Consider the following 57671-nt stretch of genomic DNA (forward strand, 5'->3'; position numbering starts at 1 on the left):
TTTAAAATCTCTAAATCTGGACATTTGAAACATAACCAAGATAGTCATAATCTCGCTAATCGATAAGCTGCAAGCCGGACCGCGCTTGCTTTTTGTCGGGCCTGTTAGCATATAATGTTCACAATGTTTATCTAACTCGTTGCAGAAATCGTCTATTTCGCAGAAAATATTAACCAGCTGGTGCATGTCCATATCACAAATTCCTTTCGTCGGGAAAAAATTGCGATATTACAATGTTCCAGCTACCTTTTTCTATTTCAAAACAAATTAACCTTTTGATCTATAATGCTTTATTAAAGTTTAAAACCCATTACTGGGGTTTGGATAAACTAACTGAAAATCAACAACAGGTGATAGCTCGGCGTTTTGGCTTGCGTGGTCATGAAAAAGCAACGCTTGAAGATGTAGGAAAAGAAATTGATCTTACCCGTGAGCGAGTTAGACAAATTCAGGTTGAAGCTTTAAAAACATTGAGGGGGTTGTTGGAGCGGGTAGGATTAACGCAGGAAGATCTGTTTTAATCCAGATAGGGATAAAGCCAATCGATTGCTTTAAAAATAGGAATGCCTCAAGTGTCATTGCAGCAACAATCTTATTACTTAGGGCCGACTATTTAGAAAGCCCTTTTCCTTTTTCGGGATTTTCAATGTTTTTTAGTGCATTGGCGGTTTTAAACCCAAAAAATCCAAAAATTCGATGAAATCCTAGTGCTTCTCTTACTTCTGAATCCTTTGTAACATCTTCGGTGCCTCTGTTAATAGCATTTTCGAGTGCGGTTCTAATTTTATCTGCTTTCTTTTTATTATTAATCCCAAAAATAGACCTGCTATTACGTTCTAATCGGTCTATTTCTTTTTGTACTTCCATAACATCCGTTCTGGAATTAACAGATAGGTGATTTGGAGCAGCGTTAATGTGTGCCATATTAGGTGATTCATCGGATAGGGTTAAATCAATTAAAGGAAGCGTTTCATCCGAAGTTAAAGCAGTTAATTCCTTAACACTTTTGGGTTGCATCTGTCCCTTTTCATTTACAGAAACAATAAGAGGCTTTGGCAATGGTAGAGTATCTTTACCGTACCGGAATTTGGCACTGATAATCTTAAAATTATTCTCCACAACTTCATATTGTACAATTACTGCAATGCCGTTAGGAGTCCAAATTGCCACAGTATCAGATGCTTCTTTTTCAGTTTCAAACTTTGCCCAAAAACAATGAAAAAAATCACCGGTTTGTAGAGATTTTAAAAGAGCTCGGTTATCGACTAATTTCTGCTCATCACCTGGAATTTGCACTACAGTAAAACTTGGCATAATTATCTCCAAAATAACTTGGTTGATTTAATTATATACAAATAATATTAAGGAATAATTAACTCATGTTACGCACAAAAGGCTCACGAATGTCTCAGTTCACTTGTTACCGAAAGGATGCTGAACCAGATGCCCCAAGGTCTGGGGAAATCGCATTATAAAATCACAGATGGATTTCTCATTTAAAATTATATTCCGTGAACACTTACAATTTAGCTTCGATTTATGGATTTGTATTTTATTTTACCTGCGTACTTACCCATTAAAAACAATAAGTAAAGTACCAGCCTATAATCATTTTTCCCCAAAAAAGTGAGATAAGCCCGGCGAAACAAAGGAAAGGTCCGAAAGGAATAGGGGTATCTGTAGATTTTCCCTGTATTTTTAAATAAATGAAACCTATTATTGCGCCTGTAAAAGAGGCTACTAACAAAATTATTGGCAGTTGTGTCCAGCCAAACCATGCGCCAAAAGCCGCAAATAACTTGAAATCACCATTGCCCATCCCTTTTTTTCCTGTGAGCAAGTAAAAAATTTGCATAAAAAGCCATAGGAACAGGTAAGCTAAAGCACTACTAATTACTGCCTCGGGAAGAGGGGCGAATAGTGATTGAGTATTAGCAATTAATCCTGACCATAGCAGGCTGAGAGTGAGACTATCGGGTAATAATTGATGTTTCAGGTCAATAAAAAAAAGCGCAATCAAAATCCAAATGAAGAAAAGAGTGGCTAACAGCGTTAAATTAAAACCAAAATGTGTAGCACTAAACAATGCAAATAAACAACTTGTAATTTCTATCAGAGGATACAGCGGTGAAATAGGCTGTTGACATGCCTGACAACGCCCTCGCAATAAACAAAAACTTAATACCGGGATGTTATTTCTTGCGGGGATCATGATTTTACAGGAAGGACAAAAAGAGCGAGGGAAAAATAAGTTAATGCGCTTATTAATTGTATAATTTTTATTGAAATAGTCATTCCATTCTGCATAAAGCATATGAGGCAGACGATAAATAATCACATTCAAAAAACTGCCTATTGCCAGGGCTAATAAAGCTAACAACAGGTATGCTAAAGGCAAATTAATTATTTCAAAGGATTGAGTCATTATTTTTACACTACGGAACCGAGTTTAAAAAGCGGTAAATACATCGCAATTATTAGAATACCTACCAATATTCCTACGATTACCATAATAACAGGTTCTAAGAGGTCAGTTAAAATATTGATAGTGTGATTCATTTCTTCTTCATAAAAATCAGCAATTTTAAAGAGCATATTTTCAAGCATACCTGATTCTTCACCAATTGTTATCATTTGAATTACCAAATCAGGGAATAACTTTGTATTTTTAAGTGCAATTTGCATGGATTGTCCAGCAGCTATTTCTTCTCCAAGCGTATAAATAGCTTTTGTATACGCATTGCTGCCAGTAACTCCGGCAACAGTTGTTAACGCATTAACCAAAGGAATACCTGCTCCGAATGTAATAGCAAGTGTTCGAGAAAAACGAGTAATGATAGCGCCTCTAAAGAGGGGGCCAAGTATTGGAATTTTTAATACCATGGTCTCTATGAAGCAGATAAATCCGGATGATTTCTTTTTGGCTAATAATACACTGTAGTTCAGAATAACGAAAAAAATAGCGAGAATTAACCCATAATTTTTAAAGAAAGTGGAGCATTGGATAATTATCTGGGTCAGGAAAGGAAGATCAGCACCAAAACTTTTAAACAAAAATTCAAACTGGGGAACTACAAAGACTAAAAGAGCCAAACTGACCAGGCAGGCAATAGAAAAAACCATAGCGGGATAAATGAATGCTTTTTTAACTTTCTTTTTAATGGTTTCTATTTTTTCTTTGTAGTGAGCGATTTTATTCAGCATTAATTCAAGTTTTCCAGACTTTTCTCCAGCTTCAATCAAATTGCATAGTAGTGTATTAAAAAAAGAAGGATTTTTACGCATTGCTTCCGAAAAACTAATACCGTTTTCCATATTTTTTTTGAGAGAGATGATTAATTGCTTCATTAACCAATGAGACTGGGTGTTAATAGCAAGATCAAAGGCCTGAATGATAGGAATTCCTGCATTAAGTAAAGAGGCCATTTGTTGAATAAAAAAAGTGATATGTCCCGAAGTAATTTTTTTATTCTTTTTAAGACAATAAAGTGCATGGTTTGTAGTTATTTTTTGAGTGATAATTCCTTGTTTACCTAATTCATTTTTAGCCAGGGCAGAACTTGCCGCCTCAATCATGCCTTGCACTTTTATGCCGTTATAATTAATACCTTTCCAGTAGTAGTATTTTTCGGTTTTATTCATAATAGCTAGTTAATGAGAACTCGGTTAATCTCTTCAAGCGTTGTCAGACCTTGTTTAACTTTTTCAAGGCCAGATTGCCATAAAGTTAACATCCCTTCTTTTTGTGCCTGCTCATGAATGGCAGGCGAATTGACCCCTGATATAATCAATTGACTGATCGTTTTAGATACAGGTAAAACTTCAAATAACCCTATGCGTCCTTTATATCCATTAGTACATTGATCACAACCCTGAGCTTGATATAAAAAGGAGGTTTTTACCTCATTTTTGGTATAGCCAAGTTCCATTAAATGTTGTTGCGGCGGATTTTTCTGCAGTTTTTTACATACATCGCACAATCGTCTTGCCAATCGTTGTGCTATTAATAAACTTACTGAATGGGCTATGTTAAATAAAGGGATCCCTAAATTATGCAACCTTGTTAATGTTTCAGCGGCGCTGTTGGTATGTAATGTAGAAAGAACCAGATGGCCGGTTTGTGCTGCTTTAGTGGCAATTTCTGCCGTTTCAGGATCACGAATTTCACCAATCATAAGAGTATCCGGATCTTGCCGTAAGAGGGAGCGCAACGCATTAGAAAACGTCAGGCCAATTTTCGGATTGACATTAACCTGATTAATACCAGGCATTTTAAGTTCGACTGGATCTTCTACAGTTGAAATATTACGTTCAATACTATTTAAAATAGAGAGGGCTGTATAGAGCGACACCGTTTTACCGCTTCCAGTCGGGCCTGTAACAATAATAAATCCTTGCGGTTTGCCGAGAGCTGTTAATACCAGTTTTTCCTGTAAATTATTTAAACCTAATGTTGTGATAGCAAGTTGCAGGGAGCCTGGGTCAAGAATACGGAGAACAATTTTTTCCCCATCAATTGTGGGGCAGGTACTTACCCTTAAATCAATCGTTTTTGATAACGGGTTTGTCATTTGAAAACGACCATCCTGTGGTAGTCGATGTTCTGCGATATTGAGATTGGCCATTATTTTTATACGGGCGTTAATCCGTGCGGCTAATTTTTTTGGAAGAGCAGTTATCCCGGTTAGCAATCCGTCTTGTCGATAACGAATGCGGTAATTATTGTCATAAGGTTCACAATGAATATCCGAAGCCCCTTTAGAGATTGCTTCAAGTAAAATCTGGTTTACAAAGTTAATAACGGGAGCATCATCATAGGTCTCGGATTGTTCATTTTTTATATTTTCCAAATAAACAAGTAATGGATTATTTTGGTTCTTGGGAAAAATTGTATTAATTAATTGTTCAAGTTTATCTGTTTCGGCCACAAACAACCGTGTTTGTAAACCAGTATGAAACTGTATTTCTTTCAAAGCATCCTCGTTAAAAGGATCATCAATTGCTAAAAATAAATAGTGATCACGAATAAAAAGAGGTAATACTTGATGACGATGAATTAATTTATCACTAACCATTTGGGCTGGAATTGAATCAAAATCAATCTCGTCGAGATTAATTAAGGGTAAGTTAAAATATTGAGCCAGTATCCGGGCGAGATTTGTTGCAGAAAAAAGTTTAGTTGTTACTAAATAACGTAATATACTTTGCTGGTTAAGCGCCGCTTCCTGTTGATAACGAGATGCCTGATTTTTATCCATAAAATTGGCTTGTACCAATAATTGACTAATCCCCTGCAAGGATTGCCTTTCTGCAATAGTTAGCATTGTTCCGTAATGTAAGTTGAACTTTTTGTCCACTATAAACAAAAAGAAAGGAAATTGCACGATAAATTTTGTGGCGTAGTCAAGTGCTTCATGTACTGTTTCGCAATAAAGATCTCTATGTACGTTTAATTAAAATTTTGAACTTTGAAAGTTCTTTTCATCCCGCTGGCTCTATGGTAAAAAATAATTTAACTTATTTTAGTCATGGAGCACATGTTTGTCTTTAAATGCTGAGAAAAGTAAATTCCGTGCTCTTGATAATTGGTTTAATTCGCCTCAAGGAATTGATGTAGGTGATGCCTTTACCACTGAGTTATCTCACTTGAATGAGTTTCTCTATGGTGAAACTTTACTTCAATTGGGTCATTGCAGCACTAATCCTTGGCTGAGACCCCTTCATTACAGTCATAAATGGTGCGCAACACCTTACACTGATCCCTTGTCTACCTTAGTGACGTCCTTCAATTATCTTCCTCTTGCCAGAAATAGTGTGGATTGTATTATTGCGCCACTTACCATGGAGGCATTTAACTATAAAAAAAATCCCATCGATGAATTAGACAGAGTTTTGAAGCCAATGGGTTATGTGGTTTTTTTGGGTATTAATCCAATGAGTCTTTGGGGGTTATTCGTTCGTTTAAAACGCTATTCTTGTTTTGGTCCATTAAAGGGTCAACCCATGTCCGTTTTTTTTATTAAACGAGCTATGTTGCATCGTGGGTATATTCAATGTAACTTGTCTGCTTTTTATTACATTCCCCCTGTATCAACCGAAAAATGGGTCCGCAATCTCCACATTCTAAATGAATTAGGTAAAATGATTTCTCCTTGCCCTGCTGGATTTTATTGTCTTGTTATGCAAAAAGAGGAGGAAGCCCACCCTGATATTTTATCTGGCGCGATTAAAGCAAAACAATGGGAAAGGGAGGGCGCCTTGCAACCTACTTATCAATCTGACACAACAGTATTTGAACAGTCCTGGTAACATTCGGTATAATAGCTTTTGATTTATCTTGGGGTCAGGGTGTATGTCAATAAAAGAGCCGTTATACCGTATTACTTTTGCAAATCAGGAAGCTGTTTATGAAATTTATGCACGAAAAGTATCTGAGAGCGGAATGTTTGGTTTTCTAGAGGTTGAAGAATTTGTTTTTGGTGAAAATACGTCTTTGGTAGTTGATCCTTCTGAAGAGCGTTTAAAAGTAGAATTTAGTAATATAAAACGTACTTACATCCCTCTACATGCTGTTTTTCGAATTGATGAAGTGAGCAAGGAGGGTGTTGCAAAAGTGCGCGATAAGTCCAAAGAGGAGGGGAAGGTAAGTCTCTTTCCCATTCCTAATAAACGTCAAGATTAACAATCCACTGCACAAGTCATTACTTAACGTGAAGGTATTTATGTCTATTCCAGATAAAATTAAACAAGTTTATGAAAATTCGAGTTGTTTATATACTACAAGAGAGGTCGAGGCTGCATTAGATCGTATGGCAATTAATATTCATGAACAACTTCATGATAAAAATCCCGTCCTTTTATGCGTTATGATTGGTGGGTTAGTGCCGATGGGCAATCTGCTACCCCGTCTGGATTTTCCTTTGGAAGTGGACTACGTCCATGCTACACGTTACCGCGGACAAATCAAGGGCGGAGAATTGCATTGGAAAGTGAGACCCTCTCTTGATTTAACTAATCGCACCGTTTTAGTGGTTGATGATATTCTCGATGGCGGTGTAACTTTGGCAGCTATTATTGAAGAAGTTAAAGCAATGGGAGCCGCGGAAGTTTATTGTGCTGTTCTGGTAGACAAACACCATAAGCGCGTGCCGAATGGTTTAAGCAAAGCTGACTTTGTTGGCTTACAGGTTGATGATCATTATATTTTTGGTTATGGCATGGATTATAATGAATACCTTCGCAATGCACCGGGAATTTTTGTGGTTGCGCCGGAGCATGAATAATACTCCTGATTGCTTATTAAATATTAATTTGCATTAGTTCATTTGCGAAATCCTGCGTGCCGTAAACAGGCGCGGTACGTAGGGTTACAGGCGTAAGTTGTAGACGGAAATGCCAGTTTTTTGTCCAGCATAAAAGAAATGTATTAAAGAGATTTTAATTAGAATGATTGATCAAAAACAAAGTGAATTAGATAAAATAATTCCTGTTATTGCAGAATACTTAACTGCTAAAGAGACTAAAGCATTAAGCAAGGTTTCAAGTTCTTTTTATAAATTAATGCAAGAGTATAATAGTTTTTATAATAAATCTTTAAAATTTCAAATTTGGCAGGAGGATGTTTGCAACGGATTGCACAAGGCTGTGGATAATTTTAAACAAAGCCAGAGGATAAAATTTTTTGATAGAAGAAATTCCTATTTATCAACGGTCAAATATCCTATATTATCCAACTTTTTAATAGTTAACTTTTCTTTAATGGCCAACTATTTTGGTCTAATTAATATCAATGTTGATGCTTTTTTAATAATAGTAGTACTATTACTCATATGTTTCCTTATTTATAACGGAATAGACGTCAATAACAGATTGAATGATAATCGTCAGAATAGATTGATAACAAACGATACTGAAGCTGAATTTAAGCAATTTATAGAACAATATTTTGAGGGATTTGTTTCCTTTTCTCCTCTCAAATCTCTGTTGTATCCTACTGCCTTTAGAAAACTTTTTTATGGGAAGCCAACTCTTAATGAAGCGCTTGGAAGACTCACGGAATGTTTTGAGCGTTTAAAGGCTGATGCTTCTCAGTTTAATAATTATTTATTTGCTCTTCCACCTATAAAAAGAGAGTGTTTAAGAATTCAGGAAATTCCTGATAATTTAAAAAATCATGCTTATAATATAAATTTGATGTGGCGAGAAAAAAATGGTCAATCATTATTCTATCCAGAAAAAGAAGTCCCTTCACAACAATCTCTCCCTATGACGTCAACTTAAAGGCTAATTTTTATTAGCTATGTCCATGGCTAGTTCGTGGATCCCTGATTGACATACATTCGGATAAGCCGTGGAACTTAGGTATTCTTCTTAAGCATTTACTCATGAATCTCTGGCAAATTTTCCGAGATTTGTAATTTTATTATGCAATTTTTCGCACGGGAAATTCATTTAAAGCAGTGGATATTTGTTTGTATAGTTCCGGGAGCCAACGGGGTTGGGCAAAATTTGTAGTGGCTGGTTTCCCTTTCCGTAGATCGTTAGGCGCGATGATTATTTTAATGTGGCTTAGACCTACACGTCGGGCGAGTAAAAACAATTGATCGATAGCTCTATCGCCTACGGCCAAACATCCGACAGAGACTGATTTGCCATGAATAAAAATATTGTTTCCCAAATGCCTGCGGCCTTCTTTACTGGCTTGTAAACGATCAAAATTATTAGGGTAGTTAATCATCATGGATAAATGCATGCTACTGAAAGGATTAAAAGTTACCAAGCGATATATCCCCTCAGGGATTTGTCCATCTTTTTCTTTTAATTTAGGTCCCAAACGGCCGCTAAAAGCTGTGAGAGGATAGTTACGTATAAAACGCCAGGTTTGGTTTTCATTTTTTGCCCATAACTCCAGCTGTCTTTCTTTCTTGAAAGCCAATAAAGCCATTTCTTTCGGAGGATAGGTCACTTGAGCATTGGTAAAAAATCGAATAAGTTCGGGTTCTGTTCGTAGCCCATATTTATTTATAGCATGGTCAACTGCTTTATCCCAATTTAGTTGAGGAGCCATACAAAATGAGGATGAAGAAAATAGCAGGGAGAATACTATAAATACGCTACGTATTATCATTTTATAAAAAAATTCCCTTATGTTAAAAACAAACATTTAATCAAATAATTAACAAATTAGTGGGGTTATAGTTTCTTATTCATCCTCCGCCTTTGCGAAGCGTATGACAACGTTTTTTCCTGTACTTTTTCAGGATTTCACTTTGCTGGCATGATATTTCATAACAATAAGAAAAACAAAACCTATTGTCAATTGAGGAGCTTTGAATTCTTATTTTTGGAAATAGTCGTCTGTAACTGCGTGGGTAATTGTTTAATGATAAAGTCGGGAGCAGTGCTTAACTGACCTACCGCAGGTAATAACCCATAATGATTGGGACACATGAATTGAATTTTATTATCAGAATCCACCTTATAAAATACATAGCGGTAGGTGCAATAGGGCTGTTTGTTAAAGGTAGCAACTTGTAAAATGGGAGTACCATCCAGCCTATTTTCTACAAACGTAGCATTTATCCAGAGGTTTATCACTAAAAGGATGCCTCCGGTTATTAATCCTGCTGAAAGAAGTCCAGAACTATAACGTAAGATTTTGTTTTCTGTTCCATTTATTGAAGTCATTAACAAACAAAGAATAGAAAAAATGAGAACAATTAAATTAAGTGAATAAATAGCGGCATGTTGATAATTAAAATAACTGCCTAAAATTTCGCCCCCCGATGCGCGGTAATGTAAAATCAGAGCAATTAAACTCAGCCATAAAGCCACGATAAGATAATTTTTACGCTGTAGTTTAATACCAACAAATAAGATTACCACTCCCAGCATAGGGAACAATGAGTGTATTGTTTCCAATAAATTAATCATCAATTTGTCCTTTTTGCGAGCAACAATGGTTGAAGGGAAGTTTATACAAGAATGCAAACCTTACTTGATTCAAACACAATAGTGAACGAGCCGGTTTCAATCAATGTAGTTTAACTCAGTAAAATAGTATTTAAAAGTCAGGTTAAACTTTAACTCCTCCTGATAAGTTAACCTTATTTATCCTCTCTTATCAAGAGTAAAACCGGTTCAACATCAATAGGTAACTGTTGATTGGAAATCTTTGGAGGTAAAGAAATGCGTCTTTGTAAAAAGACAGAGGGGAGGGCGGAACTTAGGTATGAAAGTGATGCACGCTTAGGTGGCGTGGGGGATTGTTTAAACTTGTTTGCCTTTACAAAAAGAGGATGAATGGAACCAATCCATAGAGGTTGACGAAAATGTTGTAAATGATAATTGGAACGCCAGATTCTTAATATTTGTATAGAATTGTCATTAGCTGATTCATAAGTCATGACAAGTACAGGTTTTCTGTTTAAGTAAAGCTGAGCCATTAGCGGTGATTCTTGTGCGGATTTTTGGCCACTGACACGAGTCAGAATAGTATTAAATAAAGAGTCGTTTTGTTTTTTCCAACCATAAGTAGTCAGGGAGTCCTCAAGATTGTTAATTTCTCCCGCATATTGAATATTAAACAGGCTAATCCGATGTCCAATTCGATTAGTATGATAAATAGGAAGTATAGGTTTGGTTTGATTCCACCAAAGCTCATCGGTAAAAACATATTGAGCAAAATAAGGCTGATGATTCCGTAGAGATTGAGAGTAGGTGAGAAAACCGGAAAGGAGGCTTGCCAAGAACAGTAACAATAAAATTGATAAAGGAATATAAATTGAACAAGTCATTGATGACTTATGGCGACGGTATAATATCCAATGAAACAAAGCAATACTTAAACCGCATAAATAAGCGCCCAGAGAGTCTGTAAGCCAGTTATCTCCCAGGTAGATCGGTGTAAAACCAGCAAGGAACAGGGCCGATATCAAGGTGGTTTTTATAGATCGATTAAGCCGGGTCGGACAATAGACATTAAGATAAAAAATAAAAACCAGAAAATTTGCTGTCGCAAAAGTCAACTCGATAACAGGAAAGGAGCTACCTGTTTCGGTGTCCATAAGTCCTTGAGGACGAGGGCTGTTTATTAACAAATGGGCAAACACAAGAACAAAAAAGCAAAAGGTATTAAGGCTTAAATAATAGGCTAATGAACGCCAGTCATGATAATAAATTGCCAGAAGAACAATGGAGAGAGCTAAAATAGTTAGGGTGACGGGGCTTGTTATTTGAGCCACAAAGATAAAAAAAATGTCAAAAGAGTGTGTTCGCAGGCTCTGTAAAAAAAGATGAACAGGCTGATTAATAGTTACAATACAAGTGCCGGAAAAAATAGAAATAATAAGTAAAAATAAGAGGGTTATACTTAAAATAAGGGCAATAAGAAAAGCAGCCGTTGCAAAATGATTTTTTTCGTTAAAGGGTGACAGTTTTTTTACTATTTTAGCCAGGAAACGGTTGTTTGCTGCCCATAGCCAAAAGTTATGTAATGCGGTTCGGACTAAACGGTTCATATGGATAATTAACCATTTAAGACCTAAACTGGTCAGCCACATTGCAGCCAGCAGAAGTAAGATTAAAATAAATAATCGAGTGGATGCTTCCGGAGACAATTCGTTACTCGCTGTGCCAATTAAAACCCCGGGTAATACGTAAAGCACCGCCCAACCGACCGCCGAAAATATATTGGCCAGAAAAAATCGCCAATGGTTCATGTGCATCATGCCGGCAATGACGGGAATAATGGAACGCAAAGGGCCTACGAAACGGCCAACCAATACACTTTTACCGCCGTGTTTTGCAAAATACTCTTTGCCATATTCAAGTAAGGCAGGATAACGTTTGAAGGGCCAAATCTTGCTAAGACGATCACTATAAGCATAACCTAATATGTAACTTGAGCTATCACCAGCTATTGCTCCTAATGTGGCGGCTATAAGTGTCAAATCAATTCGCATTACTCCGGAACCCGCGAGAATACCAATGGCCGTCATAGTGACCGAGCCTGGGACAATACTGCCAATAATAGCTAATGATTCTGTCAGCGCGATGAGAAAAGTAATCAATAATGCCCAGTGAGGGTGGTCATGAAGCCAGAGAGTTAATGGTTGAATATAGTCGGAAAATAAATGCATGATGATCAGTATTCAAATCGGGATAAGAATGCTTCAGCAAAAAACTGGCCAGTATTAGTGATGCTTGCTTCTGGATCATAATGGCTAATTTGTGTCATTTCCAGATTAGCAAAGCCACAAGGGTTTATACCTCTAAAAGGCGTTAAATCCATAGCCACATTAAGAGCAATACCATGATAGGTACAGCCATTTTTCACACGTAAGCCAATAGATGCAATTTTTTTATCATCGACATAGACCCCTGGTGCACCACAACGCGCCAGTCCTTTAATGTGATAGTTTGCTAAAACTTCAATTAATATCTGTTCCAAAGAATTCACCAAAGTCCTTATTCCCAAATGTCGTCTGCGTATGTCCATCAAAACGTAAGCTACCAGTTGGCCGGGACCATGATACGTAACCTGTCCCCCTCTGTCTACCTGCACTACAGGAATATTTTCAGCGTTTAAGATGTGTTCCGCTTTTCCTGCCTGACCTTGAGTATAAACAGGCGGATGTTCCAATAACCATAGTTCGTCAGCGGTATCTTCATTCCTTGATGAGGTAAAACACTTCATCTGTTCTAAAATAGTCAGATAAGGCTGAACCCCCAGGTTACGAATAATAGTCATTACAGAACCATCTTGATATCAGGATGTGCAGTTAATTCCCGATAAAGCGCATCAAGAGTGTCTTGATTATGAACATATACAGTAGCCGTAATCGATAAATAATTACCTTTCTGGCTTTCTTGATGAATAATTTTCTCGTCAGGTGTATTGGGAAAATGCCGGCGAATGATTTCTGTAATTTCCCTGGCGAAATTCATTGTTTTTTTGCCGATTATTTTTATAGGGAAGTTACAGGGAAATGTGAGTAGCGAGTCATTTTCAGTCATGATTATTTTCAATTAATTGTTGATATTGTATATTAATTTTTTCCCAATATGGCCCCCCACATCCTTGTCCTACAATAGAGTTATTAATTTGTGTTACCGGATAGATTTCTTTTGTAGTACTGGTTATCCAGATTTCTTTAGCGTGAAAGAGGGCTTCACTGGGAATATTTTCTTCCTGTAAAGACCAATTCATGGATTTGATCAATTCAATGGTCACTTGACGGGTTACGCCTGGCAGGCAAAGATTGTTTAAAGGCGGCGTGCAAATTCTATTTTGTGAATCGACTAAAAAAACATTACTTGAACTTCCTTCCGTTAAAAAACCATCGCGAATTAAAAGAGCGGTATTTGCTCCGGCGGATACTGCCTCGTCATTTAATAAAATATTGGCTAACATAGCGGTAGTTTTAATATTGCAGTGCAGCCAACGCGTATCTTCTACAAGCCTGACATGTAACCCTCGTTGTTTTTCCTCCAGAGAAGGGTAGGGTAAATGAAGCGTATAGGCAATGACGGTAGGTTCTATTTCACTGGGTATATCATGTTTGCGTATCCCCTGATTACCTCGTGTAATCTGAAGATAAATCTGCAGATCACCGCGCCCGTTGCGCTCAATAAGTTCCTTAAAAAGAGCTTTCCAATCCAGTTTAGGTTGAGTAATTCCAGTGTTTTCCAAACTATAGGCCAGTCTTTTTAAATGTTTGTCCAAGCGAAAAAGACGGCCTTTATAAACAGGAATAACTTCGTAAATGGAATCACCAAACAATAAGCCTCGATCAAAAACTGAAATTTTGGCATCAGAGGCAGAGTAGTAATTCCCATTAATATAAACAATACCAGTCATGTTGTCCTTCAAGCGTTAAACCACAAACGGATGGAATCTTTGATACGTGTAAAAATACCACCTTTGGAAATATCTTCAAGCGCATAAACCGGATAATTAGCGATAATATTATTATCAAACTGAATAACCAGTTCGCCCACTTTATCTCCTTTGGCAATGGGTGCTTGCAGATTTTTGGGAATCCTCGTGTTCATGTTAAGACGTTGGTATTGCCCATTAGGAATGGTAACAAATTGATCTTCTCGCATACCTATAGGAAGTTTGTTTGCTTTGCCTTTATAAATGGGTATTTCTGCAATGGGTTGACCTGCTTTATAAAGTTCATGGGTTTCAAAAAAACGAAATCCATAATTGATTAACCGTTCACTGTCATCAGCGCGCGCCGATTCACTGGGAGAACCCATAACCACAGCTAACAGACGCATGTTATCTCGTTTGGCAGAGGAAACCAGACAGAAGCCGGCATCGTTAGTGTGGCCTGTTTTTACCCCATCGACCTGGCTATCCCGCCATAATAAACGATTTCGATTGGGTTGACGTATGCCATTATAAGTAAACCATTTTTGTTTATACCAGTGATAATATTGAGGAAAATTATTGATCAAAGCGCGGCCCAATATTGCTAAATCTTTCGCAGTTGTATAAAGATTATTATCAGGTAAACCGGTGCTATCTGTAAAATGACTGTTGCTCATGCCTAGATTTTGAGCTTGTTGATTCATTATTTCTGCAAATCCGGCTTCACTGCCTCCTAGGTGCTCAGCCATTGCAACACAAGCATCGTTGCCAGAGTCCACTATAATTCCCTTAAGAAGATCTTCAATACTTACCTGATCACCCTCTTTTAAAAACATACGTGACCCGCCTGTTTTCCATGCTTCACGACTAATGTGAACATTATCAGTCAGGTGAATTTGTTCATTGTGCAATGCATTGGAAATAACATAGAGAGTCATCATTTTGGTTAAACTGGCTGGAGGCAGTTTTTCATCACTGTTTTTTTCAGCAATAATCTTTCCGCTATTGACATCGATCAGGATATAGGCTTTTGCATTAAGTACAGGAGGAGAAGGGATAATAAGCGGTTTATTTGAAATAACAGAAGAAAGAGGCGTATTGCCTGGCAGACTCGATGGGGGTAAAACATCGCCAGCATAAAGGGTACTGCATTTAACCAGTAGAAAGGTTAGTAAAACTGGCTTACTAAAAAAAAACGATAACGTCATGGTTTGTCTACTCATTATTACAAAATGTACCCATTTTATCATAGCCTTAATCACGCCACCATTGCCATTCAGCAGTTTATTTTCCTTTTTATTGTTGCAGTAGCGAGGTGAAAAAATGGAATGTTAAAATCTTGGGTAACTTACGCATTTCTCCTGCAAGTCATCTTGAAAGTTATCTGGAATTCGATTGGGTTAATTCATGATTGGGATTTTCTCTTAAGTAAATTGATGAGGCAAGTTGAGAATAGATTCCTGTTTTCACGGGAATGACTCAAATCATACAGAAAGGGGTTGATTTAGAGAAAAAAGCCCCAATTTATAGCCAGGTTTATTTCAGAAAAAAATAAATATATTTTAAATTGCTTTATTTTTTGTATATATTAAGAGAAAAATAGTCTATTGAGTGGAAGTATGCGTTGTTTTTATTTTATATTCTTTTTAGTTTTTTTAGCAGGTTGTGCAAATAAACCCGGTTCTTCTGATTCTAAAACTCATTCGATGTTTAATCAAGGAAAAGTTTCTACAGTGAGTCATTTGCCTAACGGGAAAGATGGTGCTCCTCCCGGTCCTATTCCTGTTTTATTTAAAGAACCAAAACCTAAAAATGAAGCATTAAGTCGTTATGGCAATCCGGGTTCCTATGCTGTTGATGGACGTACTTACCGGGTAATGAGAAATTCCGGAGGTTATAAAGTACGTGGTATTGCTTCATGGTATGGGACAAAATTTCATCGCAAAAGAACATCCAGTGGGGATCGTTATGACATGTATGCAATGACAGCGGCCCATAAAACATTACCCTTACCTACTTACGTGAAAGTAAGAAATTTGAATAATGGTCGGGAAGCCATCGTAAAAGTAAATGATCGAGGACCGTTTCATAGTAACAGAATTATTGATTTGTCTTATGCTGCAGCGGCAAAGTTAGGTGTGTTTCCTAAAGGAACGGCGCCCGTTGAAGTTGAGGCACTTACGAATAGCCGGCATGCAGCACATTATTATGTACAGGCGGGCGCTTTTAATTCAGAACAGTTGGCTCATTTATTACAGAAAAAATTAGTAAAACTGACCTCGTCACCTATCATTATTGAGAAATATTCAAAACGTTTTATCGTTAAAGTTGGTCCTTTTGCTAACAAAAACGGGAGCGATAATTTAAAAAGAAAATTAGCTGCCAATGGCGTAAAAGGCGCTTTTTCATTGCTCCAATAGTGTGGTTACTGATTAACATAATCCTGGCTATGTGTGGAATCGATAATTACCCTTGTTCCTTTCATGCCTCCACCCGGCAGATCAACGAATTCTTCGTTTAACCATCTGGCATCTTCAGTGAACATTCTTATACAACCATGACTTGCTCGATAACCCGGTACTTCTTCGCTACCATGCAAGGCGTAACCACGAAAAAAATGCATACAAAAAGGCATCTCCGCACCTCCATTATCACCATTAGCCCTTCGGGGAAAAGCTGTTGAGATACATTCACCATCCTGTTTGCGGATAATACGATAAGAGCCGGTAGGCGTTTCGCAGCCTCCTACTACTCCATGACATTTATCAGAACCTGAAGAAATAGGTCCCCACCATAATAATTCACCGTCTTCATCATAAGCTCCCCAGGCTAATTTTTTCTGACTGATATAAATAGTCTTTTCTCCTCTCGCTTCAATATAACGAGGAAAAGGTGAAACATCATAAATAGTCAATCGATCCAGATTATGAGGAACGGCGATAATCATCCCGGCTCTTAAACGTATGTTCATACGATTAATGCGCCGAACAATATCTTTCAATTCAGGATCAGGAAATAGACTTTTCCAGCTTTGACCGTTTTTTATTTTAATACAGAAGTAATCAGGATCGCTGCAAAGGTTTTCTCCATAACGTGTGTGTGCCCAAACGGTTGATATCAGAGAGAATACAGTCAGGGCTGTTATTAATACCAGCCGTTTTATCATGATCACCTCATCTCAAAGACTGATGATTATTTTAACGGCAGGAAGATGGAAAACTTTACAAGAAAAAGGGGGTAGAATCAGCTTAATTCATAAAATAAACGGGTAAGCGAGGTTAATGATGTTAATTTATTAGGTTTACTCTGGCTTTATCCCTTGCCAGCCTTCATGAAGTTCAGTCAGCAATTGATTAGCCTCTGTTAATAGATCCATATCGTTATGGCGGTTTGCTTTTAATAAGATTTGCATAATATAGTCATATAATTTATTTAAATTGTCTGCAATTTCACCGCCTGATGCCAGATCAAGATTGGTTTTGAGGGCACCAATTATACTGATTGCCTTGCTAATATGCGTCCCTTTTTCACTGATTTGTTTGCGCTGTATATATCCCTGAGCAATTGCGATATTAGACCGTGCACCTTGCAGAAGTAAATGAACTAACTCATGAGGTGGTGTTGCTCCCATACGCGTTTGTAGTTCTATAGACTTATAATGATTATGTGCATTATGGTACGTATTTTTCATTACTAGCTTCTCTTGTTGGGATTAATAGAAGGTAAATTATCCAGTTGTCTTGATAAAAACTCACTGGTAGCCTGCATAGAGGATAACAATGTGTCCAAGGCTGAGAATTGTTTGGTATATCGTTGGGATAAAGTAATGGCTTTGAGTGCTAATTGTTGCCGATCGTTATCAATGTCCTCTAATGACGTGTTGATTTGATTGATTCTGTTCGGTAAATTACCTTGCGGATTTATGTAATTGTCTATTAACTGATTGAATAAGACAGCCAGACCGTCTGTTATAGTGATAGAACCTCTGTCACCTGAGCTTCCTCCTAAAACAGTTAAACCAAGCCCGCTGAAATTGCCGGTGCCATTGAGTTTAACTCCGTCCGGAGAGGTAGCCCTTACACCGTCAATAGTACCTGCCAGGAGATTGCCTGGTATAAAATCAGTAAGCATCAAACGATAGGTCCCGGCTGGTACTTGCTGGCCTGCTGAGGTGACGTGAATAGCAGGATCGGTTGCTTTTGCGGTTTTGGCAAAAAGAGTTACGATTGCTTCATAATTGTCAGCAAGTGCCTTATTGAAGATTTCGCCATCCATAACGAGTGTACCCTGCAAGTTTGTTTTGATGCCAATGTCCATGAGGCTGTCTATTGGTCCGTCTACACCTTTTAAAGCCTGGCCAATTAAATTGGACAGGTTGAACTTTAAGGAACGTATGCCAGAGTCACCTTGCATGGGACTGCTTTGTTTTGTTTCAGGATTGTAACTGGTCAATGAGTTGAGTGTGGTCATTGTTTCATTGTATTGTTTAATAAATTCATTAACCATGGTGGTAACTTGTGATTTATTATTTGTAACTGACAAATTAATGGTTATCCCTGGTTGCGCTGTCAGCAGATTGAGATTGACCCCTTCAATAGCAGTTTTTAACTGATTAGAGCTTTGGGTTAACAAAAGTCCATTAATGTAAACCTGGCTGTCTTTGGCAGCTACGGTCTGAGTGAGTGAATTAACACCTGCGGTGGGGTCATAAGCAAGCGCAGATAATCCTGAAGAATCCGTATTATTGCCATCGTTATCAACCACTGAAATTTTCATGGCCGAGGCTTCGCCTGTATTGGTGCTGACAAGGGTTAGTCGTGCGCCTGTGTTGTCTTGCACGATACTTGCACGGACACTGGAATTACTATTGTTGATGGCATTTTGTATAGCCAGTAAATTATCCTGGCCAGGCAAAACAGTTATTGTTACCTGATCCTGGTCAGGATTGGCTGTAAAAATAGTATTGTCACTACTATAAGTGCCAAAATCAATGGTTATCGTACCACTACCCAGTGGTGTGGTTGAGTTGGCTATGGGCGCAGAGGCAAGGCTATGCTGTGTTGCCAGTTGTTGAATTTGAATTTGATAATCACCTCCTGCTACCGTATTGTCTGTAATAGACGCAGTAAGGGCTTTCGTGTCGCTGACGTTTGTTGTTAAAGAATGGTATTGATGAGGATCACTGAGTTTAGCAAGAGATGATTGTAACTTTGACAGAGAGCTTTTAATTTGACCCATCGCTGATAGTTGGGTTGTTAATTTTGCTTCTTGTCTATCCAATCTATCTTTTGCGGGGGTAATATCTGCTTTTACTAATGATTCAACAATGGATTTGACGTCCAGCCCTGAACCTATTCCGGGAGAAGATATACCTGGCACGATGAAAATTCCTTATCATTAATTAAACATTTGCTTTCAGCCGATGTAAAAAATATCATGCAGGTTATTAACCTGCATGATAAACCGTATTATCCCAGTAATTTCAATACAGATTGAGGCAAGCTGTTGGCTTGCGCAAGCATTGCTGTACCAGCTTGTTGCAAGATCTGACCTTTTGTCAAGTTTGCAGTTTCTGCAGCAAAGTCAGTATCCTGAATTCGACTTCTGGCTGCTGAAAGGTTTTCTTGAACGTTTTGCAGGTTTGCAATAGTCAAATCAAAGCGGTTTTGCAGGGCACCCATCGCCGCTCGGTTAGAATTTACCGCAGAAAGCGCTGAGTCAATTCGCATAATCGCTTCTTGTGCGCCGTCTATGGTAGTGACATCGATACTGGAAACTCCTCTGGCATCCAATGCTACAGTATCATTTGTCAAACCAAGCGTTGCAATAGTACCACCAAACGTAATTGCGCTACTTGCAGTGAACGAAAGAGTACCGCGTAGTGTACCGCCAGTAAAATCACCACCGGCATTGACTAATCCATCGGTTCCCGCAACAAAACCGGTACCACTTTCTACAATAACAATATTGCTACCGTCATGAGCGGTCAGCGTTATATCACCGCCATTGAGGCTGGCAATAACACCTGTCTGGCTGCTCATGTTATTAATACCAGTAATTAAGCTACTGTTAGATAAGGCAGTTGATACATCAAGGCTGGTGAAAATATCTACGCCATTAATAGTAAGGTTATAAGTATCTGCGGCAGTACCACCGATACCAGCAACGGTTGTCGTTCCTTCTGTAATCGCTGTAGCCTGAAGATCAGATATACCTGCCGCTCTGATTGCCGCCAGTTTTGCATAAGCAGAATCAGAAGTCTGACTGGTTGTATTCTCACCTACAAATCCGGCACTGGAACTGATGCTGGTTGGCGCACCAGAACCTAATGCTACGGTAATATCGGTCGCAGCACCAGCTGATACAGCAGTTCCTGTTACTGAAGCAAGAGAACCAATAGCAGATGCCATGAGACTACCAATAGTGAAGCTAATAGTCTGGTTTGCATTAGCTCCAACCTGGAAACTGGCGTGAGAAAACGAGCCATTGAGAATACTTTGGCCGTTATATTGGGTGTCTTGCGCGTTTCTATTAATTTCTTGTTGCAACTGGCTGATTTCCTGTTGAATTGCATGGCTGTCTTCTGAATTGTTAGTTGAGTTGGCAGCTTGTAATGCTAATTGTCTCATGCGTTGCAAAATACTGGTTGTTTCCTGCATCGCACCTTCAGCAGTTTGAGCCAGGGAGATCCCGTCATTAGCGTTACGGATTGCTTGCTCCATACCATTAACTTGAGAGGTCAAACCTTCCGATATAACCATACCTGCCGCATCGTCTTTGGCACTGTTAATTCTCAAACCAGAAGAAAGTCTCTGTATTGCAGTTTGCATTGCTTCCTGTGAGATGTTCAAATTGCGCTGAGCATTAATGGACATCACATTGGTATTTATAACTAGAGTCATAACTAGAATCTCCTCGACCTGATCCCTGGATACGGGATTCACCCTATACTCGATAAATTTTCAGTAATTTACCGAACCCGCTATAGTTATCGGTGAAGAGGGAAAAAACTTTAGAGTAAGGGATATTTTTAATTTAAAAAAACGAGTTAAAATAAATACTTATCTTTATAATAAAACATCATGTTCATTTTGTTGTCCGGAAGCTGTTTTATGATTCCTGGAAAGTTTAATGTGAAACAGTCCGGGGAATAACTGTCAATGAGGGTTACTTGTAGCATTCATTATGAACTGTAAGATATACTATTAAATTTTAATATCTCTATTTATGGATGCCGTGTATGAGTTGGCTGAAAAAATTATTACCTTCAAAAGTTAGAACTGAAAGCTCTCAAAAAAAGGGGGTGCCTGAAGGTCTATGGGTCAAATGTTCTGGTTGCGGATCAGTGCTTTATCGTTCGGAACTCATTAAAAATTTATCTGTATGCCCAAACTGCAATCATCATCACCGCTTATCGGCAAGAGATCGCATCGCGCAATTTCTTGATGAAGCCAATCAGGAAGAAATTGCAGAGAATCTGGAGCCTGTTGATCGTTTAAAATTCAGGGATTCCAAAAAATATAAAGACAGGATTAGCCAAGCGCAGAAATCCACGGATGAGAAGGAGGCTTTGATTGTTATAAAAGGCACTTTGATGCGTCAACCTGTGGTCGTGAGCGCCTTTGAGTTCAATTTTATGGGTGGCTCTATGGGAGCAACGGTTGGCGAGAAATTTGTGAGAGCAGTTAATGCAGCCACAGTTGAAAAAAGAGCCTATATTTGTTTCACAGCAAGCGGTGGGGCCAGGATGCAGGAAGGTTTATTTTCTCTTATGCAAATGGCAAAAACCTCAGCGGCCCTTGCCAGATTTGCCGAGACTGGTTTACCGTTTATTGTTGTCCTTACTGATCCCACCATGGGAGGGGTTTCTGCCAGTTTTGCCAGTCTGGGCGATATTATTATTGCCGAACCCAATGCATTAATTGGTTTTGCCGGGCCTCGGGTTATTGAGCAGACGGTGAGGCAAACTCTGCCGGAGGGTTTTCAGCGCAGTGAGTTTTTGCTGGAGCATGGTCATATTGATATGATTGTAGATCGTAAATCGCTTCGTACAACGGTTGCTGAGCTTGTGGCAAAAATGTCACATCGAGAATTGTTAGACTCAAACAATGAAATGCTATAATAATTTTTCAGTGAGTCAATGGGTTGATTATCTTGAAAATCGTTATCTGCAAGAAATTCAATTAGGCCTATCGCGTATAAAACAGGTTGCTGAAGCCCTTGATCTAACGCATCCAAAGGCCAAAATTATCACTGTTGCCGGAACAAATGGGAAAGGATCGACAGTAGCGTCTTTGGAGGCAATTTATCTGACAGCGGGTTACCAGGTTGGTTCTTATACTTCACCTCACTTACTCACATTTAATGAACGAATAGGCATTAACCAGCAAAAGATCACCGATGAGCAATTATGTGGTGCTCTTTCAGTAATCGAAGAAGGGAGAAAGACAATCCCTTTAACTTATTTTGAAATGGCAACCTTGGCTGCCTTATGGCATTTTAAGCAGCATGCTTTGGATTTAATAATTCTGGAAGTGGGCCTTGGTGGTCGTTTGGATGCTACTAATATTATTGATGCTGATTTGGCAATTATTACAACGATTGACTTCGATCATCAGGCTTTCCTGGGTGATACAAAAGAAAAAATTGGTTATGAAAAGGCTGGCATAATAAGGGCTGGCAAGCCACTCATTTTCGCTGATAAAAATCCGCCTGAAAGCGTAGTGAATCGAGCACGTGCGTTGAATTCACCGCTTTATTTTAAGGGGGATGTCTATGATTACACAGTAAGTGAGAAGACTCTGAAATTTGTATTTCAGAAAAAAGTGATTAACTTGCCTTATCCAAAATTACATTGTAATTCGGTGGCTGCTGCTATCATGGCCAGTTTTATTATGGAAACCGAGTTACCGGTAAATCAGGTCCATGTACAAAAGGCATTTAAAAATAGAACATTACCCGGCAGATTACAATTTATAGCCGAGCCAGTGCGAACGCTGCTTGATGTTGCGCATAATCCGCAAGCAGCAAAATATCTTGCTGAATTTATTAATAATTTTCCTGATAAAACAACGATTCACGTTGTATTTTCAGCGTTAAGCGATAAAGATATTCCCGCATTGATTGAGCCACTACAGAAAGAGGGAGCTTATTGGTATCTTGCTGGTTTGACAGGGAAACGTGCCGCTACAAAAGAACAATTAATGGCAACATTTAACTCAAATGACAAGGTATCTTATTATCAAAACCCTTTGTTAGCCTATCAGACAGCCTGTAGTCGGGCGGGAGAACGGGATTTAATCGTAGTTTATGGTTCTTTTATTACAGTGGCTACAGTTTTACAATATTTGAGTGAGCGGGGTTATGTTGACAAATCGCCTGTTTGCAGCTTAAGCTGCTAAGTTTCAAGACCTTTTTTATGGTCTGAATTTACACAGCTTAGTCCAGAATAATCGGATTGCTACTAAACTATAGCTCTAGGAGATAGAATGAAACTAGTGATAGACGAGCGTGTCAAGCATCGCCTTATAGGTCTTGCTGTTATCTTATCGATAGGCGCTATTTTCGCACCAGCTATTATGAAAAAATCCAATCAACGGTTTGATAATAATGTAAACCTCTCCGTTGAACTACCTCCAAAGCCAGCCCATCCCAATGTCGCTATGGTTGAAAAAGAAGCCATGTTTCAAACAATAAAAGTTGCACATGTGGAAATACCGGATGATCCGGAAGAGCAAGACCAATCTCTTGCAACCTTTGCTAAAGCGGAGCCTTTAAGCCAAAGGAATGAAATTAAAGCAACATCAATGGAACTAGAGCCGGCCGTTACAATAGCCACTAAAATAGGGAAGGCGGCAAAACCTCTTAAAACAGACCGTCTTGCAAAAGCAATGTCGACTAAAGTAACAACCCCTGAAGTTGCGGCTCGACAAACTATCACAAAAAAATCACTTTCTTTCGCTAAAGTTGCTCCTAAAGGAAAAAACAGGCCCGAGGTTATTGCCAAAATTAAAAAAACAGTTAAACCCATACCAAAAACAACTGTAAAAGGTGCTTATGGAGTCCAATTGGCTACGTTTGCCAAACGAAATAATGCTGACACCCTCATATCCAGATTACGTCATAAAGGGTATAAAGCTACTTATAATACGATCTCAACCCCACAAGGGACTGTTTATAAAGTGATAGTGGGCCAAATGCCGCAAAAAGAAAAAGCACGGCTGTTACAAAGGCAATTGGCTGACGCGGTACAAATTAAGGGATTCATTGTAACTACAGGCCAGGGATAAAAAACTATGTTGCATTGGGTCGATATAGTAATAATCGTCGTTATTGCTCTATCTGTTTTGACAGGTTTGGTGAGAGGATTTGTAAAAGAGCTTATTGCCCTTTGTGTCTGGATTCTGGCAATCTGGGCCGCTTTTAAGTATTCACAAAATCTGGACCCATGGCTACAAAGGTTTATTGTGGATAAGACAGCAAGAACAGCGACTGCTTTTATTTTAATGATGCTTGCTATTTTGATTGTTGGTGGTATAGCGAATGCTTTATTAAGTTTTATCTTGAAACGCTCTGGTCTAAGTAGTATGGACCGTATTTTTGGCATGGGATTTGGTTTTATTCGTGGAATATTTCTTGTCGCTTTAGTTATGGTTGTTATTAAGATGACCTCTCTGCCTCACAAAGAATATTCTCACGAATCAAAATTATATGCCAAGTTTGATCCTGTAGTTAACTGGCTTTATGATCTCTTGCCTGATTTTGTTCATAAAGCAAAAATATTTGATAATAAGTTGTCTCCAACCAGTCCTCCTGACAAAGCCGAGCTTGATAAATCAGCCAGTATTATTGATTTTGTCCCGGAATTTTCTGATGCTTAGCAACAATTAGTAACATGTCCCAAATACCCACGATCATACTAACGTATAATATTTCTGCATTTTAATTAGCCCTTAATTAGTCATTTTATTGATATAAATTTGTAAATATTGTTAATTATATTTACAATTATTGTAAGACAATCCATATAATATTAATTATGCCAGACGATGTAATATTAAATAGCCAACCTATTCCTAAAACCTTACATGTGGTATGGGTAGGTGGTCCTATTTATCCTGAATACTTAAAATCCTTGCAAAGAGTAGTGGAAGCTGCAAAACGAGGTGGTTACCAAGTCAATTTATGGTTAGACGATGAGAAAAATTATTTTAAAACTGCTGTTAAAGAACAGTTACATATTCCTAATCTAAGGCTTAGAGATATTAAAAATGAACTTTTAGCTCCTTTAAGCAAAGATCCTTTTTATCAAGGTCAAGATTCTGGTTTTCCTTTGAAGCCAGAGGAGAAACCTGGAGACCGAGCCAAACTTTTTCAACACAACATTGAACGCGAACTCATCGGATTTAAAAATTTTGCTGCTGCTTCAGATCTTATCAGGTATGAAATTTTACGTAAGGAAGGAGGATGGTACTTCGATACAGATACTTATTTCAAGGATCTTGGTCCGCCGACAGCGCCTCATTTTCGAGAAGATATAGAGCAAGCAAAAAAACCTTATTCTGCACGAATAAAATGGGCTCTGGATGCCTATGTAGGAGAATATAAATCCTACTTATTGACTCTCAATTCTTACAATAAATCTCATCCACCTTACCCGCCAGTAGCCCCCAACAAAAAACTACTAAACTGTATAGAGGATATAGCCGCAGAGAAAAAAGATTCTAGAGATGTAAAAATAATGGATCTTTTTAAAGATTCACTCGCTCTGGCGCGAGCTGAAGCTCAAAAAAAACATACAATCACCTCCCTTCCTTATTTTTATCAAGAAGAAATTCCTTTATTAGGGATAAAAGCACCTATTAAAGGTTTTAAAAAGGATGGAATAAAAATTGAAGTAGCCACTGCAGATTGTGCTAATGATGTGATAGGGGCAGTCGCCGATAATCCAGCAATAAAAGAAGCTATTCTCGATACAATTAATTTTTGTAAGAATCTAGATACGGAAAAAGCCCTAGGAGAGTCTTATATGAATAAGATGGATTTAAAACGTAATCCGGATATAAAAAACCATTTGAGAAGAAGCTATACCATGAAAGCAACAGGACCTCGTGTTTTAGCCGCAGCAATTGACAAAGTATGGGAAGAAACTCAAGCAAAAATTTTACAGACAGCAAAACCTATCATGGAAAAAAAAGAATTATTGGAAAAAGCTTCGAGATCCTTATACTTACACAAGGTTGAATCCGTCTTGTCGAAACCTCGGGCTGCTGGATTAGAATTCATTTCAATGTACGATCAAACTTGGTTAAAAGAATCTACAGGCAAAAAATATGCTTATGACACCAATTCCATTACTAATCCAGCTTTTTTTGCTAGAGAAGCAAAAGGAGAGACAGTAGATGAAGACCGAGCAAAAGATCACGACCCAAAGTTAAAAAAGTGAAGTTAACCCTTGGAATCATTTTGTTCTACTCCTTGTCAACCTTCAATTTTACTTCGTTTCAAACCGATCCGATTAACTGAGGTTAAGATAAATTATTAAATAAAATACGATGAGAGCTAATAGACATTAAAATACCAAAGCTGGCAAGAAAGGTAACCATTGCTGTTCCCCCATAGCTTACTAAAGGCAAAGGAATGCCCACTACAGGTAAAATGCCCATTACCATTCCCATATTTACAAAAGCGGAAAGGAAAAATGTCATTGCTAAACTGGCTGCTAACAGACGAGTGAAACTTGTTTGTGCATGTCTTGCAATATATAGTCCTCGCAAGGAAATCAGAATAATTAAAACGATGAGGATGCTACTGCCCACATAGCCAAATTCTTCTCCACTTACCGCAAAAATAAAATCAGTAGCGTGTTCTGGCAGGAAATTAAGATGAGATTGGCTACCCTCAAGCCATCCTTTACCGAATACTCCTCCTGAGCCAATAGCAATTTTGGATTGAATAATATGATATCCTGAACCTAAAGGATCTTGTTCTGGATTAAGCAGAGTATAGATTCGTTGTTTTTGATAATCATGCATAACATGCCACAACAAGGGAGCTGCGAGAACTGACAAAACGCTAATAATTAATAGAATACGCATGGGTATTCCTGCTAAAAAAATCACACTGAGTCCTGCAGCAACAACCATGATTGCGGTGCCTAAATCAGGTTGTTTTGCAATCAATAGAGCAGGGATAAAAATCATTAAGGAAGAAATCATCAACGTTTTTATAGTGACAGGAATTGATTTACGATCGAAATACCAGGCGGCCATCATAGGAATTGCCAACTTCATAATTTCAGAAGGTTGAAAGCGAATCAAACCAAGATCAAGCCAGCGTTGGGCGCCCTTACCAATTTTTCCCATCAACATGACCGCAATAAGAAGCACTAAGCCTGTACCATATAGCCAGGGGGTCCATATTTTATACTTATGGGGTGGAATCACTGCAAAGATGAGCATGATAGCCAGTGCGAAAACAAGACGCATGGCCTGACGAAAGACCATACTTAAATTTTGATTGGAGGCACTGTATAAAATTAGCATACCAAAGGTTATTAAGATTAAAAGTAAACCCAACAAAGGTAGATCAATATGGATTGATTTCACTGTAAATCGATAAACAGGACGAGCATGACGTGATTTCATGAGGAAGCATCGCTTTTTTTGAGTTCAAAGTAAGCATCCATCACTTTCCGCGCTACATTGGATGCGGCAAAATCATTTTCTACCATGACAGCTACTGCTATTTCAGGATTTTCTACAGGAGCAAAAGCAATAATTAAAGAATGATCTCTTAAATATTCAGGAATATCCTCATAACGTGCTTTCCGTACCTTTTCATAATGTTTTCCTCCGAATACTTGAGCAGTGCCAGTTTTCGCGGCTACAGAATAAGGCGCATTTCTACCAAAACGATAGCCTGTGCCTTCATTATTGGTAATGACTGATTGCATGGCTTCCGCAATAATTGTCCAGTAATTATCGTCTTTAAGCCGCATGGGATATTCTTCCAGCGGTTTATACTCGTGGACTTCTCCCTTATCATTTTGAATGGCTTTGGCGAGTAAATGAGGTCTGAAACGTTTCCCTTTCTGACTTAAAGAGGCAGTTGCATTGGCAAGCTGTAAAGGGGAAACCAGCATAAAGCCCTGGCCAATGGATGTAATAATGGTATCTCCCGGATACCAGGATAGGCCCTTGGTTTGCAATTTCCAATGTTTACTGGGAACCAGGCCCGGTGCTTCTTCATTAAGATCTACGTGGGTCAATTGGCCAAAGCCAAATTGTCTCAGCATATCCTCAATGGCATTGATACCCATTTTATGACCCAATTGATAAAAATAGGTATCACAGGAGACCGTGATGGCACGTTTTAAACTGATGAAACCATGCCCCGTTTTCTTCCAGTCCCGATAAGGATGACTGACCCCAGGTAAACGAAACCATCCAGGATCGTAAATACTAAAATTACTATCTACAACACCTTTTTCCAGACCAGCCAGTCCCATAAAAGGTTTTATTGTAGATGCGGGAGGATATAAACCTCTTACGGCGCGATTATAAAGCGGTCTATCCCGAGCTGTTGCCAACTTCTGATAATCTGTAGAGTTGATGCCGTTTACAAATGCGTTAGGATCATAACTGGGAGAGCTTACCATGGCTAATATATCACCACCATGAGTACTCATTGCAACGACTGCACCCCGTTTATCTTTCATGGCTTCATAAGCAACTCGTTGCAGGCGCGCATCAATTGTCAAATAAAGTTTTTCTCCCGAAACCGGATTTTGTTTACTAACGACTCTTAATGTTCTGCCACTAACATCTGTTTCTACCTGTTGATAACCCACTTCGCCATGTAAAATGGATTCATAAAATTTTTCAATGCCTGATTTACCAATAAAGTTGGTGGCGCGATAATTGGTTGGATCAACCTGACGTAGTTCCTGGACATTAATTCGTCCTACGTAGCCTAAAAAATGAGCGGTCATTTCACCCAATGGATAGTAGCGCATTAACCTGGCCTTAATACTAACACCAGAAAACTGATATTGATTACTGGCAAAAACAGCTACTTCTTCCTGATTTAATTTAAGCTTGAAAGGAATGGGAACAAAAGAACGATTTTGTTTGCGAAGACGGTTAAAATTCTCAATATCATCATCTGTGATAGAAGGAAGAAGGGCTTGGAGTTTTTTCAAAGTCTCCGGCATGTTTTTAACGTGTTCAGGAACGATTTCCAGAACATAGACAGGTATATTTTCTGCCAGAACAATACCATTTTTATCAAGAATAATTCCTCGAGGAGGAGCAATAGGTATAATGCTCATCTGATTTTTTAAGGACAGGGTTTGGTAACGTTTGAATTCCGAGATTTGTAAGTACGCTAAACGTAAAAAAAGCACAGAAGATAAAACAAATATCATTGCCATAAGCAGGTTAATACGAAAGCGATATAAACGCGATTCTTCATAGGTATGTCTTACTGATTTATTTAGTCGCATGACATACAATTACCAAGAGGGTGGAAGGAAAAGCAGTACACATCTTTAGCTAAGAATCTCATTTATGATAAGGATGATTATGAATAATAGACCAGGCTCTGTAAACTGCCTCCAGCAGAATAATTCGAACCAAAGGATGAGGTAAGGTTAATCGAGATAAGGACCATTGCTCACTGGAGCGGGCAATAATCGCTGGAGCCAGTCCTTCGGGACCGCCAATAATAAAACATAGATGACTTGTGATTTGTTGTAATTGTTCGATTTTTCCCGCTAATTTTTCGCTGCTGAATGAATTTCCATCAATGGTTAAAGCAATGATACGTGCACCATTAGGAATTGCTGCATTGATTAAAACAGCTTCTTTTTCTAAAATGCGGGCTAAATCAGTAGACTTGCCTCGTTTTAATAAAGGAATTTCAATTAAATGGAAACTGACAAATTCCTGCAAACGTTTTGAAAAATCCAGGACTGCTTCATTGACCCAATGAGGCATTTTGTTGCCGCAGGCAATAAGCGTTATCTTAAACATGGGTGTTATTTGTCAACGGAATCATGTTGCCAAAGACCTTCAAGATTGTAAAAGGCTCGACTGTCAGGTTGCATCACGTGCAAGACAAAATCGCCAAAATCAATCAAGGCCCATTCCCCACTTTCAAGGCCAGTTTGACTGAGAGCTGCCAACCCCAAAGTTTTCATGTGTTCAATAACATGCTCTGCAATCGCTTTAACCTGACGAGAGGAACGACCGCTACCTATAATCATATAATCTGTTACAGAAGTTTGATCTTTAACATCAATGACTTGGACATCAATTGCCTGATTGTCATCCAGTGATTTAAGTAACTCCTTTAAAAACAATGGTTGATTCAACATACTTAAAAAATCTTGCTCAAAAGGAACAAATGATACCAGTATTGTCTGAACTCTCAAAGGATCTTTTTGTCCTTATTCTCTGGCAAGCTTATATTTAACGGGTACTTGCCTTCATTCTTTTCATGATAGGCCAGCAATACTTTAATAACCCGATGTAAAACGACACAAAACAAAGTGGCTATTAGTAAAATATACAAAAGAAGGGTAAAGGTCTGTGCATAATGTGTTTTCAATTCAAATAAAGATAATGCCTGAGAATTAATGGATGTTAAATTAGCTAATTTTCCTGATAAAAAAGCACCAATTCCCAAGGACACAAAAAATATTCCCATCATGGTGCTTACTTTTTTACGGCTGGCCAGCACGGTAATTGCTGATAAACCCACTGGCGATAATAACAGTTCCGCAATAGAAAACATTAAATACGCAGGAATAAAATAGAGAGGTGATAATAATGCATCTGGTGTTTTACTATAGCAGGCTATTGTAATTAAAATATAGGCAATAGACATGAAAATCATTGCTAATAAAAATTTATTACCTGTACGTACTCCACTTTGGGTTAGAGTTAACTCAGGTTTACTACGCGATAATAAATAACCAAACACTATCATACCGAAACTTTGTACGCCTACATAATAAGGTGGTGGAAAATTAATGCCAAATAAGGTGGGTCTGACTACTCGCGCTATAAACAGGGTAAGTGACATGAACATCTGAAAATAAAATGCCCAGAATAATACGGAAATAATACACAACAAACCGATAACCGCAGTTTGCCTGGCCTGTTGGGCTGGCTCCCGTATGATGGAAAAGATTAAGTAAGTTAAGGATAAAAAAACAACCCCGGCAAAGGCTGCATCGGCGAAAATCGGATAGTTGAAAATGTAAAATGCGATCAGCCACAGTGCAGCCATTAATCCGGTGGCTTTTAGTAATTTTATTAAACGAAACTCATAAGGTAGATAATCCGCTATTTTATAATAGTGCACACCATAGACAAATACAGCAAAGGCAAAAGTCATTCCCAGTGCAGCACTGGCAAAAGATACTGACCACCCAAAATTAATATTAAGTATACTGGGTATAGTAGTTCCTAAAATAATGCCGGTGGTTATTCCCATATAAAAAATGGTAAAGCCACTTTCACGCCCAGAGGAACCAACCGGGTATTCATTACCTAACAGAGAGGAAATATTGGGTTTTAGTAAGCCTGTCCCCACCGCAATACCAGCTAATACAGCAGGCAGACCATAATCCGAGTGAAGAAAGGTCAGTCCCAGATAACTAAAAAACAGAAAAATGGCGCCTGTTAAAATTGCTCTTTTTTGACCTAATAAGTGATCGGCAATCCAGCCCCCAATGACAGGTGAAAGATAAGTAAGTGCCGTAAAAGAACCAACGAGTTCATAAATCCGTTGATCCTGCCATTTAAAATGCAAAGTCAGATAAAGAGCAAGAAGGGATTGGACTACATAGAAACCATATCTTTCCCACATTTCTGTGGCGAAAAAAATACGAAGGGTAGGCGGATGAGTTGTTAGTCCATTTTGCACGATAATTCTGGCTAATTAAAAATTATCAAGACAGTCTATCATGGGATTCTATTCTATACATAGAGATATTAAGATGAGATATTAAGAAGCTCTGTACTTCTAATGATGCCTACGTACCCGGTAGGAGTGATATGCTATACACCAGGATGGAGAAAAGATGATAAGGCAAACTGGCAATACATTCCAGATCAAAGCAAATCGAGGTTCTACGTTAGAAGCAAAAAACTGGCTTACTGAAGCAGCTTTACGAATGTTGTGTAATAACCTCGATAAGGAAGTCGCTGAAAATCCCGATTCATTGATAGTCTATGGCGGGCTTGGACGTGCAGCACGTGATTGGGCCTCGTTTAATAAAATAGTAGAAGTTCTTAAAGAACTGGATACCAATCAGACACTTCTTATTCAGTCTGGCAAACCCGTTGGTGTATTTACCACGCATGAAGATGCTCCTCGTGTTCTAATTGCAAATTCTAACCTGGTTCCCCATTGGGCTACCTGGGATCATTTCAACGAGCTTGATAAAAAGGGTCTGATAATGTACGGTCAGATGACCGCCGGGAGCTGGATCTACATTGGTTCGCAAGGAATAGTGCAAGGAACTTACGAAACATTTATGGCGTGCGCAAAAAAGCATTATGCGGGTGATTTGTCCGGCCGTTGGGTTTTAACCGCTGGATTAGGGGGTATGGGCGGTGCACAACCTTTGGCAGCTACTATGACAGGTGCCAGTATGCTTGCTGTTGAATGTGATATTGATCGAATCAAAAAACGCTTAAAATCCCATTATCTGGACACGTATACTACCGACCTCAATGAAGCATTAACCTGGATAGAGGAATCCTGTAAACAGGAAGAAGCCTTATCGGTAGGATTATTAGGAAATGCCGCTGACGTGTATCCTGAACTGTTAAAACGGGGGGTTAAACCTTCTCTGATAACCGATCAAACGAGTGCCCATGATCCGTTAAATGGGTATTTACCAAAGGGTTGGTCTTTGGAAAAAGTGCAGAAATTACGCCAACTCTCACCACAGGATGTTATTGCTGCCGCAAAAGCATCGATGGCAGAGCAGGTCAATGCCATGTTAGGCTTTCAACGTCAAGGTATTCCTGTTTTTGATTATGGTAATAATATTCGTCAAATGGCTTATGAAGAAGGTGTTTCAGAAGCATTTACTATCCCAGGTTTTGTACCTGCCTATATTCGTCCTTTATTTTGTGAAGGGATAGGTCCTTTTCGCTGGGTTGCTTTGTCCGGTGATCCAGAAGATATTTATGCTACCGATAATAAGGTAAAAAGTCTGGTGCCAGAGGATGAGCATTTACATCGTTGGTTAACGATGGCTAAAGAAAGAATTGCTTTCCAGGGACTTCCTGCGCGGATATGTTGGCTGGGACTGGCTGATCGGGCGCGGGTCGCATTGGCTTTTAACGATATGGTAAAAAAGAAAGAATTGAAAGCCCCTGTAGTTATCGGACGTGATCATCTTGATTCAGGCTCTGTTGCAAGTCCAAATCGCGAAACTGAAAACATGTTAGATGGTAGCGATGCGGTGTCAGATTGGCCATTGTTAAATGCGTTGTTAAACTGTGCCAGTGGTGCTACCTGGGTGAGTATTCATCATGGCGGAGGCGTTGGTATGGGATTTTCGCAACATGCTGGTGCGGTTATTGTTGCTGACGGGACGGAAAAGGCTGCGGCACGTATCAGCCGTGTGCTTCATAATGATCCGGCTACAGGTGTTATGCGCCATGCAGATGCGGGTTATCAGTTAGCGAGACAATGCGCCAAAAAGAATGGCTTGTGGTTACCTATGGAGCAAATTGGAGAACCGTCTCATGGCTGAGTTATTTACTCTTGTTCCTGGTCAGTTAAATCTTGCAGATATAAAAACACTCTGTTCGCAATTTGAGCTTTTAAAATTGGACGAATCAGCTTATCCGTTGATTCAGACGTCCAATAAAACAGTGCGCCAGGTTATTGAAAGCAATAAAATAGTTTATGGTATCAATACAGGTTTTGGTTCTCTTGCAAATCAGCAAATTTCTATTGAACATTTAAAACAATTACAGCGTAATATTCTGCTTTCGCATGCTTGCGGGACAGGAGAACTTCTTTCTGATGAAATGGTCGCTCTTATTATTTTGCTTAAGATTAATAGTCTGGCACAGGGTTATTCGGGTGTGAGGAGCGAGCTCATTGACGCATTAATGCTGCTATACAATGAGCGTATTTATCCTTGTATCCCCGCGAAAGGCTCGGTAGGTGCTTCGGGTGATTTGGCTCCTCTGGCACATCTTGCCTTGCCTTTAATTGGCGAAGGTGAGGTGCGATATCAGGGAAAAGTTATAAAGGCCGAAAAAGGATTAAAAATTGCGGGATTGTTACCCTTGGAATTGGCACCTAAAGAAGGGCTTGCTCTTTTAAACGGGTTGCAGGTTTCAACGGCATTGTGTCTGCATGCTTTTTTTCAAGCAGAAATTTTGTTTGAAACAGCAATCCTTGCAGGTAGCTTATCGATAGATGCGGCTTCAGGAAGCGATGTCCCTTTTGATGATCGGATTCACCTGGCAAGAGGGCATCAGGCTCAGCGCGATGTTGCTGCACTTTATAGAAAATTGTTATCCGGAAGTTCTATTCGTGAATCACATCGTTGCTGCGCTCGAATACAAGATCCCTATTCGTTGCGCTGTCAACCTCAGATTATGGGTGCTGTATTACAGCAAATGCGTTTTGTGGAAGACACGTTACAAGTCGAAATTAATTCGGTGACTGATAACCCTTTAATTTTTGTCGAGGAGGGCGTTATTTTGTCGGGTGGTAATTTTCATGGTGAAATGATTGCCATGGCTGCTGATAATTTAGCATTGGCACTCGCTGAAATGGGAGCGAATTCAGAGCGTCGAATTGCATTACTCATTGATAAGAATTTTAGCGGTTTACCGGCCTATCTCGTTAAAGAATGTGGTTTAAATTCAGGTTTTATGATTGCTCATGTCACAGCAGCAGCCTGTGCGAGTGATAATAAAGCGCTCGCTCATCCTCATTGTGTAGATAGCCTGCCTACTTCGGCCAATCAGGAAGATCATGTGTCAATGGCAACGAATGCAGCAAGACGTCTGGACGCGATGATAGATAATACCGCAACGATACTGGCTATTGAACTGCTGGCTGCTTGTCAGGGTCTTGAGTTTCATCGTCCTTTAAAAACCTCCATAAAACTCGAAGAAGTTTATGATAAAGTCAGAACGTATATTGATGCGTATGATCAAGATCGTTATTTTGCCCCGGATATTGCCCTTATAAAACAAAAAATTCTTAAAGGAGAATTTGTTTTATCGTTTAAATCAGATAAATCTTAACCATGACGCTGTATTAATATATGCTATTGGCAATTAGTTAAGAGTTTCATGTGATTTTATGACCATTGAGATATATACAGACGGGGCATGTAGAGGTAATCCTGGCCCCGGCGGTTGGGGTGCATTATTAAGGCATCAAGGGTATGAAAAAATCCTTTATGGCAGCGAAACGTATACCACTAATAATCGTATGGAATTAATGGCTGCAATTAAGGCGCTGGAAGCATTAAAGCGTCCTTGTGATGTTGATTTATATACTGATTCACAATATGTACGACAAGGCATGACGGCCTGGTTGTTTCAGTGGAAAAAAAAAGGTTGGCTTAATTCTAAAAAAGAACCTGTTAAAAATGCTGACCTTTGGCAATTGCTGGATGAATTGGCGAAAAAACATAAAATTACCTGGCATTGGGTGAGAGGGCATGCTGGCCATCCGGAAAATGAAAGAGCGGATGCATTGGCAAATCAGGCTATTGATGAATTACTGAGAAAAGCTATTTTATGACAAATCGAAGGTTTTTATAATGCGACAAATTGTTCTGGATACTGAAACAACAGGGATAGGTCATGAATCAGGCCATCGAATTATTGAAATTGGCTGCGTAGAATTACAAGACAGAAAGCTTACCAACAGGCATTTTCATTTTTATTTAAATCCAGAGCGAGATATTGATGAAGGTGCATTTCGCGTTCATGGTATAAGTACAGCGTTTTTGCAGGATAAGCCTTTGTTTAAGGATATAGCGGCAGAATTTATTGCGTTCATTAAAGGATCTGAATTAATTATTCACAACGCACCTTTTGATGTCGGTTTTTTAAATGCTGAATTACGATTAGCAGGCTTGCCAGAGCAGATTAACGATTTTTGTTCCATATGTGACACATTAGTCCTTGCCAAAGAAAAACATCCCGGTCAACGAAATAATCTGGACGCGCTATGCAAACGTTATGAGATTGATAACTCTAATCGAACGTTGCACGGGGCTTTATTGGATGCCGAAATTTTAGCCTTTGTTTATTTGGCGATGACGGGCGGCCAGGCTGAATTGTTTGATGAAAAGATCGAAGTTATCACCCCTTCTGAAACAGATTTAACCCATACTGCAATGCATTTAACTAACAATTCGCCTGTTATCCTTGCCAAGGAAGAGGAATTGATCCGACATAACGATTTTATTCAATTTTTAATAAAAAAATCAGGTAATACCCTTTGGACAGTTGAATAAAACTGGAAATGTACAATTTTTGTCCTATATTTAGGATCAAGATAGTTATTTTTCAGGACAATCATGGATGGAATCAGATTTGGCAAGTGGTGGCCTGTTATTATCTCTGCTGTGTTTTTGATTTTTCTCGGCAAAGGGCAAGAGGTTTCTGCTCGTTCGTTTGACGAAACTAACCCGCGGTTAATGCTTGTTGCTTCCAATACGTTTATTTTTAACCCTAAAACACGAGTATGGAAGGCTGTACAGAATGGTAAGGTCATTCGATCAGGTAAAGCATCAGGGGGCAGTCATTATTGTCATGACGTAAAGCGCGCCTGTAGAACGCCCTCTGGCACTTATCGTGTGATTAGTAAAGGAGGGCCTGAGTGTCGCTCCAGCCGTTATCCTCTGGGTAAAGGCGGCTCAAGAATGCCTTATTGCATGTTTTTCAGCAAAAACTATGCGATTCATGGTTCTTATGATGTACCTAATCGTAATGCCAGCCATGGTTGTATTCGTGTTCATCCGGGCGATGCACGGTGGTTGAGTAAAAAATTTATTAATATAGGAACAACCGTAGTGGTTCATCCTTATTAATAATCAATTGGATCTTAATGTAAGTGTTCACGGGATATGCAAATTTTCTCATCCAGACTTTGTCCCATGACTCGTTTTTCCCGCGCAGGACATAACAATTAGCACCATGTCTAATTTGTAGGTAGTTTCCCGCCACGCGGGAAAGACATTGACGTTATATGCTTCTTAATTACTATTCCGTGAACACCTACTCTTAATCTTCCTCTTCAACGCTAAAAGAAGAACCACAGCCGCAGGTTGTTTTGGCATTTGGATTACGAATAACAAATTGAGCACCCTGAATATTTTCGGTGTAATCAATTTCAGCTTGATTGAGGTACTGGTAGCTCATTGAATCAATTAACAATTTCACTGAAGACTTACCATTCGAACAAAACTGCTCAACTACAGTATCATCTTCCTGAATTTTTTCATCAAAAGTAAAACCATACTGAAAACCTGAGCATCCTCCACCCGTAACAAACACGCGCAGATTGAGATGGGGATTTTCTTCTTCGGCAATTAATGAGGCGACCTTGTCAGCCGCATTGGTTGAAAAATAAATACCTTGATCGGTTTTCATTTCATCTTTGTCTGTTAATGAAGATGATGTACTACTTGCTGTCATAAAAACTCCGGATAACCGTATATTTAATTGTATAGCTGCTATCAATATTTTGCCAGCTTAAGATTATTTAAACTATATTTTATTGTCCCGACAAATCACTTAAAATAATTTCCTGCGGCAGCTTCTCTTTTTTTAACGAATAATCTGCTCTATGGTTGCTCCTCCCAGACACTGATTTTTATCATAAAATACAATATATTGTCCTGGTGTCACCGCCCGTTGTAAATTGGAAAACATGACATAATGCTGGTTGTTATCCGCTGGTGAGATAACGCAAGCCTGTTCAGGCTGGCGATAACGGGTTTTCGCATAACAAGTTAGAGGCAGGTTATTATTGTGATTTACCAACCAGTGAATCGAGCTACAGATAAGTCCTTGGGAATAAAGCAACGGATGATTTCCCTGGGCTATGATTAATGTATTTGTGTTAATATCTTTATCAACCACATACCAAGGCTCTTCACTGGCATTTTTTTGCCCACCAATACCAAGCCCCTGACGTTGCCCCAGCGTATAATACATCAGGCCATCATGCCGTCCTAAGAGCTCACCACTGCTGCTTTTGATATCGCCTGGTTTTGCTAAAATAAATTCTTTTAAAAAGCTTTTAAAACGTTTTTCACCGATAAAACAGATTCCAGTTGAATCTTTTTTATTATGAGTAACCAAACCTGCCTGTTTAGCAAACCCTCTTATCTCTGCTTTATGATAATCTCCGACTGGAAATAGCGTTTTTGCCAGGGCGGCTGGTTCAACGGCATGAAGAAAATAGGTTTGGTCCTTGTCTCTGTCTTTTGCTTTGAATAATTCACCGCGTCCATTATTATGCCGCACTTTAGCATAATGACCTGTAGCTATATAATCGGCTCCGAGCTTTAATGCATGATTTAAAAAAGCATTGAATTTTATTTCCTTATTACAGAGAACATCAGGATTAGGGGTGCGCCCATGTTCATATTCTGTAAGAAAATAAGCAAAAACCCGATCCCAGTATTCCTTGGAAAAATTTACACTATGAAGAGGGATACGCAATTGCGTGCAAACCGCTTGCGCATCGGCTAAATCCTCTGCCGCCGCACAATAATTTTCTGTATCGTCCTGTTCCCAGTTTTTCATAAACAGCCCTTCGACCTGATAGCCAGCTTCCTTTAGTAACCAGGCTGCTACGGAAGAATCGACACCACCAGACATACCTACAATAACTTTGGCTTTCACAACCCACCAGTATGTATAAAAAAAATTCTATTTTACGTTAGAATAGGGGTATTTTAAAATGAATTTTGCTATTATATGCATGGAAATTTAATTCTTTATTAAAAAATACAGGTTTTTCCTGTTGTAAAGTTGGTCAATGACGGAATACTGATGTTAATTAATTTTAAAACGCGTGCGGCAAAAACAGAGCAACAAAATTTTGTAATCGAAATCAAGGAAAGATTACCGGAGTATATTAACATACCCTGTACCGTTCAAGGACATTTTGGACTTGAATCAGTTGATAATTATTGCGTGATGGCCTTGACTGTTAATGCGGAGCTTATTATTACTTGTCAACGTTGCCTTAATGAATTTAATTATAATTATAATAGTCTTACAGAGTTGGCTCTTTGTCCCTCAGAGGAAATCGCGGAAAAATTAATGGAACGCTATGAATGTATTGTCCCGCAAGGTAACCAGGTTGATTTAAAGGAGTTATTAACGGACGAATTATATCTTTACGCGCCCAAATTTCACCTTGAACGAAGCGATTGTAATGAAGAAATGAAGAAATTTATTCGCCTGGAAGCAGAATAAAACGCAGAAATTAGTGAGTAACACTTGGATTACCGTGAAAAAATCGGTAATATTCCGCCCCAATGAATGCAAATTGTTTAGGAGTAATACAATGGCCGTACAACAAAATAAAAAATCACGCTCCAGACGTGATATGCGTCGTTCTCACGATGCTTTGACTGGACCTACTTTATCCATTGATCCAACGACAGGTGAAACACATCGCCGTCATCATATTACCGAAGATGGTTATTATCGCGGTCGTAAGATTTTGGAAACAGGTAACGTTTACGAAGATAAAGACGAGTAATCTACTTGAAACATATTACCATTGCTATTGATGCGATGGGTGGGGATCACGGTTTGCAAATTGTGATTCCTGCTTGTGTTCGTGCTGCACGGAAAAATCCGGACTTGAGGTTACTGTTAGTCGGTGATCAGCAGCAGGTGAACGCGCATCTTAAAACATTTGACGTATCGGATAATAATCAATTTTCCGTGATACATGCTTCAGAAGTCGTTGCTATGGATGAGTTACCGTCGCATGCGATGCGTAATAAAAAAGACTCTTCCATGCGTGTGGCCATCAATCTGGTTAAAGAGGGTCGAGCGCAGGCTTGTGTCAGTGCGGGTAATACCGGTGCACTTATGGCTACGGCTCGTTTTGTATTAAAGACTTTGCCAGGTATCGATCGCCCGGCTATTATTGCCGAATTGCCTACAATGCAGGGTAAAACAAGGGTTATTGATCTCGGTGCAAATGTAGATTCCTGTGCTGAATACCTTTTTCAGTTTGCAATTATGGGTTCAGCCTTAATTCAGGCGGTTGATAAAAAAGACAAACCTAAAATTGCTTTGTTGAATATTGGTGTCGAAGAGATTAAAGGGAATGATCAAGTTAAACGTACCGCTCATATGCTCGCTGAATGCAGCTTAACCAATTATGTAGGTTACGTGGAAGGGGATCATTTTTATTCTGGCGATGTTGATCTTGTTGTTTGTGACGGTTTTGTGGGAAATGTTGCTTTAAAAGCCAGCGAAGGGCTGGCGAAGCTTATGCTTTCCGTACTAAAAGAATCATTTTCACGTAATATATTGGCCAGGATCGCCGGTTTTTTCGCGCTCCCTGCTTTGGGTTATTTAAAGAAACGGATGGATCCTGCGCGGTACAATGGTGCCAGTTTACTGGGTTTAAATGGTATCGTGGTCAAAAGCCATGGAGGAGCGAGTGAACTTGCTTTTCAGTATGCTATTGAAGAAGCCATGTCCCAAGTGAGGAATAATGTTGTTGATTTAGTGCGTGATCAGATTACCGAGTTTATAAATCAAGGTTTGTTGCTATGAAAAACGCTGTTATTAATGGAACAGGCAGTTACTTACCGGAGCAGGTTGTTACTAATCAGGATCTTGAATCCAGATTGGACACCAGTCACGAGTGGATCTTGACAAGAACGGGTATTAGTAGCAGGCATATTGCCTCAGAAAAGGAAACAACCTCTTTTATGGCTTGTGAAGCTGCCAGGCGCGCACTGGCAGCATCAACAATTAATGCGGAAGAGATTGATCTCATTCTGGTAGCTACCTGTACACCCAATTATTTTTTTCCAGGTATTGCATGCCATGTTCAAAAAGCACTAAATATAGTGCGTCCGATACCGGCTTTTGATATTAGCGCTGCCTGTAGCGGTTTTGTTTATGCCATGGATATTGCCAAACAATATATCAACGCAGGGAGTGCGAAACATATTTTAGTTATTGGCAGTGAAAGTATGTCTCGTGCTGTCGATTGGACTGATCGCTCTACTTGTATTTTATTTGGTGATGGTGCCGGTGCAGTTGTTTTAAGTGCAAGTGAGGAACCTGGTATTTTGGCCAGCAAGCTCCATGCATTACATGATGAAGATACTTTACTTAGTTATCCTAATTATTCTAATGAGGAGCAGAAGGCGTTCATTGAAATGCGGGGCAATGAAGTATTTAAACTCGCTGTTAATATAATGGGCGATGTTGTTGACGAAGTGTTACAGGCTTGCGATTTACAAAAAGCCGATATTAACTGGTTAATTCCACATCAAGCGAACATTCGAATTATTCAGGCAATTGCCAAAAAATTGTCCTTACCTATGTCACAGGTTATTGTGACCATTGAAAATCAGGGCAATACCTCGGCAGCATCAATCCCTTTAGCTCTGGATTATTCTATCCGTGAAAATCGTATTAAACGAGGTGATTTATTGCTCTTGGAATCCTTTGGGGGGGGAATGACGTGGGGAGCTATCATAGTACGCTATTAGCTTAATTATGTCGGAGTTTATTATTTATGAATAAGGTAGCTTTTATATTTCCTGGCCAGGGTTCTCAATCTGTGGGTATGCTCTCAGAGCTTGCGGAATCTTTTCCTCTCATTAAAGATCACTTTGCCCTTGTTTCTGATCGTATAGGTTATGATCTATGGGCGTTAGTACAGAAAGGACCGGAAGATAAACTGAATCAAACCGAGCACACGCAGGCTGCAATGCTTACCGCCGATGTTGCACTGTTCAATCTGCTGAAAAAATCAGGGGCAGGGCGTGTGCAAATGATGGCGGGTCATAGCCTTGGGGAATATGCTGCTCTGGTTTGCGCTGGTGCGATCAGTTTGGCTGATGCGGCTGAACTGGTCACAACGCGCGGTCAACTTATGCAAAGTAGCGTGCCTTTAGGTCAGGGAGCGATGGCTGCTATAGTGGGATTGACCGATGAGCAGGTGCAAATTATCTGTGATGAAGTAAGCAATCTTGATCAACAGGTAAGCCCTGCTAACTACAATGCGATAGGGCAAATTGTAATTGCTGGCCATACCGGAGCAGTTGAGCGTGCTGTGGCGCTTGCTGAAATAAAAGAAGCTCGCATGGCAAAAATAATTCCAGTGAGCGTTCCCTGTCATTGTGCTTTATTAAGTGAGGCGGCGCAGGCTTTTGAGGAACATCTTGCCAGGGCAAATTTTAAAGTACCTGATGTCCCTGTAATTTCTAATGTTGATTTAAGTATTTATAATTCACCTGAGCATATACGTGTTCTTCTTAAAGAACAGCTTTATCGACCTGTAAGATGGGTTGAAACGATTCAACTTATGAAAAAAGAAGGTATTGATCTTCTTGTTGAATGTGGACCTGGAAGGGTATTAACCGGTTTGGTAAAACGCATAGAGCGCACTTTATCAGTGATTAGCATGAATGATAAAACCAGCCTCAATCTGGTTTTAGCTGAGTTGGGTGTGGAAAAAATTGTTAATGAGGATTTCTAATGACAAGTTTACAAGGCCAAATTGCATTGGTTAGTGGTGCAAGCAGAGGAATTGGCAGAGCTATCGCTTTTAATTTGGCCCAAAAAGGGGCCTATGTTATTGGAACGGCTACCACTGATGATGGTGCAAAGGCTATTTCCAATTTATTTGCACAGGAACAGGTATCCGGGGAAGGTGTTTTACTCGATGTTACCAATAAGGAAAGTGTTGAAAATTTAATAGCACAGCTCTCTGAGAGCAATAAATTACCTTCTATACTGGTTAATAATGCGGGTATTACCTGTGATAATTTATTACTTAGAATGGATGAAGATGAATGGTATAAAGTGATTGAAACGAATTTAAATGCAATCTTCAGATTATCCAAAGCTTGCCTTAAACATATGTTTCGTGCACGACGAGGTCGTATAATCAATGTGGGTTCCGTGGTAGGTTCTAGCGGTAATCCTGGTCAGGCCAATTATACTGCCGCTAAGGCTGGTGTGGTTGGTTTTACAAAATCGTTAGCGCAGGAAATTGCCAGTCGGGGTATTACTGTAAATGTAGTTTCTCCGGGATTTATTGATACGGACATGACCGGCGCTTTACCTGATATAGTAAAAGAGGAAATGTTAAAACGCATACCCATGAGGCGTTTTGGTTGTGTAAAAGATGTTGCTGAGGTGGTTGCTTTTTTAGCGTCTGATAGTGCAAATTATATAACAGGTGAAACCATTCACGTAAATGGTGGCATGTATATGAATTAAATGGCTTGCGTTCTTTGAATAATTGAATAAACTAGCCAACATAAATTTTTTAATCAAGAGGAATACAAGTTATGAGTACAGTTAAAGAACGAGTTCGCAAAATTGTTGCAGAGCAATTAGGTGTCAATGAAGAGGAATTGAAAGATAATGCCTCCTTCGTTGATGACTTGGGCGCAGACTCGCTGGATACTGTTGAATTGGTAATGGCTTTGGAAGAAGAGTTTGAAACTGAAATCCCTGATGAGAAAGCAGAAAAAATTACCACCATTCAAGAAGCGATCGACTATATTGAATCAAATCTTAATAAAGAAGAAGCCTGATAGAGCTTTGAGGAGTATTCTTTGAGTAAGCGGCGTGTTGTTGTTACTGGCATGGGTATGGTTACTCCTGTTGGTCTGAATGTAGAACAAACCTGGCACAATATTTTAGAAGGTAAAAGTGGTGTAAGTCTGGTTGAAGGCTTTGACACAACAGATTACCCGACTAAAATTTGGGCTAAGGTTAAAAATTTCAACATTGAAGAGCACGTTCCGCTTAAAGATGCTCGAAAAATGGATATGTTTACACAATATGGAGTCGTGGCTGCCGAAGAAGCGTTGGCTAATTCAGGACTGGTAATTAATGAATCACTTTCCTGTCGTGCGGGTGTAGCGGTAGGTGCGGGCATTGGTGGCATTGAGACCATTACCAATAATCAGGACAAACTGGTTGCTGGAGGCCCGCGAAAAGTATCGCCATTTTTTATTCCTGCTGGAATTATTAATATGGTAGCTGGACAAATTTCGATTAAACACCAGTTAAAAGGTCCTAATATTTCTGTAGTTACTGCTTGCACAACCGGTACTCATAATATTGGTTTGGCAGGACGAATGATTGCATACGGTGATGCCGATGTAATGGTTTGTGGAGGGGCAGAAATGACATTGACTCCTTTGTGTCTTGCCGGTTTTTCTGCTGTACGATCCTTATCAAAGCGCAACGATGCTCCTGAAAAAGCATCAAGACCCTGGGATAAAGATCGGGACGGTTTTGTTATGGGTGAGGGTGCAGGTATTCTGGTATTGGAAGACTATGAACATGCCAAAGCCCGTGGAGCAAAAATTTACGCAGAGTTGGTTGGATTTGGTATGTCAGGTGATGCTTATCATATCACAGCTCCGGACGAAGATGCTGATGGAGCGTCACGCGCCATGATGGCTGCCATTAATGATGCTGGTCTTACTCCTGATGCAGTGGATTACATCAATGCACACGGCACGTCTACTTACCTTAATGATATGAATGAAACAAAAGCAGTGAAGCGTATTTTCAAAGAACATGCTTATAAGCTGGCAATTAGCTCGACTAAATCCATGACAGGCCACTTATTGGGAGCCGCGGGTGCTGTTGAAGCTATTTTTAGCATTCTCGCAATCAGAGATCAGATAGCGCCGCCTACTATTAATCTCGACAATCCCGATGAAGGCTGTGATTTGAATTATGTAGCACATAAACCCCAGCAACGCCAAATTGATTATGTGTTAAGTAATTCACTGGGTTTCGGGGGTACTAATGGAAGTTTATTGTTTAAGCGTGTTTAAATGCAGAGGCAATGGATTAAGCTTTTTTTACTCAGTTGTCTGATAGCCGTTTCAGGGTTGTTTTTAGTAATTGGTTATAAGATTTACGATACCTTAACCAGACCGATGCTAGCCCAGACCAGTGCACCTGTTATAATTGTCGTTGATAAAAATACTTCAGCGTCTGTTTTCGTCCATAGGTTGAAAAAAAAGCAATTGATTCGCTCCAGTCGTTTATTACTTACTATTATCAGACTGGAAGGGATAGCCAATCGTCTAAAAGCCGGTATTTATCAAATTGTACCAGGTCAATCAGTTGCTGAGTTTCTTGATCAGGTGGTAAAAGGGAAAGTACTGGTAGAGTCTTTTCGTATTATCGAAGGGACTACTCTAAACCAGATAGTAGCCGATCTGAAACAGGCTCCTTTTTTAAAATATAACGCTACCGATTGGCAATTTATTACAGACAAATATCCAAACCCGGAAGGGTTATTATTAGCGGATACTTATAATTATAATGGAGGTAGCGATGCTAAACCTCTATTACAGCTTGCTCATCAAAAATTGGAACAGTTTCTCAATTATAGCTGGCAAAATAGAAATCCCGATTTACCCTATAAATCCTCTTATGAATTGCTTGTTGCAGCTTCCATTTTGGAAAAAGAAACCTCTTTAAATGAAGAAAAAAGAATAATTGCCGGGGTAATTATTAACCGTATTAAAAAAAATATGCCTCTACAAATGGACCCAACGGTTATTTATGCCCTTGGACCAAGTTATACAGGCAAATTAACTCACGAAAATATGAGTGTGGATTCCCCTTATAATACTTATCGCTATCGTGGTTTACCTCCAACGCCTATTGCTATGGTTGGAAAAGCAGCTATTGAAGCTGCTGCACATCCTTTAACAACAAATTATCTTTATTTTGTTGCTAAAGGAGATGGTTCTCATCATTTTTCTGCCACTTATGAGGAACAAAGAGAAGCGATTACACGTTATCAAAAGGAGGGACTATGACAGTCAGGCGAGGACGCTTTATTGTTGTGGAAGGTCTTGAAGGGGCGGGTAAATCGACAGCAATACAAACCATTAAACAGTATCTCAGTGAATATACTCCCGAAGTTATAATAACACGCGAACCAGGCGGCACACGTGTTGGGGAAGTTATTCGTACTTTGATCAAGGATAATATTGCAGAAGAAAGCCTTGATTACCGTGCTGAATTATTATTACTCTATGCAGCCAGAATTCAGTTGGTTGAGCGAATTATTCGCCCTGCTCTGGATAGAGGTTGTTGGGTAATAGCGGATCGATTTGAATTATCTACTTTTGCTTATCAGGGCGGAGGCAGGCATCTGGATAAAAAAATACTTGCTGATTTATCACAATTTTGTTTACAGGATTTTAAACCGGATTTGATTCTTTTTTTAGATTTGAATCCAGAACAAGGGCTTCAGCGAGTACAAATAAGAGGTAAAAAAGATAGAATTGAACAAGAGTCTCTGGTTTTTTTCAAAGAAGTCTATGATAGTTATCATCAGTTGATTCGAACCATGGATAATGTAGTTTGTATTGATGCCAGCGAATCACTTCAAACGGTACAGAGATCGCTACTAATGGCACTGAAAGCGTTTCTTTCTAATCATCTACTTACCTGATATTATGAAATCAAAACCCGCTTATCATTTATTATGGGAACGATTTCAAACGGTTATGGCAATGAATCGTTTACCCCATGCTTTGTTGCTAACAGGGCCTTTTGCTGAGGATTTGCTCAATTTTTCTTACAAAATAGCGGAAGAATTATTTTGTCCCCAAGAGAAGATGGCTTGTGGACAGTGCAAATCCTGTCGATTAGTGCAAAAGAAAGAGCATCCTGATATCTACCTCATTGAGCCTGAGCAATCAGGCAGTATCATCAAAATCGATCAAATCCGTGATTTACATTTTATTGCTTTTACCTCTCCTCAATTGGCTAAAAGACGTATCATAATTATTCACCCTGCAGAAAAAATGAATGTTGCGGCTGCTAATGCTTTACTAAAGCTTCTTGAGGAGCCGCCTGTCAATGTCCTTTTTCTTTTACTTGCGGAGCAAATAAGTACTTTACCTGCAACAATTATCAGTCGTTGCCAACAGTGGCGCTTTCCAGGCGGAGACAGATTACAGGCGGATTATTTAACAACAGCAGAAGGGTATCCTGCCGAAAGTAGTAAAAAGATATTTTTTAATCACCTTTTTGAAATAGTACAGGATTTGATGGCTCTTAAAACCAATGAATTATCGGTCTGTCGTCTGGCTCAAAAATGGTCTGCGTATGATCTTGGTAATTTATTATGGCTTCTTTATTTGCTCACTTCTCAAATGATAGCTTATTGGTTAAGTGGTCGTCATTATGAAAAAGAATGGACAGAACAAGTCTATCGCTTGACCCGGCATTTTCAGCCAGTTAGCTTATTTAATCAGCTTGATCAGATCAATACAATAAATAAAAGAGTACAACAGAATATTAGTTTAAATCAGACATTGGTGTTGGAAAATTTGTTGCTTGGATATAAACTCGCTCCTAACTAATAATGGTTTCGAGTTTATAATACTCCTGTTATTTCACCAACCAGGTTTAATTCACCTTAGAACCTGCCCCATTTCATGCTAAAATGAGATTAAATTACTTTAATATTTTTCTATCATGCTTGTAGATTCTCATTGTCACCTTCAATCCATTGATTTGACCCATTTTGATAACAATATGAGCAATGTAATCGCTCAAGCGAGGGAGAATGATGTGCAGCATCTTCTTTCTGTTTGTGTTGAACTGGATGATTATCCAACCCTTCGCCAGCTTGCTGAAACGTATCCTTCAATCAGTATTTCTGTGGGTTTGCATCCAAATAGTGAAATTACGAAGGAACCTGATGTTTCCACGCTTATTGACTTGGCTAAACATCCAGCCTGTATTGCGATAGGTGAAACCGGGCTTGATTACTATCGTACAGAAACTGCAAAGATACAGGAACATCAGAGGGAACGTTTTCGTGCTCATATTCAGGCGGCTCTGGGGTCAGCAAAACCCTTAATTATTCATACTCGACAAGCTGCTGAAGATACGTTGTTATTAATGAAGGAGGAAAAAGCCTATGATATAGGTGGTGTAATGCATTGTTTTGCCGAAGATTGGGATATAGCACGACGTGCTTTAGATATGAATTTTTATATCTCTCTTTCTGGTATTGTTACGTTTAAAAATGCGGTTGCTCTACAGGAAGTTGCTAAAAAAATACCTGAAGATCGCCTTTTAATTGAAACAGACTCCCCTTATCTTGCCCCTGTACCTTATCGCGGTAAGCAAAATCATCCTGCTCTTGTTAAATATGTTGCAAAAGGCTTAAGTGAGTTGCGTCAAGTCAGTTTTGAGGAAATTGCTGAACAGACAACCACTAATTTTTATCGTTGTTTTAAAATAACAAAGCATTCTAACTCTTGCTAATCTTTGTATTTATTTCTTAAGCGTTTGAACCAATCAAGCAGATTTGTCCAGAAAGCGCTTATTAACAGAATTAATGTAAAAAGAATAACGGCAATAACCATTTTAATAATGTCAAAATTAAGAGCATCGGGAGCAGCAAACCAGCCAGCAATGCTACCTGCGAGAGCGAGTAATATTCTTATAATCCATCCCATAGATACCTCTCTTAATTTCAACATTTCGCATCCAACGTATCCAAAAACCGGTTTAAATTATTGGAAGCGACATTCAACAAAAATAAAAAATATTTCTTTTTTTAATTATTCAGCTTACTATGATTAAGGCTGAGTTTAATAAAAGGATTATTATGAATAAAGCTATACTTCTATTTGGCCTACTCATGGCTAATTTAACATGGGCAAACGTTAATGCAAATTGGTTTGAAGCAAAGCCCTTTTTTATATTTGCTTTCCAGGACGCTCATCCTACTACAGGTAGTGACAGTGGTACCACTAGCTATCCTACAGGTGGTCTTGATACGGTACCCACACAGGATACAGGAACGGAAACCAAAGCAAAAAGTGCCCATACACCAATACCCGATATGGTTAATCCACCACCTGCTAATCAACCGCCAGTAGACAAGAATCAACCATAATTAAATTAGAAGTGAGTTATCGTAAGTATAAACTTGTACCTGATCTCCCTGTCTCCATATAATTCATTGTTTTTAGTTTTTTCTTTTTCTAACCTTAGTCCTAAGGTGATTAAGGGTTAAAAATTTCGTTCTTTTGTTAAGGAGAGCGTATGTTTTCATGCCGTAGGATTTCAAACTCTTTCAAGAAACGATATGAAAATTGGATAAAAAAGAAATTATTTGTATAATAAAAATCTTTTGGATAATAAATTATATTATCCAGAGTTCAAGACTAAACTGTGCCGGCAGATATATACTGGAACGGAATCGTCTAAAAATTTTGGAGTAAAGGTTTTATGCAGGTTGAAAAGTTGTTTAAGGCGATTCAAAATAATAACTTAAAAGAAGTAAAAAAATGCCTGGAAGAGGGTATTCACGTTGATTCGAGAGATGAAAAGCAATGTACTCCTCTTATAATTGCCATATCATGTAACAACATTGAAATTGCGAAATTCTTAATATTAAATGGCGCTGATATTGAAGCAGTTAACAAAGCAGGTGATGATTCGTTGACTGTTGCTCATAAAATCAATACAGATTTTCCTGCTCCAAGCGCATTAATGGAACTACTTATCGAAACCCTTGCAATTAAACATAAATTTATTGAAAAATCGAATTGCATTTCAGCCTCCGATCTTATTAACAGGCTCATTACAACTCTATTATATGAAGCTAATCGCCATGATTGGATGCAAATACCATGCTCCACAATCAGACAATACATTGAAATGTTAGACCAGCAATTTCTCTATAAAGGTAAAAATTATTATGAGCGTTTTATTGAGGAAAGGGAGACGGAGAAAAATACTTTTTTTGGTTCCTATTTATCAGATGACTCAGATTCGGATGACGAACGTAATTTTTCCAAGCTTAATAATATAGAAAAAGATAAAATTATAAAAAAAACAAATAAATATTTGAAATATGCTCAGGTAGAGAAATTAACTTATCAAAAAAAATATAAAGAAAATAAGAAAGGAGAGCTAAAAGATTTTAAGAGCGCATCTGCTTTATTTGAATTGGGGAAAAGGACAGAAATACATTACGGGAAGAAAATAAATCAAGATAAAATTAAAAAGGATTTAAATGAACTTAATAGCTTGTTGAGCACAAAAACAATAATGCAGGCTATTGATGATCTGAATAAAAAGGACGCTGAATATACAAAATTTTATGTAGCGGAATACCGTGGGATTACTTACTTAACAACAAAATGGAACCAACCAAGCCGAAAAGCTCATCGACAAGATGAAAAAGAACTGGGAAAACCACAGTATAGCGCATCGGTTATGGCATCTAATAAAATTAATTTTTTTAGAAGCTATACCCAATCTATACTTACTCTGGAACAAGAATCTGCCAAGGTTACTGATAAAGCCGAATTATTAAAGCAAATATTATTAACTTTACGCGAGCTAAAATCATATAGTTATAATGGTTATACTTATTCTAATCTTGCGGATTTGCTTCAAAATATTTACACGCAAGATTATGATGGCTTCCACCAATTAATTAAAACACACCCTGTTTTAAAACACATTCTACTAAATGATTCGAATCCTTTTGTTTCCATGGGAGATATTCCCTATCATTCAGCAAAATATGCCTATGGTATCAAGCCGTACAAAGGGCATGAGAGTTTTCGATTACGACCACGGTGGAAGGACAATGGTCGAGCAGAAAGACCTTATTCGGGAGTTATTTATGCTTCTTTACATCCGCTTACCGATTATAAGCAAGATGGGCCGCTCCATTTGGTTTCTCTTAACCGTGCAGGAGAAATTAAATTGAAAGATGAGCTTGAAATTATTCCTGAACGTGAGTCGTGTTTCCCATCTTATTTGCCAGAACAACGAGTATTTTATAAACATATTGCAAAATACCCATCGTTTAAAGAGGAATACAAAACGAGTTTTCTTCATAAATATGGTTTATCAAAAGAGCTTTATAATAAATTTAAAAGTAAATTAAAAAATGCCAGGCCACATACATCAGAGATGAAACAGTTCAAAAAATTATTAGGGGAATGGCTATGTTCTTATCATGAAGTTAAATTAATTGACATCGCGCGAAAGGAAGCAGAAAAGAGAGGCGGTGTTCTTATTTATCGTGATATTAATGGTCTTTTCTCATTGACACCTCCTGTTGATTCTGTTAATCGAAATGCATTGTCAATAACAAATGAGATAAAAACCCCTGTAAAAGGAAAGCAAAAATTACGTACAGCACTTTCACCGCAAACTGAGCAAGACATTAAGGTAATATCAGACGAAAACAGTGTTGATCAAATTATTGATAAATTAGGTTGGCTTAGCGTTAATAATCTGGTAATAGAGCCAGCCATTTTTACAGAAGGGAATAACGCACTAAGTATGCCCTTTAGTCTTTTAGTCAGCGCAATAAGAAATCGGCATCATCTAGCCCTGAGGCATTATCTGACAAGTGATATTTTTCGCAAAGAAATTAACAACACATTAAATACTTATCGGTTGGATAATGCAAGCTTACTGCATTTCGCCATATTATGTAATGATAAAGAAAGTGTCAGGATTTTACTTGAATGTTCCAACATAAATGTCAATTTGCCAGTAGATGAATCAGTGAATAATACATTGCCATTGTATTACGAATCATTGACTCCCCTACACCTTGCCCTCATCGATGGTAAAGAGGAAATCATACTTTTATTACTTGAAAATCAAGAAACCAAATTAGATAGAACTTGTTCTTTTGTAGTGAATAAGGATTTACTTGATACTATGACTTTTGATAATAACATGAATTATGGCGAGAATAATTGTGAAATTAAATTAAATCCGGGTGACGATGGTTATGATGACCTCTATTTAGGGTCACATAAAGGGATTGACATTACCAGAACAAAAAATAATACAATCTTGCATTTGGCAGCAGAGCAAGATAATCCTCATGTAGTGGAGTTGTTAATAAAGAATGCTAATCAATTAATCAATAGTAAAAACTCTGACGGCGATCGTCCCCTGGATTTAATGCTGGCAAATAAAAAATATCTATTAGCTGCTAAACTGATTCGCGCAGGAGCTTATTCTGAAAAGAATATATCATCTGATTTTATCAATTTTTCAAAGAAAAAAAATGATTTTAATAATGAGGAAAGGTCCTCTTACTCGCCTTAATACTGATGAGCTGGCTAAGAAAATCGTTACTCAAGGACCGCTTCTTCTAACAAGTTCTACAAAAAGGAAATTTGCATATTCCGTGAATGCTTATGATTTTTGAAACTGTTAATTCTTACAAATTTGCTTTTTAAATAAAGCCCACCTAATCTTAACCTAGGGTGGTATTTAGATCATTCAAGGAGACTGTCATGTCGCATGATAAGAAACGCGAAAAATTCAAGGATGAATCACAAGATGCACGTCGCCATGATGAACATAATGTGGTGCATCCAGAGGATAAATCAGGCAAAAATTCACATTATCGGAATGATAAAAAGAAATAAGTGAACAAAAAATCTGGGTTAGATAATCAACAAGATGACGTGATTGGATGAACACGCTTGTTTTTTAAGGCAAGTATTTGTTGTTTAAAATTACCTACTACATTTCAAAACTAACTGTATTAGTTGGGGGATAACGTATCTAATTTTGAATGAACAATGCAACTAAACCTCTAAAACAAGCTAATCGTAAATATATTAAGTTCTTTTAAGCTTTAAAACATTTCCAGGCGTACAACATCATATGCTGGTTCTTCATAAGGATGTTTGGATTTTAATTCCTGAACTGCCGCAAAAATGCAATGAGCTGCGCATATCATTTCTACTTTATATTCGTTAATGTATGTTAAAACATTACGTTCACCAATTGCAGGATTTGCTCCTGCAAGCGGTTTAAACTGCCCTTGTCCCATGCATTGCCAACAGGTCTGCTCATAGTTGCCTTGTCTGCCTGCTCCCACTGTAAATAAAGCTTGCTTGACAATTTCCAGATGGCTTTCGGGGACATAAAAACTTAATTTATAGTGTGTTAATTTTTCCATTTAATATTACACCCCAGGCTTGGTTTTTGTTCAATAGTAAGAGGCCGGCCAGATAATACACAATCTAAAGCTTCTCGTATTGAATGACCTGTGACCTCTATCTGATTGCCTGGACGAGAGTCGTCTAGCTGTCCGCGATATACCAGGCTAAGATTCTCATCAAACACGTAGAAATCAGGAGTACAGGCTGCCTGATAGGCCTTGGCTACTTCTTGAGTTTGATCATAAAGATAGGGAAAAGGATACGCTTCAAGAAGGGCAGTTTTTTTCATGTTATCAGGCGAATCATCAGGATATTTTTCTACATCATTGGAATTGATAGCTAAAAAATACACGCCTTTGCTCATGTAGTTAAGAGCTAATCGAGTAAGTTCCTTATTAACGTGTTTCACATAAGGGCAGTGATTGCAGATAAACATAATGACTGTAGCTTTTGCTTGTGTGGAACTATTAAGGCCCAGGTTTTTTCCACTGACAACATCAGGTAAAGAAAATTGAGGGGCGTGAGTCCCGAGTGGTAGCATGGTAGAAGGGGTCTTGGCCATAAAATCTCCTTGTTACAGATAATAATTGTTTCAAATAAAGCCTATTCCAAGAAAATTGGCCTTATTTAAAAGTAACCACGTGTTCTCTGGGTCAGAATGGAAAATTTAATTTCAATATTGCCATGATAGCAAATAATGTATTAAGAATAGCCCATAGTAAAACAATTAATTGTTTTTTATAAACACAATATGCGGCATAAATAGCAATAGAAATACTGCCAAAGAAAAATATCCATTGGTTTTCATAAGAAAAGCCGATGGAAAGAAAAGCGATTCCTCCTATGCCAATCAAAAGAAATAAATTATTTAACTGACCACTTAAAAAGTAAAACAATAATAATTGAATAGTTAAAAGCACAGGTAAAGCTAATTGAAGAACGGGACCTATTCCCAAAAGGATTGCTCCATGGCCGGAAATCAAAATGATTTCAAGAGCAATAAAGTAGATGAGTTGAAAATAGAGGGCAGTAAACAACAGCAGAGATGAACCAATAACATAGTAAATTTGAGCGGGATTTTGTGTTAGCCCGAAAAGTAATATAAAAGAGCCAACAATCCCGCTGAGAATAAATAGCTTATTCAGATTTTTGTTATTTACCAACGCAAGTAAATTCCTTTGCTTGTAGCCTCATTAATCACCTGTGACTGAGTTTTATTTGTTGCTACCCAGTAGTTGCCCATATTACTTAATGCAAATTTGGCACGTGGATATTTACATACTTCTAAAACATCACGACAATCTATTTTTGTTAATCCTTCACTTTCATTAATAAAGCATTGAAAATGTAAATTTTCAACATCAGAAGCAAAAGCGGCCCAATTAGAGGGGTCCAATCTGGCAGTCAGTGGAGGACTCATAAACACATCACGTGTTTCATAACGTTGTAATTCAACTTGATTATTACTTCGATTTTGTACCAGATAAAAGGACTGGGCGCCATTATCATTTAGAATCAGATAATTTTGATCAAAGCCAAAACCTGTTACCTCACAACCATGTGGAAAACTATTGGTAGCGGCCATGCTACAGAAAGAGAGAGTAATCATAAACAGTGACGCAGTTGCCCTGTAGAAAGACATAAAGATCCCCACAAATAACTTAAGACGCACTATTTTAATGATAACCCCGGTAAAAGGGAACTGGAAGCACAAATTTTACTGGCTAATTCCTGTTTCTTCTCTATGTGCAGCAATTTTTGACCGGAGCATAGGAGAATAAGTTCGATATATACTAAGGCTCAGGTACATGACTACGTAACCCATTGATAAACTTAACCATAGGGAATCGGTATTAGGATAACTCCATAGCACCAAGGCAGAGCTGATTCCATAAGTTAATGAAAAACTATGCATAATTATTTTTAGCGATTTGGATTCAGTAAGATAATCAAGGCGAGAAGGATAGACATACTTGATAGGAACAAAAATCAAAATACATAAAACAGACAGAATTAACATGTTAGTAGTCATCGATGTATTAAATATAAACATATAAAAAACGGCGATGTTCCAATAACAGGGAAACCCTTTGAAAAAATGATCGGCAGTTTTAGCATCAGCCTGGCAAAATTGATAGGAAGAAGTAATAATGATCGCTACAATGACAGGTAGCAGACCATTGGGAGGTAACATGTCTTGTTTTGCAAAAAGAAAAAAGCAAGGCGTAATAACGTAGTTTAGATAATCAACAATATTGTCCAACAAAGCGCCATCTATATTAGGCAGGACGCTTTTTACCCGCACAAGTCTTGCAAGAGTACCATCTACCGCATCGATAACAACTGCTATAGCCATAAACCAAAGCGCCTGGATATAGTCATGTTGATAAATTTTAATGAGAGTCAGAATCCCAAAACACGCAGCGCTCGCTGTAAACGCATGCACTGCCCAGGCAATGAGATAGTGGGCAGGGTGGTAAGCCAGCATTTTTTTTGTCATAGAATTCCTAATTTGCTCATAAACAAGAAAATGATAAATTAGTAAAATAGTAACAACAATCAAAACTCTTACGCAAGAATGGCAAGCGAGAATTCATTGATTATTGTTTTTATTAAATTTAACTGTATATTTTTAATGTTTTTTGGCTCTTTTATGGTAATGCTTGCTTCCCAATTTGATTAGGCTAAACTGAGAAAAATAGATATCACGAGCAGCACAATGATTATCCATACCATAAATCCAGTAACCGAAGCCGTTATAAAGGACTATACGATATTCAATAAAAATCAAATAGCAGCTCTTATTGATGCAGGGAATTTAACGTTTAACGTATGGAAAAAAACAGATTTTTCACAGCGTAAACGACTGATATTAAATTTAGCAACGTTACTTAAACAGAAAAAAGATGATTTTGCCTTGTTAATGGCAACTGAAATGGGGAAACCAGTAAAATCCGGACGTATGGAAATTGAAAAATGTATTTGGATTTGTGATCATTACGCGGAGCATGCCGAGAGTTACTTACAGCCAAGAATCATTCATACCGAGATGAAAAAAACAATGGTTTGTTATCAACCATTGGGACTCATATTTGCTATTATGCCGTGGAATTTTCCTTTTTGGCAGGTATTTCGTTTTGCGATACCCACGCTTATGGCTGGAAACGCTGCCATTTTAAAACATGCATCCAGTTCAACTGGCACAGGTAACGTTATTGCGGATTTATTTCTTGAAGCAGGCTTTCCTGAGCATTTGTTCCAGCATTTTATTCTGGATAATGATTTGGCAGCCTGGGTCATTGCCAATGAGAAAATTGCGGCAATTACTCTAACAGGGAGTGAGCAGGCAGGCTCTATTGTTGCCGCTAAAGCAGCCAGTTATTTAAAAAAAGCCGTTCTTGAACTGGGAGGTAATGATCCTTACCTGGTACTCGAAGATGCTGATCTGGATCTTGCGGCGGAATGTATTGTGACTTCACGACTTAATAATTGCGGACAGGTTTGTATTGCTGCAAAGCGTATTATTGTGTTGAAATCCGTGCATGATGAATTAATCAGAAAAATAAAAACGCTGATGGCGGACTACAAAATGGGCGACCCATGTGAGGAACATACTAATCTGGGGCCGATGGCTCGCGGTGATTTACGAAAAACGCTTCATCAACAGGTATTAACCAGTATAAAGCGGGGTGCTCAATTAATTACCGGCGGTGAAATACCAAAACGACAGGGTTTTTATTATCCTCCTACCTTACTCACCGAGGTGCATCCAGGCATGCCAGCGTTTGATGAGGAACTATTTGGACCGGTAATTGCTGTTATTTCAGCGGAAGATGAAGCGCAAGCAATTCAATTGGCAAATCAAAGCAATTATGGGTTGGGGGCCGCTGTTTTTACTCGTGATTTGGACCGAGGAGAGCGAATTGCTCGTGATGAACTTGAAGCAGGGGCTTGTTTTGTAAATGCTTTGGTGGCTTCTGACCCCCGAGTTCCTTTTGGGGGCATAAAACGCTCGGGTTTTGGCCGGGAATTGTCTCGAGAAGGAATTCTGGAATTTGTAAATGTCAAAACGGTAGCGATCAATGACAGTAGTAACGGCTGACAAGCAATTTATTTTCATTAATACAAATCGGCAAATAATGCATTGTTTTGATCATGATAAAGCGTATCGATCTTATAAAATATCAACAGGGAAAAATGGTTTGGGTGAACAGCAGGGGAGCGAATGTACGCCCCGAGGCTGGCATCGCATCTACTCGTGCATAGGTCTGGATGCTGCAATAAATAGCGTATTTGTTGCTCGTCAATGGACAGGAGAAATTTATTCTCCTGAATTGGCGATACAGTACCCGGGGCGTGATTGGATTTTAACACGTGTGCTCCAATTGGAGGGGCTGGAAGAAGGTCGTAACAAAGGAGGAAGCGTTGACAGTTTACAGCGATATATTTATATCCATGGTACTCCTGATACCGTTGAATTAGGTAAACCGGGTTCCAAAGGCTGTATTCGTATGCATAATGCAGAGTTGATTGAATTAGCCGATTGGGTCATGC

General features: G+C 38.6%; 60 protein-coding genes and 2 pseudogenes (1 of these 62 running past the window's edge). 33 read left to right on the forward strand and 29 right to left on the reverse strand.

Annotated elements, in window-relative coordinates; all coding sequences use genetic code 11:
- Positions 1–192, reverse strand: a pseudogene (locus T345_RS15285) (IS982 family transposase); the annotation flags it as partial.
- Positions 193–320: 128 nt separating this feature from the next.
- On the opposite strand from T345_RS15285, the pseudogene T345_RS0101650 reads away from it, so the two are divergent.
- Positions 321–521 (forward strand): annotated as a pseudogene (locus tag T345_RS0101650) (sigma factor-like helix-turn-helix DNA-binding protein); the annotation flags it as partial.
- Between the two features lie 88 nt (positions 522–609).
- Here the strand turns inward: T345_RS0101650 and T345_RS0101655 are convergent.
- The 4 genes from T345_RS0101655 to pilB form a co-directional block, all read right to left on the reverse strand.
- Positions 610–1314: a hypothetical protein gene (locus T345_RS0101655; protein ID WP_028387807.1), complete on the reverse strand. Its 705-nt coding sequence runs from the start codon at positions 1312–1314 to the stop codon at positions 610–612.
- A 262-nt stretch (positions 1315–1576) separates the two neighbouring features.
- On the reverse strand, positions 1577–2425 hold the full coding sequence (locus T345_RS0101660) for a prepilin peptidase (RefSeq protein WP_028387808.1): 849 nt from the start codon (positions 2423–2425) through the stop codon (positions 1577–1579).
- Positions 2426–2430: 5 nt separating this feature from the next.
- A complete protein-coding gene (locus T345_RS0101665) occupies positions 2431–3642 on the reverse strand; it encodes a type II secretion system F family protein (protein WP_028387809.1) in 1212 nt (403 codons plus the stop codon).
- Between the two features lie 5 nt (positions 3643–3647).
- Positions 3648–5324 (reverse strand): type IV-A pilus assembly ATPase PilB, encoded by a 1677-nt coding sequence (gene pilB / locus T345_RS0101670; protein ID WP_028387810.1) that lies wholly within the window; start codon positions 5322–5324, stop codon positions 3648–3650.
- Between the two features lie 217 nt (positions 5325–5541).
- On the opposite strand from pilB, the gene T345_RS13285 reads away from it, so the two are divergent.
- The 4 genes from T345_RS13285 to T345_RS0101695 all read left to right on the forward strand — a co-directional run bounded on the left by T345_RS13285 (position 5542) and on the right by T345_RS0101695 (position 8280).
- Positions 5542–6309 carry a class I SAM-dependent methyltransferase gene (locus tag T345_RS13285; protein WP_051555083.1) on the forward strand — a complete coding sequence of 256 codons (768 nt, stop codon included), beginning with the start codon at positions 5542–5544 and terminating at the stop codon, positions 6307–6309.
- A 43-nt stretch (positions 6310–6352) separates the two neighbouring features.
- On the forward strand, positions 6353–6682 hold the full coding sequence (locus T345_RS0101685; protein ID WP_028387811.1) for a DUF1820 family protein: 330 nt from the start codon (positions 6353–6355) through the stop codon (positions 6680–6682).
- Positions 6683–6722: 40 nt separating this feature from the next.
- Positions 6723–7283 (forward strand): hypoxanthine-guanine phosphoribosyltransferase, encoded by a 561-nt coding sequence (locus T345_RS0101690; RefSeq protein ID WP_028387812.1) that lies wholly within the window; start codon positions 6723–6725, stop codon positions 7281–7283.
- 163 nt (positions 7284–7446) lie between these two features.
- Positions 7447–8280, forward strand: a complete 834-nt coding sequence (locus T345_RS0101695) for a hypothetical protein (RefSeq protein ID WP_028387813.1) — start codon at positions 7447–7449, stop codon at positions 8278–8280.
- A gap of 142 nt (positions 8281–8422) precedes the next feature.
- On the opposite strand, the gene T345_RS0101700 is transcribed toward T345_RS0101695, so the two are convergent.
- The 7 genes from T345_RS0101700 to T345_RS0101730 all read right to left on the reverse strand — a co-directional run bounded on the left by T345_RS0101700 (position 8423) and on the right by T345_RS0101730 (position 15102).
- Positions 8423–9127, reverse strand: coding sequence for a L,D-transpeptidase family protein (locus tag T345_RS0101700; protein ID WP_242604560.1), 705 nt, complete (start codon positions 9125–9127; stop codon positions 8423–8425).
- A 188-nt stretch (positions 9128–9315) separates the two neighbouring features.
- Entirely contained in the window at positions 9316–9933 is a 618-nt protein-coding gene (locus tag T345_RS0101705) for a hypothetical protein (protein WP_028387815.1), read from the reverse strand.
- A gap of 173 nt (positions 9934–10106) precedes the next feature.
- The gene (locus T345_RS0101710; protein ID WP_035917956.1) at positions 10107–12140 is read right to left on the reverse strand and encodes a VTT domain-containing protein; all 2034 of its coding nucleotides are present in this window, start codon (positions 12138–12140) and stop codon (positions 10107–10109) included.
- 5 nt (positions 12141–12145) lie between these two features.
- Positions 12146–12751 (reverse strand): lipoyl(octanoyl) transferase LipB, encoded by a 606-nt coding sequence (gene lipB / locus T345_RS0101715; RefSeq protein WP_028387817.1) that lies wholly within the window; start codon positions 12749–12751, stop codon positions 12146–12148.
- Positions 12751–13017 carry an HP0495 family protein gene (locus T345_RS0101720; RefSeq protein WP_028387818.1) on the reverse strand — a complete coding sequence of 89 codons (267 nt, stop codon included), beginning with the start codon at positions 13015–13017 and terminating at the stop codon, positions 12751–12753. The genes lipB and T345_RS0101720 overlap by 1 nt, the downstream gene beginning before the upstream one ends.
- Positions 13010–13861 carry a D-amino acid aminotransferase gene (locus tag T345_RS0101725; RefSeq protein WP_028387819.1) on the reverse strand — a complete coding sequence of 284 codons (852 nt, stop codon included), beginning with the start codon at positions 13859–13861 and terminating at the stop codon, positions 13010–13012. The genes T345_RS0101720 and T345_RS0101725 overlap by 8 nt, the downstream gene beginning before the upstream one ends.
- An 8-nt stretch (positions 13862–13869) precedes the next feature.
- Entirely contained in the window at positions 13870–15102 is a 1233-nt protein-coding gene (locus T345_RS0101730; RefSeq protein WP_028387820.1) for a serine hydrolase, read from the reverse strand.
- A gap of 396 nt (positions 15103–15498) precedes the next feature.
- Here T345_RS0101730 and T345_RS0101735 point away from each other — a divergent pair, with 396 nt between their 5' ends.
- Positions 15499–16299, forward strand: coding sequence for a septal ring lytic transglycosylase RlpA family protein (locus T345_RS0101735; protein ID WP_028387821.1), 801 nt, complete (start codon positions 15499–15501; stop codon positions 16297–16299).
- A gap of 5 nt (positions 16300–16304) precedes the next feature.
- Here the strand turns inward: T345_RS0101735 and T345_RS0101740 are convergent, their stop codons facing one another.
- The 4 genes from T345_RS0101740 to T345_RS0101755 all read right to left on the reverse strand — a co-directional run bounded on the left by T345_RS0101740 (position 16305) and on the right by T345_RS0101755 (position 20781).
- Positions 16305–17045 carry a L,D-transpeptidase gene (locus tag T345_RS0101740; RefSeq protein WP_035917958.1) on the reverse strand — a complete coding sequence of 247 codons (741 nt, stop codon included), beginning with the start codon at positions 17043–17045 and terminating at the stop codon, positions 16305–16307.
- A 135-nt stretch (positions 17046–17180) separates the two neighbouring features.
- Positions 17181–17570, reverse strand: coding sequence for a flagellar export chaperone FliS (gene fliS, locus T345_RS0101745; protein WP_028387823.1), 390 nt, complete (start codon positions 17568–17570; stop codon positions 17181–17183).
- Positions 17571–17572: 2 nt separating this feature from the next.
- Complete coding sequence (gene fliD / locus T345_RS0101750; RefSeq protein ID WP_035917960.1) at positions 17573–19258, reverse strand: flagellar filament capping protein FliD; 1686 nt, start codon at positions 19256–19258, stop codon at positions 17573–17575.
- 89 nt (positions 19259–19347) lie between these two features.
- Complete coding sequence (locus T345_RS0101755) at positions 19348–20781, reverse strand: flagellin N-terminal helical domain-containing protein (RefSeq protein WP_028387825.1); 1434 nt, start codon at positions 20779–20781, stop codon at positions 19348–19350.
- Between the two features lie 338 nt (positions 20782–21119).
- Here T345_RS0101755 and accD point away from each other — a divergent pair, with 338 nt between their 5' ends.
- The 5 genes from accD to T345_RS0101780 all read left to right on the forward strand — a co-directional run bounded on the left by accD (position 21120) and on the right by T345_RS0101780 (position 26324).
- Complete coding sequence (accD, locus tag T345_RS0101760) at positions 21120–22001, forward strand: acetyl-CoA carboxylase, carboxyltransferase subunit beta (protein ID WP_028387826.1); 882 nt, start codon at positions 21120–21122, stop codon at positions 21999–22001.
- Positions 21988–23280, forward strand: a complete 1293-nt coding sequence (gene folC, locus T345_RS0101765) for a bifunctional tetrahydrofolate synthase/dihydrofolate synthase (protein WP_028387827.1) — start codon at positions 21988–21990, stop codon at positions 23278–23280. The genes accD and folC overlap by 14 nt, the downstream gene beginning before the upstream one ends.
- Positions 23281–23367: 87 nt before the next feature.
- Complete coding sequence (locus tag T345_RS0101770; protein WP_028387828.1) at positions 23368–24168, forward strand: SPOR domain-containing protein; 801 nt, start codon at positions 23368–23370, stop codon at positions 24166–24168.
- Positions 24169–24174: 6 nt separating this feature from the next.
- Positions 24175–24759, forward strand: coding sequence for a CvpA family protein (locus tag T345_RS13290; protein ID WP_084273709.1), 585 nt, complete (start codon positions 24175–24177; stop codon positions 24757–24759).
- A 158-nt stretch (positions 24760–24917) separates the two neighbouring features.
- Complete coding sequence (locus T345_RS0101780) at positions 24918–26324, forward strand: TcdA/TcdB catalytic glycosyltransferase domain-containing protein (RefSeq protein WP_028387829.1); 1407 nt, start codon at positions 24918–24920, stop codon at positions 26322–26324.
- Between the two features lie 82 nt (positions 26325–26406).
- Here T345_RS0101780 and rodA read toward each other — a convergent pair whose 3' ends face one another.
- Genes rodA through T345_RS0101805 form a run of 5 tightly spaced genes read right to left on the reverse strand, consistent with a single transcriptional unit; the run spans position 26407 to position 31813 of the window.
- On the reverse strand, positions 26407–27525 hold the full coding sequence (gene rodA, locus T345_RS0101785) for a rod shape-determining protein RodA (RefSeq protein ID WP_028387830.1): 1119 nt from the start codon (positions 27523–27525) through the stop codon (positions 26407–26409).
- Positions 27522–29384, reverse strand: coding sequence for a penicillin-binding protein 2 (gene mrdA, locus T345_RS0101790; protein WP_028387831.1), 1863 nt, complete (start codon positions 29382–29384; stop codon positions 27522–27524). The genes rodA and mrdA overlap by 4 nt, the downstream gene beginning before the upstream one ends.
- A gap of 58 nt (positions 29385–29442) precedes the next feature.
- Positions 29443–29913, reverse strand: coding sequence for a 23S rRNA (pseudouridine(1915)-N(3))-methyltransferase RlmH (gene rlmH / locus T345_RS0101795; RefSeq protein ID WP_028387832.1), 471 nt, complete (start codon positions 29911–29913; stop codon positions 29443–29445).
- A gap of 5 nt (positions 29914–29918) precedes the next feature.
- Positions 29919–30257, reverse strand: a complete 339-nt coding sequence (gene rsfS, locus T345_RS0101800) for a ribosome silencing factor (protein WP_028387833.1) — start codon at positions 30255–30257, stop codon at positions 29919–29921.
- Between the two features lie 53 nt (positions 30258–30310).
- Positions 30311–31813, reverse strand: a complete 1503-nt coding sequence (locus T345_RS0101805) for a peptide MFS transporter (protein WP_084273710.1) — start codon at positions 31811–31813, stop codon at positions 30311–30313.
- Between the two features lie 157 nt (positions 31814–31970).
- On the opposite strand from T345_RS0101805, the gene hutU reads away from it, so the two are divergent.
- From hutU to T345_RS0101830, 5 genes are all read left to right on the forward strand, one after another.
- Positions 31971–33659 carry a urocanate hydratase gene (hutU, locus tag T345_RS0101810; RefSeq protein ID WP_028387835.1) on the forward strand — a complete coding sequence of 563 codons (1689 nt, stop codon included), beginning with the start codon at positions 31971–31973 and terminating at the stop codon, positions 33657–33659.
- Positions 33652–35175 (forward strand): histidine ammonia-lyase, encoded by a 1524-nt coding sequence (gene hutH / locus T345_RS0101815; RefSeq protein WP_028387836.1) that lies wholly within the window; start codon positions 33652–33654, stop codon positions 35173–35175. The genes hutU and hutH overlap by 8 nt, the downstream gene beginning before the upstream one ends.
- A 58-nt stretch (positions 35176–35233) precedes the next feature.
- Positions 35234–35680: a ribonuclease HI gene (rnhA, locus tag T345_RS0101820; protein ID WP_028387837.1), complete on the forward strand. Its 447-nt coding sequence runs from the start codon at positions 35234–35236 to the stop codon at positions 35678–35680.
- A gap of 19 nt (positions 35681–35699) precedes the next feature.
- Entirely contained in the window at positions 35700–36401 is a 702-nt protein-coding gene (gene dnaQ / locus T345_RS0101825) for a DNA polymerase III subunit epsilon (RefSeq protein WP_028387838.1), read from the forward strand.
- A 63-nt stretch (positions 36402–36464) separates the two neighbouring features.
- Positions 36465–36977 carry a L,D-transpeptidase gene (locus T345_RS0101830; protein WP_028387839.1) on the forward strand — a complete coding sequence of 171 codons (513 nt, stop codon included), beginning with the start codon at positions 36465–36467 and terminating at the stop codon, positions 36975–36977.
- A 193-nt stretch (positions 36978–37170) separates the two neighbouring features.
- On the opposite strand, the gene erpA is transcribed toward T345_RS0101830, so the two are convergent.
- Together erpA and mnmA are read right to left on the reverse strand one after the other, a co-directional pair.
- Positions 37171–37539, reverse strand: a complete 369-nt coding sequence (erpA, locus tag T345_RS0101835) for an iron-sulfur cluster insertion protein ErpA (protein ID WP_028387840.1) — start codon at positions 37537–37539, stop codon at positions 37171–37173.
- A gap of 177 nt (positions 37540–37716) precedes the next feature.
- A complete protein-coding gene (gene mnmA, locus T345_RS0101840; protein WP_028387841.1) occupies positions 37717–38799 on the reverse strand; it encodes a tRNA 2-thiouridine(34) synthase MnmA in 1083 nt (360 codons plus the stop codon).
- A 150-nt stretch (positions 38800–38949) separates the two neighbouring features.
- Between mnmA and T345_RS0101845 the strand changes: the two genes are divergently transcribed.
- From T345_RS0101845 to T345_RS0101900, 12 genes are all read left to right on the forward strand, one after another.
- Positions 38950–39378, forward strand: a complete 429-nt coding sequence (locus tag T345_RS0101845; RefSeq protein WP_028387842.1) for a YceD family protein — start codon at positions 38950–38952, stop codon at positions 39376–39378.
- A gap of 91 nt (positions 39379–39469) precedes the next feature.
- A complete protein-coding gene (gene rpmF, locus T345_RS0101850) occupies positions 39470–39667 on the forward strand; it encodes a 50S ribosomal protein L32 (RefSeq protein ID WP_028387843.1) in 198 nt (65 codons plus the stop codon).
- 5 nt (positions 39668–39672) lie between these two features.
- Positions 39673–40701, forward strand: a complete 1029-nt coding sequence (gene plsX, locus T345_RS0101855; protein ID WP_028387844.1) for a phosphate acyltransferase PlsX — start codon at positions 39673–39675, stop codon at positions 40699–40701.
- The gene (locus tag T345_RS0101860) at positions 40698–41651 is read left to right on the forward strand and encodes a beta-ketoacyl-ACP synthase III (RefSeq protein ID WP_028387845.1); all 954 of its coding nucleotides are present in this window, start codon (positions 40698–40700) and stop codon (positions 41649–41651) included. The genes plsX and T345_RS0101860 overlap by 4 nt, the downstream gene beginning before the upstream one ends.
- Positions 41652–41677: 26 nt before the next feature.
- Positions 41678–42643 carry an ACP S-malonyltransferase gene (gene fabD, locus T345_RS0101865; RefSeq protein WP_028387846.1) on the forward strand — a complete coding sequence of 322 codons (966 nt, stop codon included), beginning with the start codon at positions 41678–41680 and terminating at the stop codon, positions 42641–42643.
- Positions 42643–43389, forward strand: a complete 747-nt coding sequence (fabG, locus tag T345_RS0101870) for a 3-oxoacyl-ACP reductase FabG (RefSeq protein WP_028387847.1) — start codon at positions 42643–42645, stop codon at positions 43387–43389. Before fabD ends, fabG begins: the two co-directional genes overlap by 1 nt.
- A 71-nt stretch (positions 43390–43460) precedes the next feature.
- The gene (acpP, locus tag T345_RS0101875) at positions 43461–43709 is read left to right on the forward strand and encodes an acyl carrier protein (protein WP_028387848.1); all 249 of its coding nucleotides are present in this window, start codon (positions 43461–43463) and stop codon (positions 43707–43709) included.
- Positions 43710–43730: 21 nt separating this feature from the next.
- On the forward strand, positions 43731–44969 hold the full coding sequence (gene fabF, locus T345_RS0101880; RefSeq protein ID WP_028387849.1) for a beta-ketoacyl-ACP synthase II: 1239 nt from the start codon (positions 43731–43733) through the stop codon (positions 44967–44969).
- Positions 44970–45968 carry an endolytic transglycosylase MltG gene (gene mltG / locus T345_RS0101885; protein WP_028387850.1) on the forward strand — a complete coding sequence of 333 codons (999 nt, stop codon included), beginning with the start codon at positions 44970–44972 and terminating at the stop codon, positions 45966–45968.
- Positions 45965–46609, forward strand: coding sequence for a dTMP kinase (gene tmk / locus T345_RS0101890; RefSeq protein WP_028387851.1), 645 nt, complete (start codon positions 45965–45967; stop codon positions 46607–46609). The genes mltG and tmk overlap by 4 nt, the downstream gene beginning before the upstream one ends.
- Positions 46610–46613: 4 nt before the next feature.
- Entirely contained in the window at positions 46614–47525 is a 912-nt protein-coding gene (locus T345_RS14475) for a DNA polymerase III subunit delta' C-terminal domain-containing protein (protein ID WP_051555084.1), read from the forward strand.
- Positions 47526–47640: 115 nt separating this feature from the next.
- A complete protein-coding gene (locus tag T345_RS0101900) occupies positions 47641–48438 on the forward strand; it encodes a TatD family hydrolase (protein ID WP_028387852.1) in 798 nt (265 codons plus the stop codon).
- On the opposite strand, the gene T345_RS0101905 is transcribed toward T345_RS0101900, so the two are convergent.
- The gene (locus T345_RS0101905) at positions 48435–48656 is read right to left on the reverse strand and encodes a hypothetical protein (RefSeq protein ID WP_242604558.1); all 222 of its coding nucleotides are present in this window, start codon (positions 48654–48656) and stop codon (positions 48435–48437) included. The two genes, T345_RS0101900 and T345_RS0101905, sit on opposite strands and share 4 nt — an antisense overlap.
- 128 nt (positions 48657–48784) lie before the next feature.
- Here T345_RS0101905 and T345_RS0101910 point away from each other — a divergent pair, with 128 nt between their 5' ends.
- From T345_RS0101910 to T345_RS15505, 3 genes are all read left to right on the forward strand, one after another.
- Entirely contained in the window at positions 48785–49075 is a 291-nt protein-coding gene (locus T345_RS0101910) for a hypothetical protein (protein ID WP_028387854.1), read from the forward strand.
- Between the two features lie 335 nt (positions 49076–49410).
- Positions 49411–52269 carry an ankyrin repeat domain-containing protein gene (locus tag T345_RS0101915; protein WP_028387855.1) on the forward strand — a complete coding sequence of 953 codons (2859 nt, stop codon included), beginning with the start codon at positions 49411–49413 and terminating at the stop codon, positions 52267–52269.
- Between the two features lie 191 nt (positions 52270–52460).
- Complete coding sequence (locus T345_RS15505) at positions 52461–52595, forward strand: hypothetical protein (protein WP_278044083.1); 135 nt, start codon at positions 52461–52463, stop codon at positions 52593–52595.
- Positions 52596–52807: 212 nt separating this feature from the next.
- Here the strand turns inward: T345_RS15505 and T345_RS0101925 are convergent, their stop codons facing one another.
- The 5 genes from T345_RS0101925 to pcsA form a co-directional block, all read right to left on the reverse strand.
- A complete protein-coding gene (locus T345_RS0101925) occupies positions 52808–53134 on the reverse strand; it encodes a YqfO family protein (RefSeq protein WP_028387856.1) in 327 nt (108 codons plus the stop codon).
- On the reverse strand, positions 53122–53679 hold the full coding sequence (locus T345_RS0101930; RefSeq protein WP_028387857.1) for a thioredoxin family protein: 558 nt from the start codon (positions 53677–53679) through the stop codon (positions 53122–53124). Before T345_RS0101930 ends, T345_RS0101925 begins: the two co-directional genes overlap by 13 nt.
- 91 nt (positions 53680–53770) lie before the next feature.
- On the reverse strand, positions 53771–54280 hold the full coding sequence (locus T345_RS0101935; RefSeq protein ID WP_242604557.1) for a hypothetical protein: 510 nt from the start codon (positions 54278–54280) through the stop codon (positions 53771–53773).
- On the reverse strand, positions 54274–54759 hold the full coding sequence (locus tag T345_RS0101940) for a hypothetical protein (RefSeq protein ID WP_028387859.1): 486 nt from the start codon (positions 54757–54759) through the stop codon (positions 54274–54276). The genes T345_RS0101935 and T345_RS0101940 overlap by 7 nt, the downstream gene beginning before the upstream one ends.
- Before the next feature lie 75 nt (positions 54760–54834).
- Positions 54835–55617: a phosphatidylcholine synthase gene (gene pcsA, locus T345_RS0101945; protein WP_035917965.1), complete on the reverse strand. Its 783-nt coding sequence runs from the start codon at positions 55615–55617 to the stop codon at positions 54835–54837.
- Between the two features lie 219 nt (positions 55618–55836).
- Between pcsA and T345_RS0101955 the strand changes: the two genes are divergently transcribed.
- Both T345_RS0101955 and T345_RS0101960 read left to right on the forward strand, forming a co-directional pair.
- A complete protein-coding gene (locus tag T345_RS0101955; protein ID WP_028387861.1) occupies positions 55837–57219 on the forward strand; it encodes an NAD-dependent succinate-semialdehyde dehydrogenase in 1383 nt (460 codons plus the stop codon).
- A protein-coding gene (locus tag T345_RS0101960; protein ID WP_035917968.1) for a L,D-transpeptidase crosses the window boundary here: on the forward strand, positions 57200–57671 show its 5' portion. The gene runs 26 nt beyond the window's last position; only the first 472 of its 498 coding nucleotides appear in the window; it begins with the start codon at positions 57200–57202; its stop codon lies off the right edge, out of view. Before T345_RS0101955 ends, T345_RS0101960 begins: the two co-directional genes overlap by 20 nt.

It is taken from the genome of Legionella fairfieldensis ATCC 49588 (genome assembly GCF_000621525.1).
Lineage (GTDB): Bacteria > Pseudomonadota > Gammaproteobacteria > Legionellales > Legionellaceae > Tatlockia > Tatlockia fairfieldensis.

What these genes read in the sequence shown, in the direction of transcription:
- T345_RS0101655 (WP_028387807.1), bottom strand. Translation starts at nt 1,314, where the DNA reads ATGCCAAGTTTTACTGTAGTGCAAATTCCAGGTGATGAGCAGAAATTA.
- T345_RS0101660 (WP_028387808.1), bottom strand. Translation starts at nt 2,425, where the DNA reads ATGACTCAATCCTTTGAAATAATTAATTTGCCTTTAGCATACCTGTTG.
- T345_RS0101665 (WP_028387809.1), bottom strand. Translation starts at nt 3,642, where the DNA reads ATGAATAAAACCGAAAAATACTACTACTGGAAAGGTATTAATTATAAC.
- pilB (WP_028387810.1), bottom strand. Translation starts at nt 5,324, where the DNA reads ATGCTAACTATTGCAGAAAGGCAATCCTTGCAGGGGATTAGTCAATTA.
- T345_RS0101685 (WP_028387811.1), top strand. Translation starts at nt 6,353, where the DNA reads ATGTCAATAAAAGAGCCGTTATACCGTATTACTTTTGCAAATCAGGAA.
- T345_RS0101690 (WP_028387812.1), top strand. Translation starts at nt 6,723, where the DNA reads ATGTCTATTCCAGATAAAATTAAACAAGTTTATGAAAATTCGAGTTGT.
- T345_RS0101695 (WP_028387813.1), top strand. Translation starts at nt 7,447, where the DNA reads ATGATTGATCAAAAACAAAGTGAATTAGATAAAATAATTCCTGTTATT.
- T345_RS0101700 (WP_242604560.1), bottom strand. Translation starts at nt 9,127, where the DNA reads ATGATAATACGTAGCGTATTTATAGTATTCTCCCTGCTATTTTCTTCA.
- T345_RS0101705 (WP_028387815.1), bottom strand. Translation starts at nt 9,933, where the DNA reads ATGATTAATTTATTGGAAACAATACACTCATTGTTCCCTATGCTGGGA.
- T345_RS0101710 (WP_035917956.1), bottom strand. Translation starts at nt 12,140, where the DNA reads ATGCATTTATTTTCCGACTATATTCAACCATTAACTCTCTGGCTTCAT.
- lipB (WP_028387817.1), bottom strand. Translation starts at nt 12,751, where the DNA reads ATGACTATTATTCGTAACCTGGGGGTTCAGCCTTATCTGACTATTTTA.
- T345_RS0101720 (WP_028387818.1), bottom strand. Translation starts at nt 13,017, where the DNA reads ATGACTGAAAATGACTCGCTACTCACATTTCCCTGTAACTTCCCTATA.
- T345_RS0101725 (WP_028387819.1), bottom strand. Translation starts at nt 13,861, where the DNA reads ATGACTGGTATTGTTTATATTAATGGGAATTACTACTCTGCCTCTGAT.
- T345_RS0101730 (WP_028387820.1), bottom strand. Translation starts at nt 15,102, where the DNA reads ATGAGTAGACAAACCATGACGTTATCGTTTTTTTTTAGTAAGCCAGTT.
- T345_RS0101735 (WP_028387821.1), top strand. Translation starts at nt 15,499, where the DNA reads ATGCGTTGTTTTTATTTTATATTCTTTTTAGTTTTTTTAGCAGGTTGT.
- T345_RS0101740 (WP_035917958.1), bottom strand. Translation starts at nt 17,045, where the DNA reads ATGATAAAACGGCTGGTATTAATAACAGCCCTGACTGTATTCTCTCTG.
- fliS (WP_028387823.1), bottom strand. Translation starts at nt 17,570, where the DNA reads ATGAAAAATACGTACCATAATGCACATAATCATTATAAGTCTATAGAA.
- T345_RS0101755 (WP_028387825.1), bottom strand. Translation starts at nt 20,781, where the DNA reads ATGACTCTAGTTATAAATACCAATGTGATGTCCATTAATGCTCAGCGC.
- accD (WP_028387826.1), top strand. Translation starts at nt 21,120, where the DNA reads ATGAGTTGGCTGAAAAAATTATTACCTTCAAAAGTTAGAACTGAAAGC.
- folC (WP_028387827.1), top strand. Translation starts at nt 21,988, where the DNA reads ATGAAATGCTATAATAATTTTTCAGTGAGTCAATGGGTTGATTATCTT.
- T345_RS0101770 (WP_028387828.1), top strand. Translation starts at nt 23,368, where the DNA reads ATGAAACTAGTGATAGACGAGCGTGTCAAGCATCGCCTTATAGGTCTT.
- T345_RS13290 (WP_084273709.1), top strand. Translation starts at nt 24,175, where the DNA reads ATGTTGCATTGGGTCGATATAGTAATAATCGTCGTTATTGCTCTATCT.
- T345_RS0101780 (WP_028387829.1), top strand. Translation starts at nt 24,918, where the DNA reads ATGCCAGACGATGTAATATTAAATAGCCAACCTATTCCTAAAACCTTA.
- rodA (WP_028387830.1), bottom strand. Translation starts at nt 27,525, where the DNA reads ATGAAATCACGTCATGCTCGTCCTGTTTATCGATTTACAGTGAAATCA.
- mrdA (WP_028387831.1), bottom strand. Translation starts at nt 29,384, where the DNA reads ATGCGACTAAATAAATCAGTAAGACATACCTATGAAGAATCGCGTTTA.
- rlmH (WP_028387832.1), bottom strand. Translation starts at nt 29,913, where the DNA reads ATGTTTAAGATAACGCTTATTGCCTGCGGCAACAAAATGCCTCATTGG.
- rsfS (WP_028387833.1), bottom strand. Translation starts at nt 30,257, where the DNA reads ATGTTGAATCAACCATTGTTTTTAAAGGAGTTACTTAAATCACTGGAT.
- hutU (WP_028387835.1), top strand. Translation starts at nt 31,971, where the DNA reads ATGATAAGGCAAACTGGCAATACATTCCAGATCAAAGCAAATCGAGGT.
- hutH (WP_028387836.1), top strand. Translation starts at nt 33,652, where the DNA reads ATGGCTGAGTTATTTACTCTTGTTCCTGGTCAGTTAAATCTTGCAGAT.
- rnhA (WP_028387837.1), top strand. Translation starts at nt 35,234, where the DNA reads ATGACCATTGAGATATATACAGACGGGGCATGTAGAGGTAATCCTGGC.
- dnaQ (WP_028387838.1), top strand. Translation starts at nt 35,700, where the DNA reads ATGCGACAAATTGTTCTGGATACTGAAACAACAGGGATAGGTCATGAA.
- T345_RS0101830 (WP_028387839.1), top strand. Translation starts at nt 36,465, where the DNA reads ATGGATGGAATCAGATTTGGCAAGTGGTGGCCTGTTATTATCTCTGCT.
- erpA (WP_028387840.1), bottom strand. Translation starts at nt 37,539, where the DNA reads ATGAAAACCGATCAAGGTATTTATTTTTCAACCAATGCGGCTGACAAG.
- T345_RS0101845 (WP_028387842.1), top strand. Translation starts at nt 38,950, where the DNA reads ATGTTAATTAATTTTAAAACGCGTGCGGCAAAAACAGAGCAACAAAAT.
- rpmF (WP_028387843.1), top strand. Translation starts at nt 39,470, where the DNA reads ATGGCCGTACAACAAAATAAAAAATCACGCTCCAGACGTGATATGCGT.
- T345_RS0101860 (WP_028387845.1), top strand. Translation starts at nt 40,698, where the DNA reads ATGAAAAACGCTGTTATTAATGGAACAGGCAGTTACTTACCGGAGCAG.
- fabD (WP_028387846.1), top strand. Translation starts at nt 41,678, where the DNA reads ATGAATAAGGTAGCTTTTATATTTCCTGGCCAGGGTTCTCAATCTGTG.
- fabG (WP_028387847.1), top strand. Translation starts at nt 42,643, where the DNA reads ATGACAAGTTTACAAGGCCAAATTGCATTGGTTAGTGGTGCAAGCAGA.
- acpP (WP_028387848.1), top strand. Translation starts at nt 43,461, where the DNA reads ATGAGTACAGTTAAAGAACGAGTTCGCAAAATTGTTGCAGAGCAATTA.
- mltG (WP_028387850.1), top strand. Translation starts at nt 44,970, where the DNA reads ATGCAGAGGCAATGGATTAAGCTTTTTTTACTCAGTTGTCTGATAGCC.
- tmk (WP_028387851.1), top strand. Translation starts at nt 45,965, where the DNA reads ATGACAGTCAGGCGAGGACGCTTTATTGTTGTGGAAGGTCTTGAAGGG.
- T345_RS14475 (WP_051555084.1), top strand. Translation starts at nt 46,614, where the DNA reads ATGAAATCAAAACCCGCTTATCATTTATTATGGGAACGATTTCAAACG.
- T345_RS0101900 (WP_028387852.1), top strand. Translation starts at nt 47,641, where the DNA reads ATGCTTGTAGATTCTCATTGTCACCTTCAATCCATTGATTTGACCCAT.
- T345_RS0101905 (WP_242604558.1), bottom strand. Translation starts at nt 48,656, where the DNA reads ATGTTGAAATTAAGAGAGGTATCTATGGGATGGATTATAAGAATATTA.
- T345_RS0101910 (WP_028387854.1), top strand. Translation starts at nt 48,785, where the DNA reads ATGAATAAAGCTATACTTCTATTTGGCCTACTCATGGCTAATTTAACA.
- T345_RS0101915 (WP_028387855.1), top strand. Translation starts at nt 49,411, where the DNA reads ATGCAGGTTGAAAAGTTGTTTAAGGCGATTCAAAATAATAACTTAAAA.
- T345_RS15505 (WP_278044083.1), top strand. Translation starts at nt 52,461, where the DNA reads ATGTCGCATGATAAGAAACGCGAAAAATTCAAGGATGAATCACAAGAT.
- T345_RS0101925 (WP_028387856.1), bottom strand. Translation starts at nt 53,134, where the DNA reads ATGGAAAAATTAACACACTATAAATTAAGTTTTTATGTCCCCGAAAGC.
- T345_RS0101930 (WP_028387857.1), bottom strand. Translation starts at nt 53,679, where the DNA reads ATGGCCAAGACCCCTTCTACCATGCTACCACTCGGGACTCACGCCCCT.
- T345_RS0101940 (WP_028387859.1), bottom strand. Translation starts at nt 54,759, where the DNA reads ATGTCTTTCTACAGGGCAACTGCGTCACTGTTTATGATTACTCTCTCT.
- pcsA (WP_035917965.1), bottom strand. Translation starts at nt 55,617, where the DNA reads ATGACAAAAAAAATGCTGGCTTACCACCCTGCCCACTATCTCATTGCC.
- T345_RS0101955 (WP_028387861.1), top strand. Translation starts at nt 55,837, where the DNA reads ATGATTATCCATACCATAAATCCAGTAACCGAAGCCGTTATAAAGGAC.